Source organism: Flavobacterium sp. KACC 22761 (assembly GCF_034058155.1).
Taxonomy (GTDB): domain Bacteria; phylum Bacteroidota; class Bacteroidia; order Flavobacteriales; family Flavobacteriaceae; genus Flavobacterium.
In genome coordinates, this window is the sequence record NZ_CP139148.1 from 1,499,459 (window position 1) to 1,557,129 (window position 57,671).

Consider the following 57,671-nt stretch of genomic DNA (forward strand, 5'->3'; position numbering starts at 1 on the left):
TACTTGAACTCCTAAAATTTCAGAAGCCGTTTTTAAAATATGTTTTAATGAATATTTTTCTTCAGCACCTTTTGGTCTTCCTAAATGCGACATCAAAATCACACTTCCGCCTTGCGCCAAAATAGCATCAATTGTAGGTTTAGCCGCTTCAATACGTGTAGCATCAGTTACATTGAAATTTTCATCTAAAGGGACATTAAAATCAACACGAATAATGGCTTTTTTATTTTTAAAATCGAAATCGTTTAAAGTTTTCATTTTTATTAATTTTTAGGTTTTTTTTCGAAAGAACAACAAATATAGGACTTTTACAGTACTAATAAATTCGGATAAACTAAAAAATCGATAATTAAAAGAACGAAAACGTTATAATTTCACAAATAAATTGGTTTATTAAATATTAAACACAATTTTAAATACAAATTTCACATCTACTTAATCATAAAAAAACCTTTCCTGTCTTGCAGAGCGACAGAAAAGGCAAAAAAAAGCGAGTCACAACATTTTGTGTTTCGCATAAAGTGAAAATTTTGCTTTCATTGATCAAATTTGATTTATCATTTTGACAATGCAAACTGATAACTATTCAAATTTAATTCTACTGTAAGTTTATTTCAAATTATTCGGCAAAAACACAAAATGTTGCGACTCGCTTTGTAATAATGGCTTATTTGGCCTAAGAAATGGTTTTGTTCTTATTAATCGTGAACTGGACTCTGCGTACAAGGACAGTTACTGATAGCCTGCAAGAAATCAAAACCTATAGTTACTACGTGAGTACCTGTATTGTAATTTCCAAGATCGTTGAACATGACTTGGTATGAATATCCGAAGTAAAATCTAGATTTCATGAAACCTGCCATTGGTCCTACCGATAATGGTTTTGGAAACTGGTCATTCAACATACGATAAGAAACTCCAATCCAATAGTAATCTTCGTAACGATTGTAGCGTCTGTATTTGAAGTTGAAATCGGTTGTTGAACGTTTATCACTTGCAAAATACTGGAAGAAGACAGATGGTTCATATTCAATTCTTCTATTTTCACCATCGTTAAAAACATATCCAGTGTAAACTTGGTAGTTAGAAAGCAAGTTAGGCTCTACTCCACGATATTTATCTACATTTTTCTTTAGAACGTTATTCGCATTGAAACTCAAATAAAAGTTCTTATAACGATACAATGCACTAAGGTCAAAGTTGTTGTTTCCTGTATAACGATTATCTGTTACCGATGGATCAAGAATTGGATGCTCAATTGTATTATTAAACTCATCGATATCAATTCTGAAACTGTTGAAGTTATACGAAATACCAAAAGACAGATACATTTTAGCATAATAATCCAAAATCAAGTGATGCGCAAACGAAACTTTAGCACCAGTTTGTCTTGTGTACCCGTTTTTATCATTGTAAAGCGAAATTCCAACCCCTGAACGATCTAAGATTCTAAAATCGGCATATAAAGATTGGTTTTCAGGCGCATCTTTAATTCCGACCCATTGCGTCAAACCATTTGCTCTAATTCGAAGGTTATCTCCGATACCGGCATAAGCAGGTGAAAGCACAAAAGGGTTATCAGCTAAATACTGCGTAAAAACTGGTAGGTTTAACTCTTGGCTGTAACTTGTTGTTACAGCCATGAGTACTAGGGATAAAATAAACTTTTTCATTGTAATAATTTTTTTAGATAACATCATTGGGGCTCAAATTTTGTTATCTGTATAATGTGAAATGTCCAACAAACTCTCTTGCATCTTTCTCGTCATTAAGTTTAAGAACATACCAGTAATCACCTGAAGGCAATTCTTCTCCATTGTATCTTCCGTCCCATTTTTGACCATAGTGATATTTAGCAATTACACGACCATATCTATCGAAGATTGAGAATTCAAGGTTGTTGTAAATATTAGTACAACCAGGCCCCCAAGTATCATAAACACCATCTCCGTTAGGTGTAAAGTAATTGTCTAAGCAAACATCAACATATATCGCTGGAACAGTGATAGTTTTCGTACAGCCATTTTGATCTCTCACTACTACCACATAATCTCCAGATTTGTAGATTTTGTATGTGTTAGAAGATGTAAATGGTTCTCCGTTGAAGCTATACTCATAAGCTGGTGCTCCACCTGTTGCAGTTACTGAAATGATATTCATTTCAGGTTTACCTGCAGATAAAGCAAGTGTTAATGGCTGAATAGCTTTAATCTCAAAATAAGTATCTGCAGTACAGCCGTTAGTATGTCTTACAGTAATTTTGTGCTTACCTGGAGTAAGATTTGTAAAGACCTTATCGTTTACAAATTTTGCACCGTCTAAACTGTAATCAATTTGGCTAAGGTCAGCAAAACCTGGATCAACTTCAACCCTGTTTGCGTTAGCATTGTTCACACAGTCATAACTTACCTCATTCGTTGGATTAAGGGTTACTGCATCCGGCATAATGATATCGATAACATTCACACAGTTCATTGAGTCTTTGAAATAAACTTTGTGCGCTCCGCCTGACAGATTCGTAAAGTCAAATATTGATTGACCAACCGCACCTTGCGTAAACGGACCGTTTTCTTTATCTAGACTAACACTGAATACAGGAGTACCTCCGCTGATTTCAACACTAAACGCTCCATCTTTATCACCAGAACAAGCTTCAGGAATCATTGTATTTGGAACTAACGCTGCTTTAAGCAATGCTGGCTGCGTGATAGTGAAATCATGTAAAATGAAACATCCATTTGCATCTTGAACAATAACTTGGTAATTGCCCGGTCTTAATTTCTCGAATACATGAACATCATCAAATTGATTCAAGTTTGGAGAAAGTGCATATTTAATAACCCCTGTTCCACCAGAAGCAAGAATCTCCAATTTACCATTGTTTTCACCAAAACATGTCACATTTGTAACCTTAAACTGAGCAGATACAGGCGTTGCTGGTTCTGTAATAATAATAGCTTTAGATGTAAATGTACAATCTTGGCTATCCACTTTCACGCTGTACGTTCCAATTGTAAGATTTTCAAATCTTCCTTCTGTCTGAGCTGGACGTATTACAGTTCCTGCACTATTTAACAATGTGTACTTGTAGTTTCCAAGACCACCTATCGCTTTAGCAACAATTACTCCTGTTGTTTCTCCTTGACATTTAACCACTGCATTTGTAACATCTAAGTCTAAAGTTAGAGGAACAAGAGGATCGATTTTAACTGCATTAGAAATAAATCCAACACAACCACTTGCATCTTTCACATAGTATTGATATGAACCAACTGGAACATCAAATGATACTGATGATGTAAATGATCCAATAACCGTTGCAAAATTAGCAGAAGTACTGTATGTGTAAGGCGCTTTTCCTCCTTCTGCACTTAATGTAATTTGCGACAATGTTTGACATGTCTGAGCTCTTGAAAGCACTAACGTTGGTTTCACCTCTGTAGGCTCACTAATAACAATTGTTGCAGAAGTAGCCTCACAAGAGTATCCATCAGTCACTGTTACTGTATAAGTTCCAGCGCTTAGGTTAGAGAATACTCTACCTGATTGTGGTCCTGAAACAATAACTGGATTTGCAGATACGATGTTCAATGTGTACATGTAGTTGCTTCCTTGTCCGCCTGTTGGCTGATTAACTGTAATTACACCATCTTTATTTCCGAAGCATGATAACATTGACGCATTTGCACTCGCTGTAACCACTATAGGAGCAGGAACCACTAACTGAACGCTAGTTGTAGCAATACATTCTTTTTCATCTTTAACATTGATTGTATAATTTCCAGCTGTTAAACCAGTAAATTCAAATTTATCAGAGTATGCAACATGAACTGTTGGACCTACTAATTCGTATTGATAATTTGGACCCCATCCTCCAGTTGCTGAAGCAGAAATCACTCCATCATTGTTACCTGTAATACAAGTAATTTCAGACTTAGTAGTAGTTAATACTAACTGGTTTTGAGGCTGAACAATTGTAAATACATTAGTAACTGTACATTCTGGACTGTTTACCAATTTAGCCGTTACTGTATATTGACCCGCTCTTAAACCTGAAATTCTAACTGGCCCAGCAGTTGCAGAAGTTCCAGAACTTGGAACAGGACCTGCAATTGTGTATGTAAATGCACCTGCTTCATTTCCAGGATTCAATAGATTATCAACAAAAGTTAAATCAACACTTCCGTCAGTAGCTCCATAACATAACTCAACATTTACTGGCGTTACTTTGATTTCAAAAGTATTAGCATCATTTACATAATGGTACGCTTTTATTGTACAACCTGTTGTTGGGTTAAATACTGTTATTTGATAGCTTCCAATTGCTAATCCTGCGAATAATCCCGTTGGATTTGTCTGATTGAAAACTGTTCCATCTATACCCGCAATTGTATAAACTAATCCTGTTGGAGTTCCTCCAGTTGTAGCTACAGAAACCTGAATAGTTTGGTTTGTAACACAAGTAATTGGAGCAACCACATTCACATTTAAATCATTCATTGTAATGAACGATCCAATTGTTATTGGAGCAGTTGTTGTAGCATCACAACCATTGCTGTCTACTACTCTTACAGAGTAAGATCCACCAGCAAGGTCCGTTTCATCATAAACATTTGAACTGCTGCTTTGAACAACTTTTCCGTTTTTACTAAATTCATAAAGAATATAAGGCGCCGTTCCGTCAGAAACTGAATTAACAGTAATTCTTGCAAAGTTTGTAGTGTTTGTTCCTGCAGTACATCCGAAAGGTGTAACTGTTGGAGCATTTACTACAAGCGGACGAGGCTGGTTAATTCTTGTATCCACCTGAGCATTACAGCCTCTTCCTGAAGTTACTTTCACTGTATAATCTCCTGCTTGAAGGTTATCAAAAACATTAGATTCTTGAGGACCTCTGCTCACCGCAACATTACCAGCAGTAGTTCCTGTTAAAGTGTATTTATAGATTGGGTTGTCATTTACGCCTGGACCGCTTGGTGCCAAGTTAACAATGATTAAGCCATCAGAACCACCAGCACATTTCACATCTGTTTTCTGTAAACTCAAACCTGTGATAATTGTTGGTGCTGACAATTCAACGGTAACAACATCTTTACATCCAGTTGTCAAATCCTCAACAGTTATTGTATGAGAACCTGCTGGCATGGTGTTGAATGATGCTGTTGTTCCAGCAACTACAGGAATATATGCACCTGAAGTATATCTATAGTTTCCAGATCCTCCAGTAGCTTTAGCTACGATTCGGCCGCTATTAGGGAAATCACAGCTTGGCAATTGCTGAACATCTAATTGTAAATCAAGAACACCTTGAATGTTTACTGCACCAGTTACGGTAACTGTACATCCATTTCCATCTCTAACTGTTACATCATAAGATCCTGAAGAATTTACTTGGAATGATGGGCTTGATTGGAATCCGCCACCAATACTGTATTCTAGAGGAGCTTTACCAGTTGCAGAAACAACAATCTCATAAGTTCCTGTTGCACTTGGACATTGACTCGTAACGTTTGCAGTTATTGCACTTGGAAGCGCATCAGTCAAAATGTTTATAGTTTGTGCCAAAGTATTACATCCGTTAAGATCTCTTACATAAACATCCCACGCAGTTCCTAAATTCGTATCAACTACTAATTTATTATCCGTGCTGAATGTTGTCGGAGCACCCATTCCGCTAACTACCGCAGCATAACTGTAAGCTGGTGTTCCGCCCGCAGCTGTTACTGTAATAGTAGCGTTTTTATTATTACAAGAAATATTTGTCGCGCTCATTGTAAAACTTAATGGAGCCGTTGGCTGATTAACTAAGAAGTTAGTCACATTATCTGTACATCCTGAAGTTCTATCTGTAACTGTGAACGTATAATTTGCAGCTGTTAATCCTGTATAAGTGATCACATCTCCTGTTTGAGTAAATGTTCCATTATTTGGAGACAATGCAAAATCATAATTTCCAGCTGTAATGTAATTACTTACTGTAAATGCAATTGAACCTGTTGTTCCACCATTACATAACACATCGCTTAATAATTGAGCGTCAACATTAATTTCGCTAGCTTTCTTAATTTCAATTGTATTTAATGTGCTGCAACCATTGTTGTCTGTAACTCTAACTATATAAGTTCCTGGCAATAAGTTAGCAAAACTTCCACTTGTATTTGAAGTTGCCGATGCTGCCGGCTGAATAATAGCATAATTGTATGGTGCAACACCTCCTGTTACTGAATTTACAGTCAGAGTAGCAACTCCGCCTGCAGTATTACAATAAATTGGCGAAGCCGTCATATTGAAATTCGCTGGAGGGTTGTAAGCTGGAACAGTAGCTGAACCAGAAACTCTACATCCATTAGCATCTACTACAACATAGTTAATGGTACTTGCTGCGTTTATTGTATGTGCTTGCGAACTTCCAAAAGTCACACCATTGTCAAAACTATAACTATATGGTGGAGTACCGTTACTTGCATTGATTGTAACAATTGCATCTTTAGCATTATTTGAAGAATCACAACCAAACTGAGTAACAACATTTGTCGCTGCTAATGCGATCGGCTGACCAACAAATACATTTACTGCATTTGACGGACAATGTTTAGCATCTCTTACCAAAATTGAGTAAGTACCTGTTCCTAAACCTGTGAAAACATTTGAACTTACAAAAGGTTTACCGTTTATGCTGTATTCATAAGGTTGTACTCCATTTGAAGCATTAACCGTAATAGTACCATTCAAATCTCCCACACAAAGTGCGTCTGCAACAACTGTTGCAAATGTTGGTGTCGTGATTGGTGTGACGATTACCGGAACAGAAACAGCTTGACAAGTTGAAGCATCTTGAACTCTAAATGTGTAAGTTCCAGGTGTACTAGTTACGAAAGGCAATGCTGTGACTGGTTTGTAAACACCACTATTATTAAGATCATATTCGAAGGCGTATGTTCCTGCGCCTGTACCTTGCGTTGCAGACAATGTAATTGTCGCATCATTAGATGTACAGTTCAAATCTTGTGTAAGAGTAGCTTGTATCAATAATTCTTGTCTTAATACATATGTAGCATGTGCTATACAACCATTACCATCTTTTATATAAAAGTCGTAAGTTCCTGGTGCATTCAATGTAAAGTTAGGACTAGCTTGATAACCATTTCCAATACTGAACATTGGCGGAGCTACGATATCTGAATCTTGATGTCCATCAATTGTAATTGCCACTGGACCGCCAGTGTAACAATACACAGTTGCATTAGGATTAATTGTTGGTGCATCGTCTTTTGTAATTGTTATATCACGTTTAAAAGAACAAATCAAATTCGCATCTTGAACATATACATCCCAATCATTTGAACCTAAATCATCATAAGCTAAAACTGCATAGTTATTGCTTGAATAATCTGAAGCTAGCGGAGTAACTCCGTCTTTAACAAATGCATATTTATAAGCTGGAGTCCCACCAGTTCCTTGAACAGTAACCACTGCGCCTAAGTAACAATTTGCTACTGTCTGAGAAACTATATTTAATCCTAAAACTGCAGGCGCATCAACAACAACAGTTGCTGTATTAATACAAGTTGTAATAGCGTCTGTAACTGTAAGTGTATAAGAACCTGCTGGTAAATTAGTAACAGTAACTACATCACCCACTTGAGTAAGAGTTCCTAAAGGAGAATTTAAAGAAGCAGTATAACCACCCGCTTTATTTCCTACTGTAAACTTGATAACACCATCTGATCCACTGTTACAAGAAACATTTTTAACAAGTTCGCCTGCAACCGTAATATTGATTACTGGATCAACTGTATATGATTCTGTATATGTACATCCGTTTTTATCAGTAACCTGGAATACATAAGTTCCCGGGTCAAGATTTGCGAATGTTGTTCCTGGCTGTTTAGCTCTCGTTATAGGAGATAGAATCTCATATTCTAAAGGCAATACACCACCAACATGGCTAGTAATATCAACTGTCCCTTTACCACCACAGATCACTGCAACTGTCGTTGCGAATGTTAAATCCGTTGGAGGATTCAATGCCGGTACGTCAACACCATTTGTGATGGTGATCTCGCAGCCGTTTGCATCCTTAACTTTCACATCAAATGTAATACCTGCGTATGTCTCGTAAGTATCATTTGAAGAATAGCTCGCTCCATTGTCATAGCTGTATTGGTAAGGGTTTGTCCCGCCTGAAGCCACAACCGTTACAATAGCTTTTGATGGCGCGTTGCCTGCTGTACAAACTAATGCTGTAGTCACTGATGATGTAGCTGTCAATAACGTTGGCTCAATAATAGTTACAGGAACCTTAGCCGAAACGCATCCCTTAGCATCCATTACCTGAATATCATAAGTTCCAGCTGCCAAGTTTGTAAATGTATCAGCTGCAGCGAAAACTTTCAATACAGCAGCTCCTTGCGATAACTGATATTTGTATGGAGAAATTCCGTTAGTAGCCGTAACCACGATGCTTCCGTTATTTCCTCCTTTACAGCTTACATTCGTTTGTGTGAATGCTGCCATAGGAGTCGTGGTCGGTGTTACCGTGATAACATTTGAAACAGCCTGACATCCCTGAGAATCCGTCACTCTGAACTTGTACGTTCCAGCTGCATAAGTCGCAGGAAGCGCAACATAAGTTCCACTAGCGTTGATTTCAACCTCGTAAGTAGGATAAACTCCTGTTCCTCCGCCCGGAGTCAATTTGATGTCCGCAGCCAAAGTACATGTCAGATCCTGAAGAAGCTCTGCTACCAAAGTAACCTGAGGCTTAACTTCATAACTAACGATATTTGATTCGCATCCGTTTCCATCAATAATGCTTAACTGATAAGTTCCCAGAGCTGTGATGTTGTAAATAGGGCTTGCCTGGTTTGCTCCATTGATTCTGTAAGTTGGCGTTCCAACCGGTACAGTCTGTCCAACTGACAAATCTATAGGAATTGCCACACCTTGGAAACAGATCGGCGCCGGCATAGCAATTGTAGGCGAAGCATCCTTAACGATCGAGATCTGAAGCGGTGCCGCAATAACACAGTTATGGGCATCCTTCACATAAACATCCCAATCAGGATCGATAGGATCAAGCAGAGCGCTGTTTGAGCTCGTATAAGTTCCTGCACCTGCACCTCTTACTACGAATGAGTAAGTATATGGAGCTGTTCCGCCTGTAGCCGTTACGCTCACCTGTGCATCTGAATTACAGTTTCCGTTCACAAACGGATTAGCTGTCAGAGCCAATGGAGCTGGCTGGCCTACAGTAATTGATGCTGTTGCCGTACACTGAGTCGTATTGTCAGTTACCTGTAATGTATAATTTCCTGCCACCAAACCTGTAGCCGTAATTACATTTCCTGACAATGCAAGTGTTCCTGTTCCTGCTGTAAAGACATAACTGATTGCTCCTGTATTGTTTGATACAGTAAATGTAGCAGCACCGTCGTTGCCTCCGTTGCAAGAAACATCTGCTGTCAATTGTCCTGCAATCGCAATATTGGTTACCGGATCAATGATATAAGACTCTTGATAAGTACAGTTGTTCGCGTCTTTTACTTCGAATAAGTAAGTGCCCGCTGGCAAGTTGGTGAATACACCGCTTGATGCACCAGTAACGTTTCCAGCTTGTGATGCAGGAGACAAGATCGCAAATGATTTTGTGCCTACTCCGTTCTGTACATTGCTGATTGTGACTGTACTTGTTTGTCTAGCAACTGGAAGACAGTAAATCGGTGTTCCTGCGATGTCCATATCCGTTGGAGGATTCAATGCCGGTACGTCAACACCATTTGTGATGGTGATCTCGCAGCCGTTTGCATCCTTAACTTTCACATCAAATGTAATACCTGCGTATGTCTCGTAAGTATCATTTGAAGAATAGCTCGCTCCATTGTCATAGCTGTATTGGTAAGGGTTTGTCCCGCCTGAAGCCACAACCGTTACAATAGCTTTTGATGGCGCGTTGCCTGCTGTACAAACTAATGCTGTAGTCACTGATGATGTAGCTGTCAATAACGTTGGCTCAATAATAGTTACAGGAACCTTAGCCGAAACGCATCCCTTAGCATCCATTACCTGAATATCATAAGTTCCAGCTGCCAAGTTTGTAAATGTATCAGCTGCAGCGAAAACTTTCAATACAGCAGCTCCTTGCGATAACTGATATTTGTATGGAGAAATTCCGTTAGTAGCCGTAACCACGATGCTTCCGTTATTTCCTCCTTTACAGCTTACATTCGTTTGTGTGAATGCTGCCATAGGAGTCGTGGTCGGTGTTACCGTGATAACATTTGAAACAGCCTGACATCCCTGAGAATCCGTCACTCTGAACTTGTACGTTCCAGCTGCATAAGTCGCAGGAAGCGCAACATAAGTTCCACTAGCGTTGATTTCAACCTCGTAAGTAGGATAAACTCCTGTTCCTCCGCCCGGAGTCAATTTGATGTCCGCAGCCAAAGTACATGTCAGATCCTGAAGAAGCTCTGCTACCAAAGTAACCTGAGGCTTAACTTCATAACTAACGATATTTGATTCACATCCGTTTCCATCAATAATGCTTAACTGATAAGTTCCCGGTGCTGTGATATTATAAATAGGGCTTGCCTGGTTTGCTCCATTGATTCTGTAAGTTGGCGTTCCAACCGGTACAGTCTGTCCAACTGACAAATCTATAGGAATTGCCACACCTTGGAAACAGATCGGCGCCGGCATAGCAATTGTAGGCGAAGCATCCTTAACGATCGAGATCTGAAGCGGTGCCGCAATAACACAGTTATGGGCATCCTTCACATAAACATCCCAATCAGGATCGATAGGATCAAGCAGAGCGCTGTTTGAGCTCGTATAAGTTCCTGCACCTGCACCTCTTACTACGAATGAGTAAGTATATGGAGCTGTTCCGCCTGTAGCCGTTACGCTCACCTGTGCATCTGAATTACAGTTTCCGTTCACAAACGGATTAGCTGTCAGAGCCAATGGAGCTGGCTGGCCTACAGTAATTGATGCTGTTGCCGTACACTGAGTCGTATTGTCAGTTACCTGTAATGTATAATTTCCTGCCACTAAACCTGTAGCCGTAATCACATTTCCTGACAATGCAAGTGTTCCTGTTCCTGCTGTAAAGACATAACTGATTGCTCCTGTATTGTTTGATACAGTAAATGTAGCAGCACCGTCGTTGCCTCCGTTGCAAGAAACATCTGCTGTCAATTGTCCTGCAACCGCAATATTGGTTACCGGATCAACCGTGTATTCTTCTTCATATGTACATCCATTGGCATCCTTAACTTGGAATAAATAAGTATCCGGAGCTAAGTTTGTAAATACACCGCTTGTTTTTCCTGAAACATTTGTTGTCGCAGAAGCTGGAGATAAGATAGCATATTCTTTCGCCCCAACTCCGTGCTGTACATTACTAATTGTAACAGTACTTGTTGTCGCTGCTGGTAAACAGTAAACAGGAGTTCCTGCAATATCCATATCTGTCGGTGCGTCTAATGCCGGTACGTTAACACCATTTGTAATGGTAACCTCACATCCGTTTGCATCCTTAACTTTCACATCAAATGTGATACCTGCGAATGTCTCGTAAGTAGCATTTGAAGAATAGCTCGCTCCATTGTCATAACTGTATTGGTAAGGAGATGTTCCACCTGATGGAACAACCGTTACAATAGCTTTTGATGGTGCGTTGCCTGCTGTACACAGCAATGATGTTGTCACTGATGATGTAGCTGCCAATAGCGTTGGCTGAACAATAGTCGCAGGTTTTGTATCTGTACACTCTCTTGCATCTTTAACACGTACAACATATGTCGTTTTAGCTGGGAGGTTTTTAAATTCGTTTGAATCTTGGTAAGCCACAATAGGTGCTCCAGCATCTTCTAATTGATATTTAAATGGACCTACACCTGCAGATACAACAGCCGTAATCGTTCCGTCATAAGCTCCGTTACAACTAGCATTTACAGAAGAAACTGCAAAGTTTATTGTTGGAATAGCGTCTAAATTAATTGTATAAGTTGCCTGGCAGTTTTTTGCATCTGTAACTGTAAACACATAAGTACCTACACCACTAGCTGTTAAAACATTTGTTGGCATAGTAGTACTTGAACCACCATTATAAGTATATGAATAAACATAAGTACCATAACCATCCGCAGCAGTTAAAGTAAATTGAGCATCTTCACTACCAACAATACAGCTTAAATCTCTTGTTTGTTTAACGTCAAGTTTAAGTTGTGGTTTAACCTCAAATGGTACTGTAGCAGTACATCCTTTACCGTCCTTAATTGTTAAAGTATAAACTTTAGCTGCATTAAATGTAAAAGTTGGTGAACTCTGGAATGTACTTCCATCAACGCTATACGTTGCTCCACCTACAATACTTGAATCAACTGTTCCAGGAATTGTGAATGTAAATGGAACACCTGTGTAACAGATAGCTGCCGGGGCATTGATTGTTGGATCCTGATATTTGAAAACTTTTACTGGTACAAATTTGATACAACCAAAAGCATCTTTTGTGTAAACATCATAATCGATTCCCGCAACACTTCCTGCTCTAGTAAATGTATTGGTTGATACCCAATCAGCATCTATAGGAGAATCGCCTGACGCTACTACTTGATAAGTATACGGACCAGTTCCATCTTTTGCTTGCGCAGAAATGTTTCCTAAATTCGTACAGTCTGCAATTGAAGTTGCAGAAGCTGTAAGTGATAATAATACTGGTGATTCCTTAATATTGAAATCTTTAGAGGCTACTGAACATCCTGCATTAGGACCTGTAACTTCTTTAACTAATATATAATAAGTACCCACTGGTAATGAACCTAAAGTAAGATTCGTTATTGTTCCGTTTGGTGCTATTGTACTTGTAATTAGTGCGCCAACTGGTAAATTAGTAAACGCCTCATAAACCTGATAACTTACATCAACTGAAGACGTATAGTTATTTTTAATATCAAAAGTAACTTTACCATCAGGCGTTACTGGCGGCGCTGGTGGTTTTGGAAGTGTACATGTGATATTATGAGCAACATCATTAACAATTGACAATGTTGAATTTGTTGGAACTACATTGCCTGCTGGTTGGAAATAATAACATTTTGTATAATCGTCATAAACGATAAATGTGTAAGCTGTTCCAGGTGTAAGACCATAAAAAGTAGCAGATTCGCTTCCTGGCGTAGATTCCGGAATCCATCCATCAACATAATCAGCAGTAAATACTTGTCCATTACCTCTATAAATATTGAAATGGTAAGGACCATGACCAGTCAATAATGTACCTATTTTTACTGTTGCGACACCACCCGCAGGAATTGCAGGAGGACCTACCACAGGCGAACAGTAAACTGTCGTCATGTCAACATCAATATCAAGGTTGTCAACTGGTGATGCAACTAATACTTGTGTTTCAAGTTTAGAACATCCATTTGCATCCACAACTCTAACTTGGTATAAACCAAAATCTACTACATTAAAAGTAACAGAAGTATTTCCAGGATTATCAAGTTCTGATTTATCATAACCATTTATTCCTGTTACATAATAATCATATGGCCCTGTTCCTCCTGTCACCTTATCAATGATAACAGAACCTTTAGTCGTACCCACACCACTAACACAAGTAATTGGTACAGTATGATAAGTAACAACAATTGGAGTTGGTTCAGCAATATTAATAGTTTTAATTACTGGACATCCTTTAGCATCTGTAACTGTAACTGTATAATTACCTGCAGCTAAACCAGATGTTTGTGTACCATAATTATGGCCTGTTGTCGTATTTAAAACATTGATTGTGTAAGGAGCCAGTCCTTTAGTTTGATCAATTACAATATTTAATGATCCAGATTCATCTTTGTTACAAAGAATATCTGGTCCTTTAGTCATAGTGAAATCAGGATAAACCGGCAAAGTGATACTAATTGGCACTGTAGTTGTAACCGTACAACCAAGTCCATCAGTCACAGTGAATGTGTAATTTCCTGCATCACTTGTTGTCAATACATTTCCAGATAAAACTGCTGTTGGAGCAGCTGCAGAACTTGTGAATGAATAAGTGTATACTCCGTTTCCACCACCTGCTGTTAAAGTAATTCTCGCTGCTTCATCACCTGAAACGCAAGTAATATTTTTATTTAATTGAGCAGATAAAGTCAATTTTTCATTAACGATAACCGGAACAGTAGTTTGAGCTGTACAACCATTTGCATCTTTAACCCAAATGTTATAAGTACCAGCTGTAGTAACTGTAAATGTATTACCTGCCTGGTAAGAAGTACCATTGATACTATATTGTAAAGTACCTGTTCCTGTACCAGCAGCAGTAATAGTGTATGTTCCAACTCCTAAACATTGGTTTACTGCAGAAGCTGTAACTGTCGGTGCGCTATCTTTAGCAATTGTCACATCTAATTTAACCTGACAATTGTTAGCATCTTTTACATAAACATCCCAATCAGCCGTTGCTGGATCAAGATACGCAACATTGCTTGGACCAAAATCAGAAGCATTAAGTGTTGCTGCATCATGTATGAAAGCATACTTATAAGCAGTTGTTCCGCCCGCAGCAGTAACTGTTACTTTTGAAGTACCCACAAGACAGTTAGCGTTAACTGTAGCGAAAGTTGCCGACAAAGGATTTGCTGGCTCACTGATCGTAATTGTTGCACTTGCCGGACAGCTTGTTGTGTTGTCAACCACTGACAATGTGTAATCTCCAACAGACAATCCTGTTAATGTGATAACATCTCCCGTCGTACTTGTTGTGTATGGTAAACCAGTTGGAGAACTTGTAACCGTAACACTGTAGTTACCAGTACTGCTAAATCCTGAGATTGTGTATCTAGCAGATCCAGTAGCGTTTCCTTTACATTTAACGTCATTTAATTTACTAACCGAAACTGCAATCGGTGTAACCGGATCTACAGTAACCGATTTGGTATCGTAACATCCATTGGCATCCATAACCTTGAATGTATAAGTCGCATTTGGAGCCAATCCTATAAATACTCCCGAAGTAGCCCCAGTAACATTGCTCGTAGCCGATGCTGGTGCAATGATAGTATAGGTCAATGGTGAAACTCCTGTCCCTGCAGTTGTTGTAACTGTAACCGTACTTGTGGTTGCAAGACAAGTTACCGCTGAAGCAGTAGCCGTATTGATTTTCGGAGAATTCAATGGAGCCAGTGTAATTGGAACCATTGGTGAAAGACAGCCGTTGGCGTCTTTAATGATAATATTGAATGTTTGTGAAGCACCGTTGTCGTTTACTGACAATGTGTTGCCTGCCACAAAAGTTGTTCCGTTGTTATAACTGTATGTATAAGCTCCTGTTCCGCCTGTTCCTGTAACGGTAATCAATGCTGCTTGTTTTGCATTGCTTGTGCTACAAGTGAATTTAGTCGCTGATGGAGTAGCCACAATAGCCGTAGGCTCAGTAATGTTAACATCAACACTGCCTGTACATCCTTTGCTGTCTTTCACATAGAAAGTATGCAATCCTGCTGTCAATCCTGTAAAACTGTTGCTTACACCATAAGTTCCTGCAAGTGCATTACTGTAAGTGTAAGAACCTGATCCGCCAGCTCCTCTCAACAATACCGAACCGTTTGATCCTCCATTACAAGTAACATTTACCTGAGTAGCCGTTACTGTAGGATTTGTGATCGGATTAACCTGAATAGAAACTATTCTTGTACAAGCCGGTGTATTTGAATCTGTAATTTCAAAATTGTACGTTCCTGCTGTTGTTGCATTTCCATAAACAATTTGTGAACCTACAACCGGAGTAACTGAACCATAAGTTCCAGTTCCTGGGTCAACTCTATAAGTATAGCCAGATTTTCCGCCTGAAATATCAACTGTGATTTCTGCATTCGGAGTAGCGCTACAGTCTAGCTCTTTGCTGACCTTGATAGTAGCTGTCAATTGTGGATAAACCATAATTGGCGTAGCCGAAGCTGTACAATTGTTGGCATCTTTTACCCAAACTGTATAAGCTGTCGCTGAAGCAGAAACATTGAAAACAGGGTTTGTTGAGAAAGCTCCTCCAACTCCGTTGATTCCGTATTGTAAAGTTCCTTTACCTCCTGTTCCTGAAGCAGTAATTGTGAATCCGCTTCCTGAAGCAGTACATTGATTGCTCAATACTGCCGTTACTGAAGGCGTAGGATCTGCTGATAATGTAACCTGAACAAAATCTTTACAGCCTCTGGCATCCATAACATAAACATCCCAGCTCATGTCGGCTCCGCTGTTGGTATCAACTGTAAGGATATTGCTCGGATTATAAGCTGCCGCCAAAGGCTCTGCAGCATTATGCTTCACAACCGCATAGCTGTAGTTGGTTGTTCCTCCTGTTGCTGTTGCTGTAATTGCAGCATTGTCGTTATTACAATTGATGTTTGCAGCCACAGCCGTAATATCTAAGTCCGATGCTGGCTCCCCGATTGTAATTGAAGTAGAACTGCTACAGCCTGTTGCTGTATCGGTAACAGATACTGTATAAGTTCCAGCAGCTACATTGCTCAATGTTAATGTATTTCCTGATTTAGTCAATGAGCCTGTACCAAGATTCGCTGACGTTAATGTGAATGAATAATTACCCGGTGTAGCAATTCCAGAAATAGTATAAGTTCCTTTTCCTGTTGAAGTGCCTTTACATGTAACATCATTATTCTTGTTGCCTGAGATTGAAATCGGTGTAACCGGATCTACAGTAACCGATTTGGTATCGTAACATCCATTGGCATCCATAACCTTGAATGTATAAGTCGCATTTGGAGCCAATCCTATAAATACTCCCGAAGTAGCCCCAGTAACATTGCTCGTAGCCGATGCTGGTGCAATGATAGTATAGGTCAATGGTGAAACTCCTGTCCCTGCAGTTGTTGTAACTGTAACCGTACTTGTGGTTGCAAGACAAGTTACCGCTGAAGCAGTAGCCGTATTGATTTTCGGAGAATTCAATGGAGCCAGTGTAATTGGAACCATTGGTGAAAGACAGCCGTTGGCGTCTTTAATGATAATATTGAATGTTTGTGAAGCACCGTTGTCGTTTACTGACAATGTGTTGCCTGCCACAAAAGTTGTTCCGTTGTTATAACTGTATGTATAAGCTCCTGTTCCGCCTGTTCCTGTAACGGTAATCAATGCTGCTTGTTTTGCATTGCTTGTGCTACAAGTGAATTTAGTCGCTGATGGAGTAGCCACAATAGCCGTAGGCTCAGTAATGTTAACATCAACACTGCCTGTACATCCTTTGCTGTCTTTCACATAGAAAGTATGCAATCCTGCTGTCAATCCTGTAAAACTGTTGCTTACACCATAAGTTCCTGCAAGTGCATTACTGTAAGTGTAAGAACCTGATCCGCCAGCTCCTCTCAACAATACCGAACCGTTTGATCCTCCATTACAAGTAACATTTACCTGAGTAGCCGTTACTGTAGGATTTGTGATCGGATTAACCTGAATAGAAACTATTCTTGTACAAGCCGGTGTATTTGAATCTGTAATTTCAAAATTGTACGTTCCTGCTGTTGTTGCATTTCCATAAACAATTTGTGAACCTACAACCGGAGTAACTGAACCATAAGTTCCAGTTCCTGGGTCAACTCTATAAGTATAGCCAGATTTTCCGCCTGAAATATCAACTGTGATTTCTGCATTCGGAGTAGCGCTACAGTCTAGCTCTTTGCTGACCTTGATAGTAGCTGTCAATTGTGGATAAACCATAATTGGCGTAGCCGAAGCTGTACAATTGTTGGCATCTTTTACCCAAACTGTATAAGCTGTCGCTGAAGCAGAAACATTGAAAACAGGGTTTGTTGAGAAAGCTCCTCCAACTCCGTTGATTCCGTATTGTAAAGTTCCTTTACCTCCTGTTCCTGAAGCAGTAATTGTGAATCCGCTTCCTGAAGCAGTACATTGATTGCTCAATACTGCCGTTACTGAAGGCGTAGGATCTGCTGATAATGTAACCTGAACAAAATCTTTACAGCCTCTGGCATCCATAACATAAACATCCCAGCTCATGTCGGCTCCGCTGTTGGTATCAACTGTAAGGATATTGCTCGGATTATAAGCTGCCGCCAAAGGCTCTGCAGCATTATGCTTCACAACCGCATAGCTGTAGTTGGTTGTTCCTCCTGTTGCTGTTGCTGTAATTGCAGCATTGTCGTTATTACAATTGATGTTTGCAGCCACAGCCGTAATATCTAAGTCCGATGCTGGCTCCCCGATTGTAATTGAAGTAGAACTGCTACAGCCTGTTGCTGTATCGGTAACAGATACTGTATAAGTTCCAGCAGCTACATTGCTCAATGTCAATGTATTTCCAGCTTTTGTCAAAGTGCCTGTGCCAAGCACTCCTGCCGTCAATGTGTAAGTATAATCTGTTGCAACTGCATAGCCAGAAACTGTGAATGTTCCGTTTCCTGTCGAAGTGCCCTTGCATTTTGCATCATTCTTGTTTGTTGCAGTAATTCCGATTGGAGTAACCGGATTTACCGTAACCGATTTGGTATCGTAGCATCCGTTAGCATCCGTAACTCTGAATGTATATGGAGTGGCGCTTGGTGTCAAACCTGCAAATACACCAGTAGAGTTGCTTGCAACTGCAGAAGCAGGAGCAATAATAGCATATGTCAATGTCCCCACTCCTGTACCTGCAGTCGTAGTCACCGTAACTGTGCTTGTACCTACTGTACAAGTTACAGCTGATGCCACTGCCGTATTGATTTTTGGAGAATTTAATTTATTCAATGTAGCCGATCCGTTTGCGATACAGCCGTTTGCGTCTTTGACAGAATAGTTGATCGTCTGGTCGCTTCCGTTATCATTTACGGTCAAAGTCTGAACCGAACCGTAAGCACCTCCATTGAAGCTGTATTGGAATGGTGCCGTGCCACCAACTGGCGCATTGATCGTCACCGAACCTGCAACTTTGGCATTCGTAGTGCTGCACGTGAAGCCAACAGTAGTAGCCGAAATCGTCAATACATTTGGCTGTGTAATCTTAACTGGAACACTTCCTACACATCCTTTAGAATCTTTTACATAGAAAGTATAATCTCCAGCGCCTAAACCTGTAAAGGTAGCGCTTGTCCCGAATCCTGTTGTAGCGTTATTGCTATAGCTAAATCCTCCTGAACCTCCATTACCTTGTATAGTAACAGATCCGTCAAGTTTTCCGTTACAGCTTACATTGCTTTGTGTAACAATTGAAGCTGTTGGGTTTGAAATCGATTGTATGGTCTCTGTTACTACAAACGTACATGAATTAGCATCGGTTACTTTGATGTTGAATGTTCCAGCAACTGAAGTTGTGTAAACATTTGAAGCCATTGCAGTGTAGCTAGTTCCTCCGTTAGTCGAAACTGAATAAGTATATCCAGGTTTTCCTCCGTTTGGAGTAACTGTAATTGTAGCATTCGGTGTAGCCGAACAATCTAATTCTTTAACAGCAGTTGTTGCCGTTAATTGTGGGTAAACTGTAATTGGAGTTGCTGAAGCTGTACATCCGTTTGCATCTTTAACCCAAACAGTATATGGAGTTGCACTTGCAACAACATCAAAGAAATTATTAGGTCCAAACGAACCTGTAGGTCCGTTGATTCCATAAGTCAAAGGAGTTACTAAGTTTGTTCCACCTGGTGTAGCAGTAATTCTGAATTTATTTCCAGAACCTGTACATTGATTGTCTAAAGTTGCCGTAACCGTCGGAACAGCATCCATTAGAATAGATACATTTACCGTGTCAGGACATCCATTTACATCTTTTATATAAACTGTCCAATTACGATCATTGCCGTTGTTTGTATCAACAGTCATTGTTGCGCTTGTAGTATAAGCTCCTGCCGCTGGTGCTGGAGATCCTTGTTTTACAACTGCATAAGAATAATTAGGCGTTCCTCCAGATCCTACAGCCGTAATTACAGATGTAAATTTACTACATGTGATGTTCGCTGCTGTTGCAGTCACGTCTACTGCATTACTTGGCTGTGTTAGCGTTACTGTATAACTAGACGTACATTTTGTTGTTCTATCTGTAGCAGTAATAGTATAAGAACCTGCAGCTAATGCACTAGTTACAGCAATAGTCGTATTTGATGAACCAACTAAATTATTTGCACTCTGAATAGTATTACCTAAACCATCTGTAATAACATAATCGTATCTACTTTTAACTCCATTAACAGTAAACTGAATTGTTCCTGTACCACCATAACATTTAATAGTTGTAACAACTGATCCACCAGCTACAATATCTGGTGCTCCTTTTACTGTATAAGGTTTAGTGAATGAACAACCTGTTTTAATATCTGTAGCCTGAAAAATATATGCGCCAGGAGTTAATCCCTTGAATTCACCATCAGAATTAGTTGCTGTATCATATCCAGCTGGACCAGAAATAATCTGATAACGAATAGGCGCCGAAACTCCACCTTTTACCGCAGCAATATTAACGTGACCACCTGCTGGTGTTGTAGAACAATCATAACCGTTATCGGTTATTGTAATATCTGTAATTTGGTCAAATGCTCCAATAGTAATACTTAATGGACCAATTTGACAATTATTACTATCTTTAATATAAGCTGTTACAGTACTACCTGCAGCTGTCGTTGGGAAAGTATTTGTAGTTGTAAAACTTGTAGCGTTATTAAAACTATATTGATATCCTGTTCCTGTTCCACCGGATGCTGTTACAGTAACTACAGCCGGAACAGTTCCTGTTGGGCCACACGTAATGTCTGTAGCAGAAATACTTCCTTGAACCACCGGTGGTTCTGTTAAAGTAATAGATTCTGGAGATGAAATACATCCTTTGTTGTCTTTTACTTGATATGGGTAAGCAACTCCTGCTTTTAAACCTGAATAAGTTGCAGTAGTAGTGAATCCACTGTTATTAAAACTATAAGTGTAACCTCCTGAACCTCCTGAGCCAGAAAGCGTAACTGATCCATTTGTTCCGCCATAACAAGTAACTTGTGTTGGAGAAGCAGTAACTGTTGGGTTCGTTATCGCATCTACTGTCGCACTTACTTCAAACGTACATGCTGTTGGAGTGTTTGAATCAGAAATTTCAAATGTATATAATCCAGATCCTGGTGCTGGGTAATCAAATGCTGTTCCTGTAACAGTTGTACTTGATCCATAAGAACCAGATCCTGTTTTAACTCTATATTTATAAGTTGTTTTACCACCGCTGATATCAACATGAATTGTTGCTCCTACACTATTACAATCTAATGGTTTACTAATTGATGCTTTTGCATCTAACGCTGGAGCCACAATAATACCATTAACTGTCACAGAACAGTTATTACTGTCTGTAACCACAACAGAGTGTGTACCAACACCTACTCCTGTAAAAGTATTTGTATTCACAGCAGCAGCACCATCTAAACTGTAAGTCAAAGTCCCTGTTCCTGTAGCTGTGATTATAATTGTAGCTTTATCAGCATCATAACATAAATCTGAAGAGGCAAAACTCGCCGTTGGTTGAGTTGGAGCGTTTACCACTATAGCAGGAGAAATTGAAGAAAGACATCCATTAATATCTTTAGCCGCAACCGTGTAAGTTCCCGGTGCTGTTACATTAGTGAAAACATTTGAATGAGGAAAAGCATTACCAGCAATTACTGTAACACCATCCGCCGCTCTTAATTCATATGTATAAGTAGGTCCTGTTCCTCCTGAAGCAGTAGCTGTAATAGTAGCGCCATTTCCTGTTCCACATTTTGCCTGAGCAGTAACTGTTGCGAAAACAGTAACTGGTGTTGCTGTTCCAACAGTTGTATTAACTGTTTCTGAACAAGTGCCGGCTAGATCACTTTGAACAACTACAGTATATGGACCTGCAATTAATTTTTCAATAAAAAGTGGACTAGCTGTAGCTTTTTGTAGAGCTCCACCATTTACAGAATAATAAAAAGTTCCACTAAAGTTTTGAACAGGAATAGTAATTGTACCTGTATCTTTACCGTTACAAAGAACATCTTGAATTTCAGGCTTCAAAACAGTAAATGCTTTATCTGTTCCAACATCAAAACGAACCACTTTCTCTTGTAAACATGTTTGTGGTAATTGATAAACTGAAATGTCATCAATCAATAAATCATTTCCATTATATTCTAAACTTCCTGAACGGATAACAAATGTTAGGTTTGTATTATTCCCAGGGTTTAACGAAATCGTAGGGATTTCAATCCATTTTGTTCTGTTTGGATCATTTTTCGCTTCTGCAATTTTTCCAGTATCAACTCGTGCAACAACTTTTCCAGATGGATCGACCAATTCGAATCGAACTATTGGAGCTGCTCCATCGACACCTGCATTCAATAAATTGGCAACTGCCACATCTACTTTTACTGGTTGATTTGGGATAACATCTGCAATCGGTTTGCTATATAAAATTCCATAATCACCAGCCGCTGAACCAATATTTACTAATAAATATCTTCCATTTTGGTCACCTCCATTAGAAGTATGATCTTTAAATGGATACCAAGCCGTGTCGTTTCTCCAAAAGAAACTTGCCACAGAATATTGATTATCCTCAACAGATCTTGTAGGATTAGGACAAGTATGGATATTTACATCTTGATTGTTAAAACAATAAGCTGCTGCAATACCAGGACTTTGCGTAGGTGCTCCACTTCCGAAATCTTCTTTTAATAAATTACTGTATGTAGTAGCGTCTTCTAATTTATATTTTATTGTAACATAATGGCTTCCTGATTTAATATTAGTAAAGACATTATTAGTAACTGGCGTGTTTGGTATACCGTCTAAAGAATATTCGTATGAATATACATTACTTGAAGAATTAATAACCGTTGCCGTAGTTTGTCCTTTACCAGTACAATCATAAATAACATCAGATAATTTAACATCTGGATCAGCAGGTTTTGGATCTAAAATTACATTATAAGGCAATTTATACGTACAACCATTCGCATCTTTAACGACTAAGACATAAGTACCAGCTGTAACATCTGCATAAGGCAAATCATCAAATGATTGACCTCCATCAAAAGAATATTTATATGGAGCCGTACCTCCTGAAACGTTTGTGAATCTTAATCTTCCACCAGTTCCGCCAAGTCTACATCCTGCTAATTCAGCTACACCACCAGAAGCCGTTAATTCAGAAGCTGGCGAATTAATTGTAATCACCTGTGCAGGATCTGTACAAGTTGTTCCTGATAATGTATATTTCACAACAACATTATAAGTACCTCCGGTTAGGTTTGAGAAAGTTCCGTTACTACTCCATGTTACACCGTTATTAATGCTATACTGCATTGTATAACCGTTTTGAGCTGTAACATTTACCTTAATTTCTCCTTTATCAGTGTAACATATAATATCTGTTTTACTAATCGTATATTGTGGTTTTGGACTTGCTGTGAATGTAATTGAATTAGTAGCCTTACATCCATTTGCATCAGAAACCGCAATATTATAAACTCCGCCTGCAGGCAATGTTGCAAATGTTACCGGTATTGTTGCTCCTGTATAAAGAGTGTAGTCTCCACCGTTTAGGGAATAATAATACGGTGAGGTTCCTCCGGCAATAGTTAATTTAATTCCTCCATCCTGACAAGCAGTTAATGCTGGAGACATAGCAGGAGTAACAGTAAGTTTTGCAACTGTGTTAATTGTTATATCCTGAGTAGCCTTACAACCATCCTCTGTAATTACTTCCGTGGTATATGTTCCAGCTGTTAACTTATCATATAGAAATTGATTATTAGAAATATTACCTGATGTGATTACAAGTTTTTTAGGCGATTTTGTATAAATATTAAAAGTATACTGAGGATCAGCATCATTGGCCACAATAAGTACCTGACCTAAGTCACCATTACATAATGGCTGAGAAGCTGTAGCAGTCATGCTAAAGGCTCTTTTTCTGATTACAATATCTCCAATATTAAAAATACAAGGATTAGTAGTTACACCAACCTGTCTTATAAAAATAATATATGTTTTTTGCGTTACACCTGCGCCCCATGTAGTCCCAGTAATTGGGAATATTGGGCTTGATTGATAAGCTCCAGGTACAGGTGTTGTATTAGGGATTTGCTCGGCTATTGCATATTCATATTGTGCATTACCTCCACCAACAGTTATGTTTCCAGCTTTTCCACACATAATATCTTTGTGTGTTTCAGTTGGGTTGAATACGTTTTTATAAACATTGAAATAAAAACGATTAAAACAGCCTCCAGTATAATTCAATGTCAATCTAAATTGACCTGACTGATCTGCTCTGTAATTTGGGCCGTCACCAACTTTTGTCCAAGTACACGAAGTTCCTTCATTTGCACAATTTTGGCTGGCTGATGCTGGACAACTGCTCTCGTCAAGTTTCTCCCAAACAATTACTGAACCATCATTAATGCCTGTTGGAATATCTCTATACGAATTAGCTCCACACAAGAAAATATTTGGCAATAATTTACCATTACTTGTACATTGTACTGTTTGATCAGCATATTTAATAACAGGGTTAGTCGCAATTCCTCCAAAAGGAACTACTGTAATTTCCTCCGTATAATCTGTACATGGCTTATTTGCTATTCCTGTTACCTTGTATAATCCAGGCTGTGTTACAGTAACTGATTGCCCAGTTGCGGTAAAATTTCCAGGTCCTGTCCAAGAGTAGCTAGCATATCCGTCTGAAGCTTTAATAACTTGGCTTGCACTACATAAAACAACATTTTGCGTAAACTTACAATCCTTTACTCCTACCAAGAAGTTTGTAGACTGTGGTGTTCCAAGATTACAAGCTGTGTATGATGATAAACTAGGATCATCTGTAATTTGTGTTGGATTTATGGCTCCTTTATAAGTAGCATACCCAGAATTTTGAATAATAGGGTCACAGGCATCACTTAACTCATTACAAGTAGGAACTACTTTTACACTGAATCTAATTTCACTGCGCACAAAAGGTGGCCCAGGTATTAAATTCTTTTTAACTAATGCGTCAGGAATTTTGAAAAGAAGTGTTCTTGTTGCAGCGTTGTAAGTAACGTTATTTGCAACCGTCATTCCGCTTGGCAAAGAAGTAATATCACCAGGAAAACTGAAGTTAATGTTTTTTGGTAATACATCTTTAATTACAAACTCTTTAGCATCATCGTTGCCTTGGTTTTCAAATCCAAGTACATAATTTAATTGTTCTCCTAAGGTTACATCTTTTGAACTTGCATCAGCGCCATTAGTATCAAAAACCTGCTTGGTCAATAAAATTTTTGGTTCGATAATTTCAACTGCGAATGTTGATAAAAATGCACCATAACCGTCACTAGAAGTTGTAAGTCTTAAAGTAGCACCCGTTTCATCATTTGGAACAACACTATTTATTGCACCAGAACTTGATGGCGGATTTGGAATAATAACTTGATCAATATCAAATCCCATAGTATTGGTACTATTAGGATTTCTTGATAAATAATGAGATCCATCTGCAGAAACTGTCGCGTTGAAGAAATTTCCTATCGGATTAACTGCGTCATAGATAACTGTAAATGCACTCGATTTATTTGCTTTAAATTGTAAATCGTCTCCTGTTTTAAGATTATCGCCTTCAAGAGCACCAACACCAATTTTTGCATTTACAGGAAATGGAGCGGGTAAAGTTTGAAATCCATTTACTGTATAATCAACCGTTTTAATTCCTCCTGCATCTGGGTTAACACCTACATAACCATCAAAAACAGAAATAAATTTACTTGGCATTGTTGGGCTTTCGTAAATCACGACCAAAGACCATCCTCCAGCACCACCACCATCACGTTTTCCTAAAGCGGCGCGCACATTCCCTACAGTATAAACACCATCTGCATTTGCCAAGGCTTGCAATGTTGTTGTTACGTTTTTAAAACATACATAAGGAGAATCTTTAAAAGAATTTTGAACGTTTGTATAATCGTATCCATCAAAAATAACTTCATCTGCAGTTACGTTTTGATAGGTACCTCCTGGAACTTTAAACTTAATTGTTTTCCAAGTATCAAGAGGTCTTAATGAACCATCGTATTTTTTTCCGCTATCAGTACTTCTTTCGTAAGGATAAATTGCTGACCAATATAGACCGGCAAAAACAATTTTTTTACAGCTATTATTAATTTTCAATTCTGATTGAGACGAACTGAAAATTCCTGTTGCAGGATCAACATTGATGTATTCAACATTGTAACTATTATTATCTCCCGGAGAATTAAAAGGAGTATTAGCCTCAGCAGTTAAAGTTGCTAAATTCGTAACCGTTCCTGTAAATAAAACTCCTGTTTGAGGTGCTCCATTTTTATTATACGTTGGAGCAGTATCTACCTTATTGATTACCGTGTTTCCAATTAAAATAACATCTCCTTTAACTTTTATGTTTCCTCCAGTAAGTCGAGGTGTAAAAGCTTTTCCAATTTGAGCATTTACTGAAGTAAAACTTAATAGTAAAAACAAAACGAACATCGCATAGCGCGATAAATTTTTTGTATTTAATCTTTTTATTGTCTTTAAACTTTCGTCCAAACAATAATGCATTAAATCCTCCAACTGGCATTTAGCTTGGGTAACTAAACGTGCACAACATGCAATTGCAAGTTTTACATTCTTTAAGATAGTAGGTTTTTTCATGGTCTTCATTTTGTTTTTGTCCTGATTTATTTCCTAAGGGGCATTAAAAAATAAATTTTAGCACTCTGAAACATTTTTATTATTAAGTCCTTCTTACGATTATTTAAGAAGGACTGACTTTCTTTTTACTTCTATTAATTCTCCACTTTTACGATGGCCAATTTGCCGTTGTATGGTTTGTTTCCTTTTGCTTCTAATGCTTTAGTCGCTTCTTGCAAACCTTCAAATTTCTCGTAATAGATATAATATTTACTTGTTGCTATATTATAAAAGAAATTAATGTCTGAACGTCCTGCAGCAACTGCTTTTGCAAGGAATTCATCTCTCTTTTCAACACTGCTATGAACGGCAAGAATCATATAATATCCATTTTCAGAATTTTTAATATTCTTGATGATCTGCATATTTGACTGGTCTTCACCAAAATCAAAATCACTTGCTGTTAAAGGTGTACTGCTAATTTTAGTAGTTTCCTTGATACGTTTAAGAGCTGCTAGATCCTGGTTATATCGTCCTTGATCATTTTCGTAAGCTGCACGCTTAATTCTACGTTTCTTCTCAATCTCAGTTTCTGCTTTAATACGCTCTAAATTCGCAAGTAAATCAGCACTGTCCTGCTCCATTTTCAATTGTGCTGCTTTCAACTGATTTATTTTTTCTAAATAAGCTCTGTTTAAAGCATCATTTTTATTCGGAACCTTTTTAAGCCTTTCGTTGTATAAATTCGTCAACTTAGCAATCTCGTCTTTTTGAAGTCTGTTTGCCTCAGCAATGTTTGCTTTTAAAGCTTCTAATTGGCTATTTTCTGCTGCTACACTCTTGAATGGTTTCGGTTCTCTATAAATACCTTTTTCACTTAAATCATTTTCTTCTCTTAAGTCATTCAAATCTTTTTGTTTGTTGGCAACTGTTGCATTAAACTGAGCCAATAAATCATTTTGATTTTTACTTGAAGCATCTAGAGATTCTGTTAAGTTATCGATCGCTTTTGCTGTTTCATCTTTTTGTGCTAAAGCCGCTTTTGCTGCTGCCTCTGCATCTGCCTTTGCTTTTGCGTCTGCAGCTAATTTCGCTTGGCGAGCCTCTTCTTCAATTCTAGCTTTCTCTTCAGCATCTTGTTTCGCTTTCAACGCTTCTGCATCGGCTTTTGCTTTTGCATCGGCAGCTAATTTTGCTTGAAGTGCTTCTGCATCAGCTTTCGCTTTTGCGTCTGCAGCTAATTTCGCTTGACGAGCTTCTTCTTCAACTCTAGCTTTTTCTTCAGCTGCTTGTTTTACTTTAAGAGCTTCTGCATCAGCTTTCGCTTTGGCGTCTGCTGCAAGTTTCAATTTTAAGGCTTCTGCGTCAGCTTTTGCTTTTGCGTCTGCAGCTAATTTTGCTTGACGAGCTTCTTCATCGGCTTTTGCTTTTGCTTCTGCTGCTTGTTTTGCTTGTAAAGCTTCTGCATCAGCTTTCGCTTTGGCGTCTGCTGCAAGTTTCAATTTTAAGGCTTCTGCGTCAGCTTTTGCTTTTGCGTCTGCAGCTAATTTTGCTTGACGAGCTTCTTCATCGGCTTTTGCTTTTGCTTCTGCTGCTTGTTTTGCTTGTAAAGCCTCTGCATCAGCTTTCGCTTTGGCGTCTGCTGCAAGTTTCAATTTTAAGGCTTCTGCGTCAGCTTTTGCTTTTGCGTCTGCAGCTAATTTTGCTTGACGAGCTTCTTCATCGGCTTTCGCTTTGGCATCTGCTGCTAATTTTGCTTGACGGGCTTCTTCTGCTTCTTTTAATTGTTTTGCTTCAGCATCAGCTTTTGCTTTGGCAGTTGCTTCGGCATCAGCTTTTACTTTTGCATCAGCAAGCAATTGAGCTTGTAATGCTTCCATATCCGCTTTTGCTTTTGCGTCTGCAGCAAGTTTCGCTTTAAGTGCTTCGGCATCAGCTTTTGCTTTTGCATCAGCTGCTAATTTCGCCTGACGAGCTTCTTCTTCCACTCTAGCTTTTTCTTCAGCAGCTTGTTTTACTTTAAGAGCTTCCGCGTCAGCTTTGGCTTTTGCATCGGCAGCTAATTTCGCCTGACGAGCTTCTTCTTCCACTCTAGCTTTTTCTTCAGCAGCTTGTTTTACTTTAAGAGCTTCTGCATCGGCTTTCGCTTTTGCATCAGCTACAAGTTTAGCTTGAAGTGCCTCAGCATCAGCTTTTGCTTTTGCATCAGCCGCTAATTTCGCCTGACGCGCTTCTTCATCCGCTTTCGCTTTTGCTTCAGCAGCTTGTTTTGCCTTAGCTTCTGCATCGGCTTTCGCTTTTGCATCCGCAACTAGTTTCGCTTGAAGTGCTTCTGCATCGGCTTTTGCTTTTGCTTCAGCAGCTAATTGTGCTTGACGAGCCTCTTCATCCGCTTTTGCTTTTGCATCAGCAGCTTGTTTTGCTTTAAGTGCCTCGGCATCCGCTTTAGCTTTTGCATCGGCAGCTAACTTAGCCTGACGTGCTTCTTCAGCTTCTTTTAATTGTTTTGCTTCTGCCTCTGCTTTAGCTTTTGCTGTAGCTTCAGCGTCAGCTTTAACTCTTGCATCGGCAATTAGTTTTGCCTGTAAAGCTTCCATATCCGCTTTTGCTTTTGCTTCAGCTGCAAGTTTTGCTTGAGCTTCCGCATCTGCTTTTGCTTTTGCATCTGCAGCTAATTTTGCCTGTTGTGCTTCAGCATCAGCTTTAGCTTTTGCATCAGCAGCTAATTTTGCTTGTTTTGCCTCTTCTTCAGCTTTCGCTTTGTCTGCTGCTTGTTTTATCTTTAATGCTTCCGCGTCTGCTTTTGCTTTTGCTTCAGCAGCAATCAATGCTTGTCTTGCCTCTGCGTCTGCTTTGGCTTTTGCATCAGCTGCTAATTTTTCTTTTAATGCTGCTTCTTGAGCTTGTTTTGCTTTAAGCGCTGCCGCTGCTTTGGCTTTGTTAGCCGCGTCAATTGCCGCTTTAGTTTTCGCTTCAGCTGCTGCTTTAGTTTTCGCTTCAGCTGCTAATCTAGCTTGATATGCATCTGAGTCAGCTTTTGCTTTTGCATCAGCTGCTAAAATCGATTGTAAATCTGCTGCTTCTGCTTTCGCTTTTGCATCAGCTTTTCTCTTCGCCTCAGCTGCATCTGCTTTTGCTTTTGCATCGGCTGCCAACTTAATTTTCAATGCTTCTGCATCAGCTTTAGCTTTAGCGTCAGCAGCTAATTTTGCTTTTGCCGCAGCCTCGGCATCAGCCTTAGCTTTATCTGCTGCTAATTGTGCAGGTGTTTTTTGTGGCTCTGTTGGTTTTACAGTAGCTGTTTTTGCTTTTGCTGCTTCAGCATCGGCTTTTGCTTTTGCATCAGCTGCTAATTTCAACTTCATAGCCTCTGCATCTGCTTTAGCTTTATCAGCTGCTAATTGAGCTTGTGTTTTTGTTGCTGTTGCTCCTGGTTTATTTGCGGCAGCTTGCGCTCTTGCTGCTGCGGCCGCATCAACACGTGCTTTATTGTCGGCAGCTAATTGTATTCTACGCGCTTCAGCATCGGCTCTTGCTTTATCAGCTGCCAATTGAGCTTGTGTTTTTTGTGTTGCAGCAACCGCTCTATTTGCTGTTGCAGTTTGTGCTCTTGTTGCAGCTGCGGCATCAGCTTTTGCTTTTGCTTCTGCAGCTAATTTAAGTTTCAGCGCTTCAGCATCAGCCTTGGCTTTAGTATCTGCTTCTAACTTGGCTTTTGTCGCAGCTTCAGCATCTGCTTTTGCTTTTTCAGCAGCTGCCAATCGTGCTTGTTTAGCTTCAGCATCAGTAATCGCTTTTGCTTCTGCGGCTAATCTTGCTTTTTCAGCACCATCTACTCTTGTAACAGGAGCTGTTGTAGTCTTTTTAGCCATTACTGGTTTTGGCTTAGAAGGATCGATAAGAGAACCTTCGTCATCATCACCATAATAGTAATTTTTGTTTTTGAATCTGTAAGCAATTGCAAATTCGTGAGAACCTCCTAAATTGGTAAAATTCCCAAAACCTCTTTCATAATTGTACTCGATAGAAATACTTGGTGAAATATTCGCTCCTAAACCTGCCGAAACACCGTATAAAGTATTGTAACCAACCTGTGCCCAAACTCCTTGCGGAATTGCAATCATGGCAAGTCCCGATAAAACTGTTTTATCTTTTTTGATTTCTGTTTTTACTATTCCCGAGAATTTGCTTCTATCAAAAAATCCGTAGCTGTCAATGTAACCCGTGTACATACCGTGCAATTCAATTGCTCTTTCTGGATCGTCTTTTACCATTCCAGAACCAAAATTGTAAAGAACCAAATTGTTGATCGACAAACCAAAATCAAGAAATGCTGTACCGTAATTGATTCCAGGATTTACTGTAAGCAATGTATTTGATGGAACGTTATCTATTGGAAGATTAGGATCATTTGTAACGATTTTTCCTCTGTTTAAACCACTTTGGTAAGCACCAACATTAAGGCCAAATGTCAAATTGCTATCTTCCTGCAAAACGATATTATGGGCAAAGTTGGCTACTCCTCCAAATACAGTAAAAACACCATAATTTTGTTGAAATAATCCAAAAGCAAAAGCTTCATTCTCTCTGAAACGACCAGAATAACCAAATAAATAAGTGTTTGGTGCATCATCAAATGAAACCCATTGTCTTTTATTGTAAAAACTCACATAAGGGTTTGATTCGCGTACAAAGCTGAAAGTTGGGTTAATTAAATATCTATTGAACTTTAAAGAATTTCTGATAGGTAAAGAAAACGAAACAACTCCATCCTCAGATTTAGTATCTTGAGAATAGAGTACATTTGAAAAACCGTAAAATAAAGTTATGAATAGTAGGATTTTCTTCATTTTATTTTATCAGGGTTATTGATCCTTTCTTTTCACCTGTCTGGGAATGAATGACATAGTAATAAACGGGATTTACATTTTTAATATCAATTGATCCAGACGGGGGCCAATCGCCTTGATAGTTGACAACATCAAGAACCATGTCTCCGTTTGAACTAATTATTTTAACACTAGTTTCTGGGTTTTTGTATTCACTCGGAATATCCCATACATCATACGGATAACTGCTCAAGCTTATAATATTTGCAATTTTTTCTACAGAAGTAACCGGATTACTATCGTACGAAACTGCGAACGGTAATTCTTGTTCAACGATACAACCTGTTGCTTGGCTTATTTTTACTTTGTAATTTCCTTTTGTTGATACCAAGTAAGTATTAGTGTTAGCACCTGCTATCACTGTGTTTCCAAGATACCACTCAAAAGTCGGATTCACAGCATTTGTAGTCACCGTAACGCTTAATGTTTCGTTTGGGGCAATAACATTCGTTGCTGGGACATTTAATGAAGCCGTAAAGTTGTTTCCTTTAAGATCTATTGTTCCTGTTGCTTTACATCCACCAAAATCAACATCAACGCTATAGATTCCCGCTTCATTTGTAACATAACTACGGCTTGTAGCACCTGAAATTACAGTTCCATTTTTTTTCCACACGTAACTATTTCCTGAAGTCGCCGTCAAGACTGTTCCTGATCCGCTTGAACAAAATGGATTACCTAAACTTGATGAGATTGTTACAGAAGAACCAGATCCTGAAGTCGTAACGGTAACACGATTTGAACTTAAATTGTCTTCTGAACATAGTCCATAATCTAATTTTGCGTAATAGGTTCCAATCGAATTTACTACTAACGTTGTACCACTTTGTCCAGCAATCAAAACATCATCTTTATACCATTTATACTTTAAATTTGGATAATTGGCCGGAGACGAAGGAACGTCATTTGGTGTTGGATTGTAAACAGAAAGCGAAATACTTCCTCCAGAACAAATTGTAGCCGTAGGTGATTTTTCATTTATGTAAAATGCACTCACATAAGTACTATAATACGCTGGAAAAGAGGTATTGTTTGCAAGATTTTTAAATCTTAAGCTATAAACAGGAGTTGCCGTATTACTTTTTACACGCAAGCTGTAAATATCAGATCCCTTTAAATTTGTTGGAACAGCAAATCGAATTGTTTGTTGCTGTAACGTAGGATCATCTGTAAATGAAATTTTTGTTGTAGCTGTAGGGGTTGTAAAATTCCCAGCATCATCAGAAAGTTCTACCTCAAAAGTAGTTCCAGCTGGAAAATTTACATAACTAAAAGTAGCCGCATATTGATTAAAAGGCGCACCATCGATGATAAGCCCAGCACAAATTCTATCAAAATTTAATTGCTGGGGCACTATCGTTTGGGCATAAGTATTCGTTTCAGTACAAAACAAAATACTAAAAAATGCAATAAATCGGATTACAGATAGCGTAGTTTTCTGAATCATATAGTTCTTCTTCTTGCTAAGTCTATATTTTCAAAAAACAAGATATCGATGAATGTTTCTGAAAAATCATATTTATAGTTCTCTATAATGTCCTTCGCAAGAACAGAATAAGAAGCTGTAATTGATGAATTTTCTTTGCACTCTGAAGTTTTTTGATCGTTCGCATCACTAGCTATAGCAAAGCTATCCTTGGGGATGGATAGCTCCACTGCTAACTGATTAGAATTCTCTAATTTGCTGATCACTGTTGTATCAGCCGTTTCTGTTTTTTGGTTGTTATTACACGCCAGTGCGATGCCATTAGTATCAGTAGAAACAGTAGTGTTTTCTGATTTACTTTGTGCATTTAAAGCTGCTATAGGCGAAACCAAAAATATAATATAAATAAAATATTTTTTTATAGATGGGGCCATTATGTCTTGATCTTTATTTGGTCCTTGACGAGACTAACATAAATTGTGTCTGGGGACTTTATTAATAAAATTTACGCTCTGAAATAAAAATCGAAACTTATCTATTTTCCGCTAGATGCTGTAATTTTTCCTAATTGTAATCTGAAATCTGGTTTCTTAGGATTTGAAATATCAATGAAAGTTTCTTTGTTGTCACTTTGAGAGTAAACGTTAAAGAACACAGGGTTTCCATACCAGCCCTCTAAATCTTCATTGTTTGTATTGTACTCTGTAAAGATATTTCCGTTACATAAATTGAAGTACATTTCCTCAAATTTGATTTTTTTAAGGTTGGCATCATTGATTTCAGTTTTACTGTCTAGCAAAACGGCCGGGTTAAATCCAGAGATTACACTACGCTTCATTTCAAGAGATGCAGTTTCAGCAACATAAATTGCTTCTTTTACTAAACCTGCCTGAATATCAGCTTTAATGTTCTCACTGTCATTTAACATTGTAATATTTGTTGCAACAACAAGAGTTTGTTTTTTAGTAAAATCTGTTTCGCTTTTCTTTTCGAATGATTTTACCTCCATACAACGAGATCCATCTTTATTAGAAGATAAATAAGATGATCTAACTGCCAATGAGTTGAATAAACGGCATTGAACACCTTGAGTAAATTTAAAATCGTCGTTGATTGATTTGTAAGAAACTAATTTAGTAGCGTTTACATCACCTCCAAAGAAAGCAAATGAGTCACCACCTGCGTAGCTTACCATAACGTTGTCTAAAATAGTTTTTGCACCAACACCTGCAACAGTCAAACCATTGAAAGTATCTACACCTTTAACTTTTTTTCCTGCGAATTCGATTCTAACAAATCTCAAAACGCCTGAATTTCCGTTTACATTATCACCACCATAAGTAGTTAAACTAGGATCTAAATCCATGTTGTAAGAACCTACATTTCCAAATTTATTGATTGGCGCATCTCCAAGAAGTACAACTCCTCCCCAGTCACCAGCTTTTTTCTGGCTTCTGTTTGAAGTAAATACGATTGGATCAGTTTCTAAACCATCAGCAATAATTTGTGCACCTTTTGTAACTACCAATGTTCCTTTTGTTTCAAAATCACCAATAATTAAAGTTCCTGGTTCAATTGTTAATACTGCATTGTTTGTAACATAAACGTTGCCTTGCAAAACATATACATTCCTCTTCAGCAATTTAGTATTAACAGAAATGTTTCCTGCTAAAATTTGATTTGCTTCTCCATACTCTACTTTGTTAGGCTTAAATTCGGTCCAGTTATTCAACCAATTGTTGTAGCCCATAATTCCTTTCTCTTGCTGAGCACTCATACTAGTAACTGTCAAAAGAACGCAGATCATTTGAGTAATTTTTTTCATGATAAGGGGGTATTAGGGTTAATAATAAATTTGGGTATGCGTAAATGAAAAAACTCATCTCGATTTTTCTGAAATAATCAGAACACATCGAGAACGAGTTATTTTTTATTACTCTCTTAATGTTTTTCGAAAATCTAAATCATCTACGAAAACAAGCCAAAAGAGGTTTTAAAAATATATTTTTTTATTACATTTCGTTCAAATCGTTGAACTCGTGTAATGATTTCAATGTGCTTTCGTAAAATAAAATCGCCGCGATCAAGTTTCCTTTATCAGAGTAAGGCATCATCTTTCTTTGGAAATCAACAGTTGTATCCAAGAAAGTTGTAGTACCAACTGCTTGCGCATCTAATACTTTTTTGTGCTCAGAATCGTCTGGAATACCTAAGTCGGCCATGGTAACTCCTGGTTTTGTAACCAAAGCAATGTACGGAAGGGTTTTCACTAAAACTTTAATACGCTCAATGTATAATTCCAAAAGTTCTCCTTTTTGCATACCGCTCAATTCTTTTTGATCATGGTATTTTCTGATAAGAGCCGTTGTACTAATTATACTTCTTGGAGCATTTTTTGCCTGTGCTGAAACAGCTGCAGTCGTCAAGAAAAAAAGTGTACTTAATAAAATAATTTTCCCTTTCATAGATTCGATTTATAATTGGTTGTTCATGCAAACAAAAATATATAAATTAACTTAAATCGCAACTTTATTGATTTCTTTTTTCAAAAAAAAAACTTAAAAAAACCTTAAAAACCAGTCGTATGTCGAGAAAATGTGCGTTTTAACGAGAGTTTTGTTAAATTTGTTAAAATCAAAACTGTAAGATAAAAACTATAAAAAACACCAAACTTTTACCTTTAAATAGCCAAAAAAACATTACGTTTATCGTTTTTGGCAAAAAAATATTAACAAAAAAGTCTTCATATCTGCTAGCGTGAAGCAATTTATTAACAAAATTAAGTTGACAGAAACTTGTTTTTAAGAAAAAAAACATTCCTGTTTTTTACATCAAAATACAACTCATAATCTTTTAATCTAAAATTTTTGCCTACATCATTTTCTTATATCTTTGCTTCATGCAATTTTCTCAAATTTTAGGTCAAGATTATATCAAAAGTCACTTGATAAAAAGTGCATCTTCAGGACGAATTCCGCATGCGCAACTATTTGTTGGGCCAGAAGGAAGCGGTACTTTGTCAACCGCGATCGCTTATGCGCAGTATATTTTGTGCAATAATACCGGCAACGAAAACGAAAATGGAAATGATTCCTGCAATTTGAAATTTCAAAACATTTCACATCCAGATCTTCATTTCATTTACCCAACCGTGACTACCGAAGATGTCAAAACCAAACCAAAAAGTCTAGATTTTATTCAGGATTGGAGAACGTTTGTACAGGAAATGCCTTATGGAGGATTATTTGACTGGTACAAAATTCTAGGCGTTCAAAACAAACAGGGTGAAATTAGGGTTGAAGATGCGCAGGAAGTTTTAAAATCACTTTCGCTAAAATCATACGAAGGTGGTTATAAAATCATGATCATTTGGATGGCCGATAAAATGAATATTGCCGCTTCAAATAAACTTTTAAAGCTCCTTGAAGAACCTTCAGACAAAACCATTTTCATTTTAATTTCTGAAAATGAAGAAGATATTATTCAAACCATTCGCTCTCGTTGTCAGGTAATTCACTTTAACGGACTTCCAGAAAAAGTAATTGCAGATGCCCTGGTTTCACGCGAAAATATTGATTCGAATTTAGCCAAAAAAATCGCGCATCAAGCACAAGGAAATTTCAACAAAGCAATGCATTTGATAAAAGAAGATGACTCCGAATATCCTTTTGAACAATGGTTTGTAAACTGGGTTCGTGCCGCATTTAGAGCAAAAGGAAATGCTGCAGCAATTCAAGATTTGATTTCCTGGAGTGAGGAAATAGCCAGCCTTGGACGTGAAAGCCAGAAAAAATTTATTCAGTTTTGCATCGAAATGTTTCGTCAGGCTTTATTACTGAATTATCAAACGCCAACTTTGGTTTACATTGAGCCAAAAGTGGACAAATTCAAACTTGAAAATTTTGCGCCTTTTGTAAACGGAAACAACATTCATGAAATTTTCAAAGAGCTTTCTGATGCGATGTATCACATTGAAAGAAACGGAAATGCAAAAATAATCCTAACCGATTTATCTATAAAACTGACTCGTTTAATTCATAAAAAATAGTCCTCAAATGAACAATGTTGCCTCTATTTTATTATTAGCATTTTTAGCCATAACCTTTTTACAATCAGGCTATGAAAAAATTTTTTATTGGAAAGATAATGTAAACTGGCTTAAAGAGCATTTTGCCAAAACACCTTTAAAAAACCAAGTCCCTTTAGCACTTATTCACTTGTTGATTCTGGAATTGATTTCAGGAATTTTATCTGTTGTTGGCGCCATTCAAATCGCATTAAACAGTGGCCGTGAATTTGGTTTTTATGGTGCAATTTTTTCATGCATCTGTTTATTGATGATGCTTTTCGGACAAAGACTTGCAAAGGATTATGATGGCGCTAGAACCATCGTAATCTATTTTATACCAGCCGTTATGGCTGTTTATTGGCTGAATTAATCAGCACGCTTAATTATAATTTTACAAAAAAATGAATTCAAAACATCCTTCAGAATCTATAACTATTTTAACTGATTTAGTTTTACCGAGCGAAACAAATCCTTTAAACAATCTTTTTGGCGGCGAATTGCTAGCCCGAATGGATCGCGCTGCAAGTATTGCCGCTCGTCGTCATTCACGCCGAATTGTAGTTACGGCTTCTGTAAATCACGTTGCTTTCAATAGAGCAATTTCTCTTGGAAGCGTTGTTACGGTCGAAGCTAAAGTTTCTAGATCTTTCAAAAGCTCAATGGAAGTTTACATTGACGTTTGGGTTGAAGACCGCGAATCTGGAAGCAGAACGAAAGCAAACGAAGCAATTTACACTTTTGTCGCTGTTGATGATACCGGAAGGCCCGTTGAAGTGCCTGCAATTCTTCCAGAAACAGAGCTTGAAATCCAGCGTTTCGATGCTGCATTGCGTCGCAAACAGCTGAGTTTGGTGCTTGCAGGAAAAATGAAACCATCAGAAGCAACAGAATTAAAAGCTTTGTTTTTGTAATCAAATTTGTGACAATTTGGAACAATTTGGAGCAACCAAACTCCAAAAAAAAGAACTAGTTTTGCAATTAACAAGTTCAGCTAAATACAAATAAGAAAGTTATTTCTTACTTTTGAGTTTTATTCTGGAAACCAAAAAATAACAATTAAGATAATTTAAAAAATATGAGTTCAGACAAAGAAGCCAAATTAAAAGCGTTACAATTAACGCTTGATAAACTTGACAAAACCTACGGAAAAGGAACCGTAATGAAAATGGGGGATAGAGCGATTGTGGAAGTAGAAACGATTTCTTCTGGCTCACTTGGCGTTGATTTAGCGCTTGGGGTAAATGGATACCCAAAAGGAAGAATTATCGAAATATATGGTCCAGAATCATCTGGTAAAACTACTTTGACGTTGCATGCAATTGCTGAAGCACAAAAAGCAGGAGGAATTGCCGCTTTTATTGATGCTGAGCACGCTTTTGACAGAAATTATGCTGAAAAATTAGGCGTAGATATTGAAAACTTAATCATTTCACAACCAGATAATGGAGAACAAGCATTAGAAATCGCTGAAAACTTAATCCGTTCTGGAGCAATTGATATTGTGGTAATTGACTCGGTTGCAGCCTTAACACCAAAAAGCGAAATTGAAGGCGAAATGGGAGATTCAAAAATGGGTCTTCACGCACGTTTGATGTCTCAAGCTTTAAGAAAACTTACTGGAACTATCAGCAAGACAAACTGTACGGTTTTCTTCATTAACCAATTGCGTGAAAAAATTGGGGTTATGTTTGGAAATCCAGAAACTACAACGGGTGGTAACGCATTGAAATTCTACGCTTCTGTACGTTTAGATATCCGTCGTTCTGCTCAAATTAAAGATGGTGAAAACGTAATTGGAAACAGAACTAAAGTTAAAATCGTTAAAAACAAAGTGGCACCGCCTTTCAAAACTGCTGAATTTGACATCATGTACGGCGAAGGTGTTTCTAAAACAGGAGAAATCCTTGATCTTGCTGTTGAATTTGATATCGTTAAAAAAGCAGGATCTTGGTTTAGCTATGGCGATACAAAATTAGGCCAAGGACGTGATGCTGTTAAAGCTTTAATCAAAGATAATCCAGAATTGGCTGATGAATTAGAAGCTAAAATTAAAGAACATATGAAGGAATTAGCAAACGCTTAAATCTTTAAAAATCTGAATAATACAGATTTATATTTTCAAAAACCCGGAAGTATTTAAACTTTCGGGTTTTTTATTTTGAAAAAAAATTAAAAAATGACGCAACCATTTCAAAAAATCGAATCTAATAAATAGTTATAAAATTTATTGGCATCGCCATAAGTGCCTTTTTTTAAATTTTTAGAATGAATTTGGTTGATTTGTTTTAATAAAAATCCGTCAGTTTGTTTGGTGCTGACGGGTTTTTATTCCAAAAAAACATTTTTTTACGCAACCTTTTTCATTTTTAGCGCTCTATATATTGTGACGTTAACTGAGTTCTAACCAAACTCTTTATTATCAATCCTTAATGTTTTTAACCATGAAAGAGAAAATTGAAGTGTTGTACAATAAAAACCGCAGAAAAACCAAATTGAAGTTTAAAAAAGTATTGCGATTTATTTCTGAAAAAATCATTCACAGATAAGATTTTTGAATAAAAATAAGGGGTTATTTTAGTTCAAAAGAAAACCCGGTATCCTAGAGCTTAAGGATTGCCGGGTTCTGTTTTTTATTTTTTAGCATCTTTTTTCTGAAATTCGACCAATTCATTGTAAATCAATTGTCTTACTTGATCCCGAAGCTCCTTTCGATGATCGCTAGTTACACCTCTTGTTTCCACAAATGGAAGAATTTTTGCTCGCATTTTTCCAGGACTTCCACTAAAAAAGGTATATGAAAAGCGCTCTTTGTTGTCTGGAAAAACAATTGGAACAATCGGAATTTGATGTTCTATCGCTAAACGAAATGCTCCGTCTTTAAACTCATCCAGCAAAATACTTTCATCATCTGGAACACCACCTTCGGGAAAAATACAAATACTTAAACCTTGATTTAAACGGTTTTGGGCTCTTTTAAAAACTTCATTTTTACTTTTTGAAGAGTTTCTATCAACCAAAATACAAGTTCTTTTATAAAAAAATCCAAATAACGGAATCTTAACCAATTCCTTCTTTCCCACAAAAACAAAAGGATTTTTAATAAGGGCAAGCATCAGCATAATATCTGTCATCGAAGTATGATTTGCAACAATCATGTAGCTTGTATGTTTGATAAGCTTTTGTTCGCACTTTACTTTGTAATAAAAACCCATCCCGAAAAGGATAAATTTAGCCCAAATGCGGGCCATTTTGAAGAAATAGGGATATCCGCGTTCCGAAATGATAGAAATCAGCAAAAACGGCAACATAATCAATATCGGAATGGCCATTAAAACATAAAACCAAATGCGCCATAAAACCCAAAAAGCAATTTTAAATATTTTCATAACTTCAAAAGTAATAAAACGGAAATGAATTTTATAGAGATTTCTTTCTGTGTCATTGGTTTTTTAACGCAAAGGGCGCAAAGGATTTTCGCAAAGGAAAGAAGTTTATTTTTTGAGATCTACTTTGCAGTAAGTTCACAAAGTTAAATCTATAAATTGTTTATTACTCTTCTTATCCCATTTTTTAGGAGACTTTCATTGAAATTTATCAGTAACCCAAGTTTAAAATTTCCAAGTTTTAAGTACGTTAAGGTTTGTGCCTAATGATTCAAACTAAGTGATTCTACACTCTTAATTTCAATTAGAAACTTATTTTCTACAAGCAAATCAATGCGATACCCACAATCAAGTTTAACCTCTTCAAAAACCAACGGCAAAGCTTTCTCTTTTTCTACAAAAAGTCCACGTTGTTTAATTTTATAAAACAAACATTCTTTATAAACATTCTCTAATAAACCCGGGCCTAGTTTTTTATGAATTTCTATAGCAAGTCCAATGATAATAGTTGATATTTCGTTTTCTGTCATAATAAAAAACATCAAATTTATAAATATTTTCTTATAATTTAAACTATTGTCACAATCTAAAAGTTTTATAAAGAAAATTAAAACTTAGGGAACTTATTGCAAAGCAATTCGCAAAAAAACTTCCTTGCTCAGCGAAAAACCTTTGCGCCCTCTGCGTTAAAAAATATCCAATAAATTTTCAATTCTAAGTGTAAAACCGTTGCAAACTTTGCCGTTAGAAAAAACATCACGACATTTGCAATTCAGAAAAAATTGAGAATGGCAAAAATACTTACGGGTGTTCAGAGTACAGGAACGCCGCATTTAGGAAATTTACTGGGCGCAATTATCCCAGCAATTGAATTATCGAACAATCCTGCAAATGAATCTTATTTGTTCATTGCTGATTTGCATTCTATTACACAAATCAAAGACGGCAAAACATTAAGAGCAAATACGTATAGCACAGCGGCGGCTTGGCTTGCGTGTGGCTTGAACCCAGAAAAAGTTACTTTTTACAGACAATCTGATGTGACTCAAACTGCTGAATTGACTTGGTATTTAAGTTGTTTTTTTCCGTTCCAAAGATTGACTTTGGCACATTCTTTCAAAGATAAATCTGACCGTTTAGACGATGTTAATGCCGGGCTTTTTACGTATCCGATGTTGATGGCAGCTGATATTTTATTATACGATGCCGAATTTGTTCCGGTTGGAAAAGATCAATTACAGCATTTAGAAATTACGCGCGACGTAGCTTCAAGATTCAACCATCAGATGGGAGAAACTTTTGTGATTCCAGAGGCTAAAATTCAGGAAGACAGTATGTTGATACCGGGAACAAATGGCGGAAAAATGAGTAAATCTGCAAATAATATTATCAATATTTTCTTGGATGATAAAACACTTCGCAAACAAGTGATGAGCATCGAAACCGACAGCACGCCACTCGAAGCTCCAAAAAATCCAGATACTTGTAATGCTTTTGCGATTTATTCTCTATTGGCAAATGAAGAGCAAATTGCTCAAATGAGAGCTAATTATTTAGGAGGAAATTACGGTTATGGTCACGCCAAACAAGCTTTGTTTGAATTGATTACCGAAAAATTTAAAACAGAAAGAGAAAAATACAATTACTATATCAACAACCTTGAAGAAGTCGATGCCTTACTAAAAAAAGGTGCTGCAAAAGCTTCTGTCGTTGCAGATGGAGTTTTAGCAAAAGTCCGCAATGTTCTAGGATTTGAAAAATAGAATCTCAAAATAAAAGCCTAATAGATTTACTTTCTATTAGGCTTTTTTCTTATCTCAAAATTTGCATTTTTAAGCTCTGCCAAGGCGCACCATCAAAAGGATTAATCGAATAATAACGATAATAACGACGGCAATAGACCAACCTGAAAATCCTGATGAACTGCTGGCATTGTCTACTCTTTCCTGAGCTGCATCAAGCTGATTTTTATTTTTTCTGAACAAATTATTCAACTCAGAATCAACTGCATTATAGTTTACCAAAGACGAAATCATCGGGTTTATCAATTCATGCCTTACGACCGAATTGCTATGCAAATTGTACACTTTGTTGTAAACCGCTCTAATTTTTTCATCTTTTTCAGCTGATCTGAAATGAGAAACCAGAACATAAAAACTGCGGTATTTTAAAAACTCAACTGTTTCACTTACAGCAGATGGCTGTAAACTTCCATTAACAGTTTGAATGGCATAATCTAATTTTTCAGACACTTTATTGCTCAATCGCTCTAACGAACTTTCAGGCAAATATTCCTTAACTTCAAACAAATCATCAATATTATCGAATCGATTATTAGTGATGTAATATTCTAAAATCGCATCCAAATCTTTAGACAAAAATTTATCGATAAAGATCCTAACATCTTCTTTGCTAGAGGAAATTGGATGATCAGAAATAAACCTGTTTCGAGAATAATTCTTTTTAGAAAAAAAGTTGTAAAGAATTCGATTATTGCAAACAAACAAGAGCTGATTTGCATAACTCTCCATTGCTAAAACCAAATTTTCTCCTAAATCAGGCATTACATTTGTGTTGCCAGATCGCTCAATTTCAAACTGTTTTTTTGCTTTTTCAATGTCTTCAGAGCTGAAAGATCGTAGGTTTGCATTGTAAATTCCAGCGTTTTCAAATAATTCAATTATATTCATTTAACTTAAGGTTTTTGGTTAAAACAAATATATTCTTTTATTTATTTCGTGCTAATTTTTCTATTAAAAACCCATTAAATTGCTTCAAACATTTTCCCTGGCAGTGGTCTGATTAAGCCCTTAAGCTCCATATTCAAAAGAATTCCAGACAATCTAAAAATTGGGAAATTACATTCTAATGCAATGATGTCCAGAAGTTCTTTTCCATTTTTAATCAAGAAATTATAAATAACTTCTTCATCAGAATCTAGTTCTACAAAAAGCTGTCTTTGAATCGGTTTTGGTTTATTTTCAAGATCCCAATTCAGCACATAAATCAAATCGGCTGCGCTTGTTAAAACATTCGCTTTTTGAGTTTTGATTAAGTTATTGCATCCTTGACTGTATCGGTCTGAAACACGGCCAGGAACTGCAAAAACTTCTCTGTTGTAGTCATTTGCTAAATTGGCGGTAATTAAAGAACCGCCTTTATCTGCAGATTCAATTACGACGGTGGCTTCTGTCATTCCAGCTACAATTCGGTTTCGGCGCACAAATTTTTCTTTATCTGGATTTGAAGAGCTCCAAAATTCCGTAATAAATCCGCCGTTTTCTTCCATTTTAGCAATGTACTTTTTATGCGTTCTTGGATAAACTTGATTTAATCCATGCGCCAAAACGCCAATCGTTTGCAAATTGTTTTCCATAGCTATTTGATGCGCCACAATATCAACTCCATAAGCAAATCCGCTGACAATAACAGGATCAAGAAGAACGAGATCTTCGATAAGTTTTTTACAAAAATCAATTCCATACGAAGTAACTTGACGTGTACCCACAATACTGATTAACTTTTTGTTTTTCAAGTTGATATTTCCAGAAGTAAAAATCAAAACCGGTGCGTCTATACAATGTTTCAAACGATCTGGATAATCATCATCTTGAAAATAGGATACATTTATTTTCTCTTTGCGGATGAACTCTAATTCAAGACTGGCTTTCTCAAAAGCACTTTTATCCTTCAAATTTTTAAGCAAAACGGCACCAATGCCATCAATACTGGCAATTTGAACCGCTTTTGCTTTAAAAACTGCTTCTGCGCTACCACAATGCAATAGCAATTTTTTGGCCATAATATCGCCTACTCCATCAACTTTAAGTAAGGCTAACAAATAAAATAATTCCTGATCTGACATTTTCAAAAAACATTATGTAAAATAGAACCGAAAACTAAAACAATTCTAAAGTGCAAATATGACTAAAATAAAGTAATTTCTTAATAAAAACACCAATTTATAAAGTTGGCACGAGCAAAAAACAAAACGTCTTTTATTTAAATAATTGAAAACGAATTGTCTATAAAATAATCCGAATTGTTAATAAAAATTGTGAATAAAATTTTGATAACTATATTCGTTCCATAACTTTGTTATTATGAAAATCGAAAACTACATAGGACAGTTATTGTATCGTTATCAGTGTGTAACGGTTCCAGGATTTGGTGCGTTTTTAACAGAAACTCAGTCGGCACAGGTGAATGAAAACACAAATTCGTTTTCGCCACCTAAAAAATTGATTTCTTTCAACAGTCATTTAAAAAACAATGACGGTTTGCTTGCCAATCATATCGCAAATGCTGAAAAAACATCTTATGGTTTTGCCGTAAGCGCAATTGCATTTGAAGTTTTAAGCTGGAAAAAAACGCTTGAAGAAGATGGAACAATTAGCTTAAAAAATATTGGCGAAATTCGTCTGAATTCTGAAAAAAATATCATTTTCACTCCAAATGATCAAACCAACTATTTGGCCACTTCTTTTGGACTAAGTCCGTTTATTTCTCCAGTTGTTAAAAAAGAAATTTTCGAGCGAAAACTGGAAGAAATTACAGAAAAAGAAACTGTTGCTCTTTTTGGTGAAGAAGAATCAAAATCATCAAATTCTTTATTGAAATATGCTGCCATTTTCATTTTAGGACTTGGTATTACGGGAAGTATCGGCTATCCATTATACCAAAACCAAATTGATTCTCAAACCTTAGTTGTTGAAAGTGCTGTTCAGAAAAAAGTAGAAAACAAAATTCAGGAAGCGACTTTCTTCATCCAAAATCCTTTGCCAGCGGTAACGCTTTCAGTTGATTCTGCAAAAGTTGAATCTCCAGAAGCTAAACTAATGCCTTATCACATTATGGCCGGAGCATTCAGAAGTGAGGCAAATGCAAAAAAAGCATATGACCAATTGATTAAAGATGGTTATAAAGCACGTATGCTTGGCGAAAACAAACACGGCTTGTTTCCTGTTTTATATGGAAGTTACGCCACTATGGCCGAAGCTACAAAAGCTCAAAAAGAAATACAAAAAGGCGAAAATCCAGATGCTTGGATATTAGTCGAAAACTTATAAAATCCCTTAAAATCCTATTCTTTCCGAATAGGATTTTTTTGTCTTATTCTTGTGTTTTAAAATTCTTCTGAGGTAATTACGATTTTTTCCGTATAATAATTTAGCTTCTTATTAAATTCAAAAAAAAATGAAAAGCTTTAAAATTATGGCATTGGCTATGTTCCTTATGAACACTGGCTATTTCTTTGCACAACAAACCAATACTGATTCTAAAACTTTAGAATTAGAACAAAAGAAGATTGATGCCGACTTAAAAAATCTGTCCGACCGAAATCACAAAGCCCTTGACACCAAAATCTCAGAATTAAAAAGCAAGCTGAAAGAGGTTGAAAACAAAAAGAAAAATCTCGTTAAATCAGAAGGCAATTTGAAAGCAACGAGAGACAAAATTGAAAAACTGCAAGCGACAAATCAAAAATTGGAGAACAAAATTGCCACTACTTCTCTATCTGACGAAGAAATAACCAAAACACGACTAAAAAAAAGTGAAAACGAGGTGAACATTCAAAAACTAAAATTAACGCAAATAACGCAGCAAAAAGAGCTTGAAAAAGTGATTTCCGCGCTATAAACAAAAACCCGATTCAAAATGAATCGGCTTTTTATCTTTTGTTTATCGTGGAACGGTCAATCACCTTTATTTGCAAAACCTATTTTACATAATGTTTTTGAACAGTCTAAAATCTAAAATCTAAAATCAATTGATGCTGGCTTTGAACATTTTAAGCTCATCCCAAGTAAATTCATCACCATATTTTTCTTTCAAAGGCGCTAGCGATTCTTCTTGGTAAAATTCAAAAGCATCCCGAAGTGCCAAAATTTTATCATCAGGAAGTACTTCTGAAATCTCAATTTTCTTGGCCTGAATTAGTTTTATCAAATGCGTTTCAACAGTCTGTTTCGTGATTTTTCTGATTCGGGCAATATCCTCAATTGAGTTTTTCTCCAACCAAAGTTCATGCGTTTCTTCAACTGTCGTCTTTTTTGGTCCTTTTTCGGCTGTTTTATCCACTTTTTTAAAAGAATAACGCATTGCTGGCTCTTCGACTTGAAACATATCTGTATTGGTCATTTTAAACTCATCACGGATTCTCGAAATTTTATCTGTTTTATAATTTTTAATAGCTGGAGATGTTAAACTTTCTTTGCTGATTGTTTCACGCGAAACGACAATTTGCATAAGCAATCTTGCTTTCATCAATCGCAAAACAGCTTTAGTCTGTAAATCATCCAAAACAGACAATTCTTCATAAAACTCTTTTACTTTTTTAAATTTCTGAATTTCAGCCATTTTAGCCAATAAATCTGTGACCAATTTATCCATCGGTTTAAAAAAGTACTCATAGGCCGCTTCTACCCTTTCTTTCACAAAAATCAAATCGACGGTTTCACTGTTGAAAATTTTATTCAATTGTAGAATGAATTTCTGCGAAGGATCTACCAAACTTTCAATTGAATCCAAACGTTTGTGCGCCCAAACCGAATGTTTTGATTTTTCAGAACTTGTTGCATTTTCATTATAACTAAATCTATGATTTCGCCATTCTTGTGCCAAATCGGTCCAATTGAAACTGTTGATCAAATAGTTATGAATAAAATTCTTGGTTTCAAAATGCAGTGAATTTTTCAAATCGTCTTCGGTTGCTTTGTTCAAAGCATAATCCATGACATCTTGATCATTCGAAAGTCCGTTCATTTGCATCGAAGAAAGCAAAACAAGCCCGTTTAAGGACGTTAAACGCGAAAGTGCTACATAGGCTTGTCCAGGTAAAAAAACTTGCGATACGTCAAGCGCAGCTTTTTCAAAAGTCAGACCTTGGCTTTTATGAACCGTAATGGCCCAAGCCAATTTGATTGGATAATGCGCAAATGTGCCCAAAACTTCTTCTTCAATCTCTTTTGTAAGTTCATTTACCTTGTAGCGAATGTTTTTCCACTCGTACTTTTCGACTTCAATCGTTTTGTTTTCTTCAGGAAAATGAACGAAAATTTCTTCTGCCGAAAGCGATTTTATCACGCCCATTTTTCCGTTGAAATATCTTTTTTCAAAAGATAAATCATTCTTTACAAACATGACTTGAGCGCCAACTTTCAACTTCAAGTTTTCTTCAACTGGAAAAATTTTCTCTGGAAAATCACCAACTACAAAAGGCTGAAAACTGAATTCATTTCCTGGCAAATCCCTGATTGCTTGTTCGTTGATTGTATCTGCTTTGGCATTATGAGTCGTTAGCGTAATATAACCTGGATTCATTTTTAAATCGAAATCGGGTTTTACGTATTGATTCAAAATCTCAACGTCGTCTTTCGAAATTTGATTGTTTCGAAGATTGTTCAAAACCGAAATAAAAACATCATCGCTCTGACGGTAAATCTTAGATAATTCAATATACAAAGGCGGATTTTGCTGAATAACATGTGAATGAAAAAAGAATTTGCCCTTGTAATAATTGCGCAAAGTTCGCCATTCTTCATCCCGAATTACGGGCGGCAATTGCAATAAATCGCCAATAAAAAGCACTTGAACACCTCCAAAAGCACGAGTATTTCTGCGAACTGTCTGCATCATAAAGTCTATAGCATCCAGTAAATCAGCGCGAAGCATACTGACTTCATCGATAATCAGCAATTCCATATTTCGAATCACATTTCGCTTCACGTTGTTCATTTTGAAATGTCGTCGAAGCGATTCTTTATTTTCAAATTTCACCGTTTCGGTAAACTGAGAACTTTCTTCGTAAGTAGGAAGAAAAGCCGAAAACGGCAACTGAAACATCGAGTGAATTGTAACACCGCCCGCATTAAGCGCCGCAATACCTGTAGGCGCTACAACGACAGTGTTTTTGTGTGTTGTAGCAATAATTTCACGCAAAAGAGTCGTCTTTCCTGTACCGGCTTTTCCGGTAAGAAAAATAGATTTTTGCGTCTGATTTATGAATTGTAAGGTGTAAGCAGCAGCTTCTGAAACGTTTTGCATGAGGCAGGTATTAAACGCCAAAAATATCGCATTTTTATAAAAGAAAAAAACCTAAATCACCAAGTGATTTAGGTTTTCATAGTTTAGTTAGTTTTGGAAGTCTTATTTTTTAGCTTCTTCCTTAGCTGCTGGTTTTTCTTCAGCTTTTGGAGATGCTTTGTATTTGTCATTCAAAGCTTTAACTATTTCTTTGGTAATATCGTACTTGTCTTCAGCATATAATACCGTAGCCGCATCACCAGTACCGTAAATGTATGCATAGCCGTTTTTCTTACCGTAATCTTTGATGAATTTTTTAACACCACTGATTAAAGAATCCATTTCTACACCACTTTCTTGCTGTAATTGTTGCGATAAAGCTTGTTGAGCATAACCCAATTGTTGCTCTCTTTTTTGCAATTCAGCTCCTCTTTGTTGTGCCCATTGCTGGCCGTTTGCCTGCGCCTGGCTTTGAAAATTAGCAGCGTCTTGTTTAAAACGAGTAATTTCAGCTTGTAGTTGTCTTCCTTTTTCCTCTGCTTGAGCTTTGTATTTAGCTTCAAGGTCTTTTGCTTCAGTGTATTCTTTCATTAAAACTGAAGTATCTACGTAAGCTGTTTTTACTTCCTTAACTTCAGCTGTTTGATTACAAGAAACAGCCAAAATTGAAAGCCCGATAATTACTAATGCTTTTTTCATTTCTAAATTTCTATTTTTTTATTGGTATGAAAGACAAAAATATAAAAAAATAAATAGCATCAACATAAACTTTAAAAAATGCTAAAATTTTATGATATTAGTTTTCTTTATGGAAATTTTTAATGTTATAAAATATCATTATCAAAAGTGGCCTCCATAGCTTTTATTAGCGAAATCCTTTTAAAAAAGAAGACCCAAATCCTCATTTCGCCTTAAAAAGTCCCGCAAACACGCTAATTTTCCGTTTCGGACACTTTTCGGCCCCAAAATTAGGTTCCGATTCGTTTTTAGATTTAAGCGAAATGAAATTTTGACAAAAACGGGATTTTTTCCAAAAATAAAATCCATTTTTTTCTTTTTCTCTTTTTCATTTGAAATTTGATACAAAAGCGCATTTTTCCAATTTTGGAAATTTCTTCCAATTTTTAAAAAGACTTTTTCTGAAATTTTCCAAAATTTAAAATTTCACATTTTTGATCAAAAAAAAAACAAAAAAATGCCACAAAAATGTGGCATTGATTTTCTTTATAAAGTAAATAAATACTATAAAATATCACTATTAAAAGTGACTTCCATAGCTTGCTTTAGAGCGATTTTCTACAAAAAGACAGCACAAACTCTGCTTTCAACCTAAAACGTCTCTAAAACGAGCTTATTTTGCGTTTTACTTGTTTTTTAAGACATAAATGTGCGATGAATACTCTTTTGTGCTTGCTGCTTTCAAATTTGATTTTAGTCCCACGAAAAAAGCCGTGATAAAATTCATTTTTCCGGTTTTGTATTTTTCAGACAAAAGACTCACGTAAAAAGAATCAAATTTCATTGGAAGCACTTTTTCCAATTTCATATCGACTTTTTCAAAAAGAGATTGGATCGCTTTTTTTGAAAAATGCCAAAAGTGAATTGGCACATCAAAAGCTGCCCAAAATTCTCCGTAATGTTTTGCGTCATACGATTTGAAATTTGGAACCGCAACAATTAATGTTCCAGTTGGTTTTAAAAGACGCTTCAATTCTTGAATTTGTAATTCTAAATTTGGGACGTGTTCCAAAACATGCCACATCGTAATTACATCAAAAGAATTATTTTCAAGTTCGCTGATTTCTTCAACAAATGAAATTCCTTTTTGCTTTGCAATATTTTTTGCTCGATCGCTTGGTTCAACTCCAATTACATTCCAACCATCATTTTTTGCCGTCAATAAAAAATCTCCAGTTCCAGCTCCGATGTCTAAAATTTTTCCTTTTGGAGATTGTTCAGAATTGATCAAATTCAATTTGTTTTTTAAAGCAATCCCTTTTACAAAATGATACGCTTTTTCAAAAACAGAACGTTTGCTATCTGTGTGCGAAATATAATCTTCGCTTTCGTAATATCTTCCTAAGTTTTCTAAATCTGGTTGTGGCGAAGTGATCAGCATATCCAAATTTTCGTCATAGTACAAATCGAAAATTTCTTTTGAAACCGAATGATCTTTTACAGTAAGAAAATGTTTTTTGTTTAAAACGTCCATTTTTTAATTCTAGTTATTTTTTGGTTTAATTGTATAAAATCCTAAAAACGAAAATTTTCATTTTTAGGATTTCTATTTTATAATTCTTTATTCTTCCAATTTATTTTGACAGCCGAAATTATTTCATTTTCAATTCTGATATTCGAAAGAATTTCAAAGTCATTTTTGACATAAAACAACAAAGGCGATTTATATTTTTCACCATTATGTTTTTTATCATTTTCATGATCAATCACCCATCCATTCAAATCATCAAAATTCTTTTTCATTTCATTCAACAAAAAAGTTCCGTAACCTTTTCCTTGAAATTGATTATCGATCATAAATCCGAACCAGGTTTCTTCATTTCTGAAAAAAGTAAATGCCCAGCCGTTTATTTCATTTTCTTGATCCAACAAAAAGAAATGTTTTAGATCTGCTAAACTTCCTAAATACACTTCAAAATCCTGAAAAGTTTTTGAACCAAACTGCAACGGATATTCATTATTCCGAAGTTGCCAGATAATCTTCTTTTCGCTTTCTGATAAAATAGTTTTCTGGACAATTTTCATAATTTCAGAAATAGTTTCACGTGGAACATTTTTTTGTTTTAGGTTTTCAAGTTTCAGGTTTCAAGTTTCACGTGGAACTAAAAAACAACAAAAACAAATTTCAGATTTCAAGAATAACTTGAAACTTGAAACTTTTATCTACCCATATAAATCAAAAGCACGGAAATATCACTTGGTGATACGCCGCTAATTCTTGATGCTTGAGAAATTGTCACAGGACGAATTTTACTTAGTTTTTGTTTCGCCTCGATCGACATTGATTTGATTTTATTGTAATCGAAATTCTCCGGAATTTTTACTTCTTCTAAACGATTAAGTTTATCAGCATTATTTCTTTCCTTTTCGATATATCCCGAATATTTAACTTGAATTACGGCTTGCTCTACAATTTCTTCGTCAAGATCATTTTCTTTGATGTATGCCTCTACTTTTTCAAATTTCAGCATATCCTCTAAATCGATCTGCGGACGAGAAAAAACTTTAAACATTTTATCTCCTTGCGAAATTGGCGCCGATTCTTTTGCTTCCAAAATTGGATTTGTTTCGGCAACCGTAACACTTGTTTCTTTGAAGAACGTAACCATCTTTTCAGACTCGTTTAATTTATAATCCATTCTTCTCATTCGCTCTTCTGAAGCCAAACCAATTTCGTATGACATTGGCGTCAATCTGAAATCGGCATTATCTTGACGCAACAATGTTCTATATTCTGCTCTCGATGTAAACATACGATATGGTTCTTCCGTTCCTTTCGTAATCAAGTCATCAATCAAAACTCCAATATAAGCTTCATCGCGTTTTAAAATTAATGGTGCTTTTTCGTGAACTTTTAAATGCGCATTTATTCCGGCCATCAAACCTTGTGAAGCGGCTTCTTCATATCCTGTTGTTCCATTAATTTGTCCGGCAAAATACAAACCTTCAACTAACTTTGTTTCCAAAGTATGTTTCAATTGCGTTGGCGGAAAATAATCATATTCGATCGCGTAACCTGGACGAAGGAATTTTACATTTTCAAAACCGGCAACTGTACGCAAAGCTTTAAACTGAATATCCTCCGGAAGCGATGTCGAAAATCCGTTTACATAAACTTCACAAGTTTTCCACCCTTCGGGCTCAACAAAAAGTTGGTGACGTTCTTTATCTGCAAAACGATTAATCTTGTCTTCAATCGAAGGACAATATCTCGGACCTAAACTTTTAATTCTTCCGTTGAACATTGGCGAACGATCAAAACCTGATCTCAAAATATCGTGAACTTCTAGCGAAGTATATGTCATATGACAAGAACGTTGATGCGTTAACGGAACCGTCAAATCCGAATAAGAAAACTTATCCGGTTTTGCATCTCCTTTTTCTTCATTCATTTTTGAATAATCCAAAGAACGACCATCAACTCGTGGTGGCGTTCCAGTTTTCATTCTACCAGCTTCAAAACCGGCTTTCACCAAATCTTCGGTAATTCCGGTTGCAGCACTTTCGCCAGCTCTACCTCCACCAAATTGTTTTTCTCCAATATGAATCAATCCGTTCAAAAAAGTTCCGTTTGTCAATACAACCGATTTGGAACGAATTTCAACTCCAAGCGAAGTTCTAATTCCTTTTATCTTTCCGTTCTCGATAATCAGACCTTTCACCATTTCTTGGTAAAAATCTAAATTTGGAGTTCCCTCCAACATCAACCTCCATTCTTCAGCAAAACGCATTCGATCACTTTGAACTCTCGGCGACCACATTGCAGGTCCTTTTGATTTATTCAACATCTTGAACTGAATCGCAGTTCGATCTGAAACAATTCCGGAGTAACCTCCAAGCGCATCAATCTCACGAACAATTTGTCCTTTTGCAATTCCTCCCATTGCAGGATTGCAAGACATCTGGGCTATGTTCTGCAAACTCATTGTAACCAATAAAGTTTTGGATCCTAAATTTGCGGCCGCTGCCGCGGCTTCAGATCCTGCATGACCAGCACCAACTACAATAACATCGTATTCTTCTAAAAACATTTTGTTTTATTATTCTCTGGAAACCGTTTAAGGCAGTTCACAGAATTAACTTTATTTTTCTTTTGTTCCACGTGGAACTGTTTTTTGTTTCAGGTTTCAGGTTTCAGGTTTCACGTTTCAAATCAAACTTAAAAGTTCCACGTGAAACACATACAACTTCTTCTAAAACAAAAACTAAATACTAGATGTTTCACGTGAAACATTTTACTACTACTTTTTCTTCAGAATTAAATTTCACGTGTTCCACGTGAAACAACTTACTAAACTAAAATCTATTTATCATGTTCCACGTGAAACACTTTTTATAAAACAATTTCAAAACAGAAACGTTTCACGTGGAACAATCTCTAATTAACAGTTTCAATAATCAAAACTTCAAACCTGAAACAATAACAACTTGAAACAAATTCACTACTGTTCCACGTGAAACATCGCAATCTTTTCATCTTCTTTTAAACGCATAAGTTCTGCATCCGCATCACTTTTATCTTTATATCCACAATAGTGTAATATACCGTGAGCAAGAACACGTTTCAATTCTTCTTCAAAAGAAACATTAAAATCTTTTGCGTTGTCTTCTACTCTTTCTACAGAAACAAAAATATCTCCGTTCAATTCGTTGCCAACAGTATAATCAAAACTAATAATATCTGTTAGTGTGTCGTGGTTTAAATACTCTACATTTATTTTATGCAAGTATTCATCATCACAAAAAATATAATTTATTTCTCCTTCATTCTTCTTTTCAGAAACAATAACTGCGCTTAACCAATCTGTAAAAGCTTGTTCGTTGTCTAAAGAAAATTCAGTTTCGTAATTAAAGTTTATCATTTTGTATTAAAATATTCTTGAACCTTTTGATTAAAATTCGAGCGCAAAGGTAGCGATTGTCTATTTAAAATTTCTACACTATTTAAATAATCAGTTAATGAGCTTGGTAACGCCCTTGCACGATTCGGAAATTCTGTCTTATTTGTTTCAGATTGACGCTTCGTATCTTGACCTTGTTGTTGAATTGCATTGTTTAATTTCAACAACTCTTGCTGGATATTTAAAATTCTTTGAAGGTTTTCATTCTTGAAACCTTTGTTTAAAATCTGCTTTTCTGAAGCTTTCATTTGGTCGATTACAGATTTACCTTGTCCGTCCAAACCTTTTTTAGCTAACTCATTTTGTAATGCTTCACGAAGTTTTACTTGTTCTTTATAAATCTCCATTATCTTTTCAGCATCACCTTCTCCATCTTCACCTTCATTTCCATTCTTGCCTTTTCCTCCATTTTGATTTCCTTGTCCGTTTTTGCCTTGACCACTTTTTCCATCTTTTCCTTGTCCATTCTCTTTACCTTCTCCCGGTTTTGATTCACCACTTTTTCCATCTTGACCAGTTCCTGGTTTATCACCAGACTTCATTCCATCTTTCATTTTATCGGCAAGACCTTTTTGTTTTTGAATAATATCTGGCAATTGCATTCCTTGTCCATCTCCCGGTTTTGGCTTTCCTGCTCCAGGATTTGCCATAGACATTTGCATATTATTTAAAAGATCACTTAAAAAGTCAGCCAATTTATTTGCAGATGAAACGGCATATTGCTGATGTGAAACTCCTTTTGGTATTTGAACATCGGTTAAAACTTCAATCGCTTTGTCCATATTATATTGTACGTTTCCAATTTCCTTAGTGACGTCTTCCGCAATTTTTGGATTTCTGAGAGACATTGCAAACAAACTATCATCGACGTGACGGAACTGTTGTTTCAAATTCTGCTGAATTTTTATGTTCTTCGTATAAGCAGAAGAACCTAATTTCATCGATTTAAATTGTTTCATTACATCTTCCTGAGATAACGAAAAAGCCAAAAGGTTATCTAAAATCTGGCGAAGCATTGCAACATCTTCTTGCAATTGTTCTTGGTCGCCGGCTTCCATATTAGATTGCATTTGTTCAGCCATGCTCTTCATTTTCTTAGAAGCACTTTTTTGTTTTGGCTTAGCCGAAGAAGTATTCTTTTTACTTAATTCTTCCGAAGCTTTATTCAAATCATTTTCTACATCTTTTTCTTTAGAAGCATCTTTCGGAATATCCAAAGGAGATTTAAGTGTGTTGTTTTCTTCTTTCAAATCTTTTAAATCTTCCTGAATTTTATCAAATGATTTATTGATTTCCTCTTGCTTCTCTTTTGTGTTTTCTTTGTCTTTATCTGATAACTGTTCTTGTTGTTCTGACAGTTTATTCAATTTTTCAGCAACTTGTTCAGCTTTCTTTTCTACATAAAAACGCTTCGTTAATTCAACTAATTGTTCTAAATTACGAGATTGGTTTTTGCTGATTTGTTTGAATTTTTCCATTTTGTCAAACAAGTCGTCGCTGTTTAATTTGTCATTTAAGTTCTTTAATTCGTCTAATAATTTTTGATTTTTTTCTAAATCTTTCTCGGCATTATCTAAACGCTTTTGCAAATCTTCAGCAGTTTTGTCTTTTTTCTCCTTGCTGAATTTATCCAAATTGTTGTTCATTTTTTCAGCAAACTGCTTCATCATTTCGTCTTGTTGCTTTTGACGTTTGATAAAATCATTTACTTTTTGCTGGTCTTTGAACTCTAAATTATCTTTTTCTTTTCCGGTATTTTTAAGTTTATCCATTTCAGAAAATTGCTTTTCCTGATTCTTTAATGACTTCGACAAACTATTAATATTCGCGTTTTGCTGTTGCAATTCTGCATCCTGGATTTCATCTGTTGTTGCAACACGATCAGAAAATGTAGAAGACTTTGAACTCTTAAATCCGTGTGGTGCATCGTTATCAAAAACCTCAAAATAGAATTCATACGATACTCCTTCCTCTACCGGAAGATTACTCGGAAAGTTAAAAACGAACTGATCAAACACTGCTTGCTTTACAGGAATGGTTCCGCGTTTTGCAGTTTGTGGTTTGCCATGTTCGTAATAAACAACTTGTAATTTTGATAAACCATAGTCATCACCAAGTCTTCCTAAAACATAATTCTTATCTAATTTTAAACTATCCGGAGCTGGTGAAACAGTAATTGTAGGATGCTGATCTTTGATAACTGACAGCTGATAATCTAATTTCTCGTAGTTTTTAACCTTATTATTCGAAGTAAGAATTTGATATTCTGTATTTTGATTGATATTTTTAGCCAATTTAAATTCGTTTTCGGCCTTATTAAACTTCAAAACTGCGTTTTCATCCTTCCAAACTACCTCTTGAGTTGACTGTGTATTCATTTTCCAAGTTACAATTGTTCCTTCTGGTACGATTGCATTTCCAGTTCCCTGAATCGTTTCTGATTTCTTTTTTAGATACGATGGAAAATTCAAAATCATTTCGAAGTTGGCAATCGATGGCACTGTAATAACTTTTAATTCATATTCATTTGATGAAACTGAATTTCCTTCAAAAGAAAACTGAATATCTGAAGTTGGTTTTTCAATCTTGAATTCGAATTTTCCAGTTTGAGAAGATTCCATAAAATAGCTTTCGTTGCCAATATGAATCATCACATTTTCGGGAACGACGTTTCCTTCTGTTTCTACTTTTACAATAAAATCTTTGTTTTGTTCTGTCTGAAGATTGTCATTTAAAACCACAAATTTAAAAGGAGCCGGTGGCAAAAAAGCAGAATTGAAATGCACTACTCTATTAAAACTTTGAGAAATTACATTGCTGTTTCCAGAGATAAAAAACACCGCAAACAACAAAACCGGAATTAAAGCCAACGGCAAATACTTTTTATTTGATTTAAAATTGATAGCATTTCCAAACGGAATTGGTTGCAATGAATTTGCTTTTTGTTCGATCGAAGCCAACATTAATTCTGAACTTTCTGCAGAATTTTCATTAGAAGAAAGCTGTAAAAAGTTCGTCAGTTTATCACTTACTTCTGTAAAATGATTTCCGATAATGGCCGAAGCCTGATTATAATCGATTCCTTTTTGAAGTTTGAACAACTTGAAAATTGGAAATAAGATAAAACGAAACAATAGAAAAACTTCTACTGCAATAAACATCCAAAATAAAAGTGTTCTTCCTAATGGTTTCAACCAAAGAAAATACTCAATGAAAAGCGTAAAAAGAAAATACAAAAGTCCGAAACCAATAAAAAGAAGTCCTCCTTTTATCAATTCATTCATATAATATTTCTTTATAAATCCTTCTAACTTCTGATATATTGCAGATGATGTTTTCAAAATAAAATCTCTTTTAATTATAACCTATAAAAGTACTAATTATAACAATAAGTCTGAAAGTCAAAAGTCGAAAGTCAAAAGTTTAGCATACAGCGTAAAAACCTTTCAAACTTTCGACTTTTGGCTTTTGACTAATATCGTATCTTTGCATCAAAATTATAAACAAATGTCAAAGCAAGTTCGCGTGCGTTTTGCACCAAGTCCGACTGGACCATTACATATTGGCGGAGTTCGTACTGCCCTATTTAATTATTTATTTGCAAAA

General features: G+C 36.5%; 26 protein-coding genes and 1 pseudogene (2 of these 27 running past the window's edge). 8 read left to right on the top strand and 19 right to left on the bottom strand.

The genetic code is table 11. The features are described 5' to 3' along the window. The 8 genes from SCB73_RS06645 to SCB73_RS06680 form a co-directional block, all read right to left on the bottom strand. Positions 1-258 carry the start of a phosphoglycerate kinase gene (locus SCB73_RS06645; RefSeq protein WP_320569295.1) on the bottom strand. It extends 930 nt beyond the left edge of the window, so 258 of the gene's 1,188 nt are visible here — the first part of the coding sequence; its start codon is at positions 256-258; the stop codon falls past the left edge of the window. Positions 259-698: 440 nt separating this feature from the next. After that, on the bottom strand, positions 699-1,673 hold the full coding sequence (locus SCB73_RS06650; RefSeq protein ID WP_320569296.1) for a PorP/SprF family type IX secretion system membrane protein: 975 nt from the start codon (positions 1,671-1,673) through the stop codon (positions 699-701). A 43-nt stretch (positions 1,674-1,716) separates the two neighbouring features. After that, positions 1,717-26,655, bottom strand: a complete 24,939-nt coding sequence (locus tag SCB73_RS06655; RefSeq protein WP_320569297.1) for a T9SS type B sorting domain-containing protein — start codon at positions 26,653-26,655, stop codon at positions 1,717-1,719. 134 nt (positions 26,656-26,789) lie between these two features. Beyond that, positions 26,790-31,484 (bottom strand): PorP/SprF family type IX secretion system membrane protein, encoded by a 4,695-nt coding sequence (locus SCB73_RS06660; RefSeq protein WP_320569298.1) that lies wholly within the window; start codon positions 31,482-31,484, stop codon positions 26,790-26,792. Position 31,485: 1 nt separating this feature from the next. Then, positions 31,486-32,970 (bottom strand): gliding motility protein SprC, encoded by a 1,485-nt coding sequence (sprC, locus tag SCB73_RS06665; RefSeq protein ID WP_320569299.1) that lies wholly within the window; start codon positions 32,968-32,970, stop codon positions 31,486-31,488. Next, entirely contained in the window at positions 32,967-33,383 is a 417-nt protein-coding gene (locus tag SCB73_RS06670; protein WP_320569300.1) for a hypothetical protein, read from the bottom strand. Before SCB73_RS06670 ends, sprC begins: the two co-directional genes overlap by 4 nt. Before the next feature lie 101 nt (positions 33,384-33,484). Beyond that, complete coding sequence (locus SCB73_RS06675) at positions 33,485-34,774, bottom strand: hypothetical protein (RefSeq protein ID WP_320569301.1); 1,290 nt, start codon at positions 34,772-34,774, stop codon at positions 33,485-33,487. A 187-nt stretch (positions 34,775-34,961) separates the two neighbouring features. Then, positions 34,962-35,414 carry a hypothetical protein gene (locus SCB73_RS06680; RefSeq protein ID WP_132988283.1) on the bottom strand — a complete coding sequence of 151 codons (453 nt, stop codon included), beginning with the start codon at positions 35,412-35,414 and terminating at the stop codon, positions 34,962-34,964. Positions 35,415-35,848: 434 nt separating this feature from the next. On the opposite strand from SCB73_RS06680, the gene SCB73_RS06685 reads away from it, so the two are divergent. The 4 genes from SCB73_RS06685 to recA all read left to right on the top strand — a co-directional run bounded on the left by SCB73_RS06685 (position 35,849) and on the right by recA (position 39,101). Beyond that, complete coding sequence (locus tag SCB73_RS06685; RefSeq protein WP_320569302.1) at positions 35,849-36,997, top strand: DNA polymerase III subunit; 1,149 nt, start codon at positions 35,849-35,851, stop codon at positions 36,995-36,997. A gap of 7 nt (positions 36,998-37,004) precedes the next feature. Next, positions 37,005-37,388: a DoxX family protein gene (locus SCB73_RS06690; protein WP_320569303.1), complete on the top strand. Its 384-nt coding sequence runs from the start codon at positions 37,005-37,007 to the stop codon at positions 37,386-37,388. A gap of 31 nt (positions 37,389-37,419) precedes the next feature. Next, on the top strand, positions 37,420-37,929 hold the full coding sequence (locus tag SCB73_RS06695; protein WP_320569304.1) for an acyl-CoA thioesterase: 510 nt from the start codon (positions 37,420-37,422) through the stop codon (positions 37,927-37,929). A gap of 164 nt (positions 37,930-38,093) precedes the next feature. After that, positions 38,094-39,101, top strand: coding sequence for a recombinase RecA (gene recA, locus SCB73_RS06700; protein WP_026727347.1), 1,008 nt, complete (start codon positions 38,094-38,096; stop codon positions 39,099-39,101). 547 nt (positions 39,102-39,648) lie between these two features. On the opposite strand, the gene SCB73_RS06705 is transcribed toward recA, so the two are convergent. Together SCB73_RS06705 and SCB73_RS06710 are read right to left on the bottom strand one after the other, a co-directional pair. Further along, the gene (locus SCB73_RS06705) at positions 39,649-40,404 is read right to left on the bottom strand and encodes a lysophospholipid acyltransferase family protein (protein WP_320569305.1); all 756 of its coding nucleotides are present in this window, start codon (positions 40,402-40,404) and stop codon (positions 39,649-39,651) included. Positions 40,405-40,553: 149 nt separating this feature from the next. Further along, positions 40,554-40,943, bottom strand: a pseudogene (locus SCB73_RS06710) (GxxExxY protein). A 246-nt stretch (positions 40,944-41,189) separates the two neighbouring features. Between SCB73_RS06710 and trpS the strand changes: the two are divergent. After that, positions 41,190-42,164: a tryptophan--tRNA ligase gene (gene trpS / locus SCB73_RS06715; RefSeq protein WP_320569306.1), complete on the top strand. Its 975-nt coding sequence runs from the start codon at positions 41,190-41,192 to the stop codon at positions 42,162-42,164. A 69-nt stretch (positions 42,165-42,233) separates the two neighbouring features. Here the strand turns inward: trpS and SCB73_RS06720 are convergent, their stop codons facing one another. Together SCB73_RS06720 and dprA are read right to left on the bottom strand one after the other, a co-directional pair. Beyond that, positions 42,234-43,091, bottom strand: a complete 858-nt coding sequence (locus SCB73_RS06720; RefSeq protein WP_320569307.1) for a hypothetical protein — start codon at positions 43,089-43,091, stop codon at positions 42,234-42,236. A gap of 74 nt (positions 43,092-43,165) precedes the next feature. Continuing rightward, positions 43,166-44,266, bottom strand: a complete 1,101-nt coding sequence (gene dprA / locus SCB73_RS06725; protein WP_320569308.1) for a DNA-processing protein DprA — start codon at positions 44,264-44,266, stop codon at positions 43,166-43,168. 238 nt (positions 44,267-44,504) lie between these two features. Between dprA and SCB73_RS06730 the strand changes: the two genes are divergently transcribed. Beyond that, positions 44,505-45,470, top strand: a complete 966-nt coding sequence (locus SCB73_RS06730) for an HU domain-containing protein (RefSeq protein ID WP_320569309.1) — start codon at positions 44,505-44,507, stop codon at positions 45,468-45,470. Between the two features lie 127 nt (positions 45,471-45,597). Next, the gene (locus tag SCB73_RS06735; RefSeq protein ID WP_320569310.1) at positions 45,598-46,041 is read left to right on the top strand and encodes a hypothetical protein; all 444 of its coding nucleotides are present in this window, start codon (positions 45,598-45,600) and stop codon (positions 46,039-46,041) included. Between the two features lie 126 nt (positions 46,042-46,167). On the opposite strand, the gene SCB73_RS06740 is transcribed toward SCB73_RS06735, so the two are convergent. From SCB73_RS06740 to SCB73_RS06770, 7 genes are all read right to left on the bottom strand, one after another. After that, positions 46,168-48,447, bottom strand: coding sequence for a helix-turn-helix domain-containing protein (locus SCB73_RS06740; protein ID WP_320569311.1), 2,280 nt, complete (start codon positions 48,445-48,447; stop codon positions 46,168-46,170). 102 nt (positions 48,448-48,549) lie between these two features. Then, on the bottom strand, positions 48,550-49,125 hold the full coding sequence (locus SCB73_RS06745; RefSeq protein WP_320569312.1) for an OmpH/Skp family outer membrane protein: 576 nt from the start codon (positions 49,123-49,125) through the stop codon (positions 48,550-48,552). A 664-nt stretch (positions 49,126-49,789) separates the two neighbouring features. Beyond that, positions 49,790-50,638, bottom strand: a complete 849-nt coding sequence (locus SCB73_RS06750; RefSeq protein WP_320569313.1) for a class I SAM-dependent methyltransferase — start codon at positions 50,636-50,638, stop codon at positions 49,790-49,792. A gap of 77 nt (positions 50,639-50,715) precedes the next feature. Further along, positions 50,716-51,189 carry a GNAT family N-acetyltransferase gene (locus SCB73_RS06755; protein ID WP_320569314.1) on the bottom strand — a complete coding sequence of 158 codons (474 nt, stop codon included), beginning with the start codon at positions 51,187-51,189 and terminating at the stop codon, positions 50,716-50,718. Between the two features lie 134 nt (positions 51,190-51,323). Continuing rightward, on the bottom strand, positions 51,324-53,195 hold the full coding sequence (mnmG, locus tag SCB73_RS06760) for a tRNA uridine-5-carboxymethylaminomethyl(34) synthesis enzyme MnmG (protein ID WP_320569315.1): 1,872 nt from the start codon (positions 53,193-53,195) through the stop codon (positions 51,324-51,326). 411 nt (positions 53,196-53,606) lie between these two features. After that, complete coding sequence (gene ybeY / locus SCB73_RS06765; RefSeq protein ID WP_026727334.1) at positions 53,607-54,026, bottom strand: rRNA maturation RNase YbeY; 420 nt, start codon at positions 54,024-54,026, stop codon at positions 53,607-53,609. Continuing rightward, the gene (locus tag SCB73_RS06770) at positions 54,023-57,406 is read right to left on the bottom strand and encodes a coiled-coil domain-containing protein (protein ID WP_320569316.1); all 3,384 of its coding nucleotides are present in this window, start codon (positions 57,404-57,406) and stop codon (positions 54,023-54,025) included. Before SCB73_RS06770 ends, ybeY begins: the two co-directional genes overlap by 4 nt. A gap of 166 nt (positions 57,407-57,572) precedes the next feature. Here SCB73_RS06770 and gltX point away from each other — a divergent pair, with 166 nt between their 5' ends. Further along, on the top strand, positions 57,573-57,671 hold the 5' portion of the coding sequence (gltX, locus tag SCB73_RS06775; protein ID WP_320569317.1) for a glutamate--tRNA ligase. Its footprint extends 1,407 nt past the window's final position; the window shows 99 of its 1,506 coding nt (coding positions 1-99); its start codon is at positions 57,573-57,575; its stop codon lies off the right edge, out of view.

Excerpts from the sequence above, each read along its gene's own strand:
- SCB73_RS06650 (WP_320569296.1), bottom strand. The coding sequence starts at position 1,673 with ATGAAAAAGTTTATTTTATCCCTAGTACTCATGGCTGTAACAACAAGT.
- SCB73_RS06655 (WP_320569297.1), bottom strand. The coding sequence starts at position 26,655 with ATGAAAAAACCTACTATCTTAAAGAATGTAAAACTTGCAATTGCATGT.
- SCB73_RS06660 (WP_320569298.1), bottom strand. The coding sequence starts at position 31,484 with ATGAAGAAAATCCTACTATTCATAACTTTATTTTACGGTTTTTCAAAT.
- sprC (WP_320569299.1), bottom strand. The coding sequence starts at position 32,970 with ATGATTCAGAAAACTACGCTATCTGTAATCCGATTTATTGCATTTTTT.
- SCB73_RS06670 (WP_320569300.1), bottom strand. The coding sequence starts at position 33,383 with ATGGCCCCATCTATAAAAAAATATTTTATTTATATTATATTTTTGGTT.
- SCB73_RS06675 (WP_320569301.1), bottom strand. The coding sequence starts at position 34,774 with ATGAAAAAAATTACTCAAATGATCTGCGTTCTTTTGACAGTTACTAGT.
- SCB73_RS06680 (WP_132988283.1), bottom strand. The coding sequence starts at position 35,414 with ATGAAAGGGAAAATTATTTTATTAAGTACACTTTTTTTCTTGACGACT.
- SCB73_RS06685 (WP_320569302.1), top strand. The coding sequence starts at position 35,849 with ATGCAATTTTCTCAAATTTTAGGTCAAGATTATATCAAAAGTCACTTG.
- SCB73_RS06690 (WP_320569303.1), top strand. The coding sequence starts at position 37,005 with ATGAACAATGTTGCCTCTATTTTATTATTAGCATTTTTAGCCATAACC.
- SCB73_RS06695 (WP_320569304.1), top strand. The coding sequence starts at position 37,420 with ATGAATTCAAAACATCCTTCAGAATCTATAACTATTTTAACTGATTTA.
- recA (WP_026727347.1), top strand. The coding sequence starts at position 38,094 with ATGAGTTCAGACAAAGAAGCCAAATTAAAAGCGTTACAATTAACGCTT.
- SCB73_RS06705 (WP_320569305.1), bottom strand. The coding sequence starts at position 40,404 with ATGAAAATATTTAAAATTGCTTTTTGGGTTTTATGGCGCATTTGGTTT.
- trpS (WP_320569306.1), top strand. The coding sequence starts at position 41,190 with ATGGCAAAAATACTTACGGGTGTTCAGAGTACAGGAACGCCGCATTTA.
- SCB73_RS06720 (WP_320569307.1), bottom strand. The coding sequence starts at position 43,091 with ATGAATATAATTGAATTATTTGAAAACGCTGGAATTTACAATGCAAAC.
- dprA (WP_320569308.1), bottom strand. The coding sequence starts at position 44,266 with ATGTCAGATCAGGAATTATTTTATTTGTTAGCCTTACTTAAAGTTGAT.
- SCB73_RS06730 (WP_320569309.1), top strand. The coding sequence starts at position 44,505 with ATGAAAATCGAAAACTACATAGGACAGTTATTGTATCGTTATCAGTGT.
- SCB73_RS06735 (WP_320569310.1), top strand. The coding sequence starts at position 45,598 with ATGAAAAGCTTTAAAATTATGGCATTGGCTATGTTCCTTATGAACACT.
- SCB73_RS06740 (WP_320569311.1), bottom strand. The coding sequence starts at position 48,447 with ATGCAAAACGTTTCAGAAGCTGCTGCTTACACCTTACAATTCATAAAT.
- SCB73_RS06745 (WP_320569312.1), bottom strand. The coding sequence starts at position 49,125 with ATGAAAAAAGCATTAGTAATTATCGGGCTTTCAATTTTGGCTGTTTCT.
- SCB73_RS06750 (WP_320569313.1), bottom strand. The coding sequence starts at position 50,638 with ATGGACGTTTTAAACAAAAAACATTTTCTTACTGTAAAAGATCATTCG.
- SCB73_RS06755 (WP_320569314.1), bottom strand. The coding sequence starts at position 51,189 with ATGAAAATTGTCCAGAAAACTATTTTATCAGAAAGCGAAAAGAAGATT.
- mnmG (WP_320569315.1), bottom strand. The coding sequence starts at position 53,195 with ATGTTTTTAGAAGAATACGATGTTATTGTAGTTGGTGCTGGTCATGCA.
- ybeY (WP_026727334.1), bottom strand. The coding sequence starts at position 54,026 with ATGATAAACTTTAATTACGAAACTGAATTTTCTTTAGACAACGAACAA.